The 57,671-nt window shown below is 43.6% G+C and carries 50 protein-coding genes, 1 tRNA gene and 1 other RNA gene (1 of these 52 running past the window's edge); 19 read left to right on the top strand and 33 right to left on the bottom strand.

The window, feature by feature from the left end; translation table 11 throughout:
- Positions 1-291: the 3' portion of a Grx4 family monothiol glutaredoxin gene (grxD, locus tag HYU97_06995; protein MBI2336492.1), read on the top strand. 24 nt of this gene lie to the left of the window's left edge; only the last 291 of its 315 coding nucleotides appear in the window; the start codon falls outside the window, past its left edge; its stop codon occupies positions 289-291.
- Here the strand turns inward: grxD and HYU97_06990 are convergent.
- Complete coding sequence (locus HYU97_06990; protein ID MBI2336491.1) at positions 274-1,038, bottom strand: SDR family oxidoreductase; 765 nt, start codon at positions 1,036-1,038, stop codon at positions 274-276. The two genes, grxD and HYU97_06990, sit on opposite strands and share 18 nt — an antisense overlap.
- A gap of 179 nt (positions 1,039-1,217) precedes the next feature.
- Between HYU97_06990 and smpB the strand changes: the two genes are divergently transcribed.
- The 5 genes from smpB (at position 1,218) to HYU97_06965 (ending at position 3,407) form a co-directional block, all read left to right on the top strand.
- Positions 1,218-1,670 (top strand): SsrA-binding protein SmpB, encoded by a 453-nt coding sequence (gene smpB / locus HYU97_06985; protein ID MBI2336490.1) that lies wholly within the window; start codon positions 1,218-1,220, stop codon positions 1,668-1,670.
- Between the two features lie 198 nt (positions 1,671-1,868).
- Positions 1,869-2,228, top strand: a transfer-messenger RNA (tmRNA) gene (gene ssrA, locus HYU97_06980).
- A gap of 90 nt (positions 2,229-2,318) precedes the next feature.
- Entirely contained in the window at positions 2,319-2,570 is a 252-nt protein-coding gene (locus HYU97_06975) for a hypothetical protein (protein MBI2336489.1), read from the top strand.
- Complete coding sequence (locus tag HYU97_06970) at positions 2,554-3,108, top strand: nucleotidyltransferase (protein ID MBI2336488.1); 555 nt, start codon at positions 2,554-2,556, stop codon at positions 3,106-3,108. Before HYU97_06975 ends, HYU97_06970 begins: the two co-directional genes overlap by 17 nt.
- 71 nt (positions 3,109-3,179) lie before the next feature.
- On the top strand, positions 3,180-3,407 hold the full coding sequence (locus HYU97_06965; GenBank protein ID MBI2336487.1) for a hypothetical protein: 228 nt from the start codon (positions 3,180-3,182) through the stop codon (positions 3,405-3,407).
- Here HYU97_06965 and HYU97_06960 read toward each other — a convergent pair.
- Positions 3,404-4,231 (bottom strand): hypothetical protein, encoded by an 828-nt coding sequence (locus HYU97_06960; GenBank protein ID MBI2336486.1) that lies wholly within the window; start codon positions 4,229-4,231, stop codon positions 3,404-3,406. The genes HYU97_06965 and HYU97_06960 overlap by 4 nt on opposite strands.
- A 567-nt stretch (positions 4,232-4,798) precedes the next feature.
- Here HYU97_06960 and HYU97_06955 point away from each other — a divergent pair.
- Entirely contained in the window at positions 4,799-5,770 is a 972-nt protein-coding gene (locus tag HYU97_06955) for a hypothetical protein (GenBank protein ID MBI2336485.1), read from the top strand.
- Positions 5,767-6,075: an STAS-like domain-containing protein gene (locus HYU97_06950; protein ID MBI2336484.1), complete on the top strand. Its 309-nt coding sequence runs from the start codon at positions 5,767-5,769 to the stop codon at positions 6,073-6,075. Before HYU97_06955 ends, HYU97_06950 begins: the two co-directional genes overlap by 4 nt.
- 209 nt (positions 6,076-6,284) lie before the next feature.
- Here HYU97_06950 and HYU97_06945 read toward each other — a convergent pair whose 3' ends face one another.
- Positions 6,285-7,178 carry a hypothetical protein gene (locus tag HYU97_06945; protein ID MBI2336483.1) on the bottom strand — a complete coding sequence of 298 codons (894 nt, stop codon included), beginning with the start codon at positions 7,176-7,178 and terminating at the stop codon, positions 6,285-6,287.
- A gap of 429 nt (positions 7,179-7,607) precedes the next feature.
- Here HYU97_06945 and HYU97_06940 point away from each other — a divergent pair.
- A tRNA-Pro gene (locus HYU97_06940) sits at positions 7,608-7,681 on the top strand.
- A gap of 126 nt (positions 7,682-7,807) precedes the next feature.
- Entirely contained in the window at positions 7,808-9,568 is a 1,761-nt protein-coding gene (locus HYU97_06935) for an acyl-CoA dehydrogenase (GenBank protein MBI2336482.1), read from the top strand.
- Positions 9,569-9,720: 152 nt separating this feature from the next.
- Here HYU97_06935 and HYU97_06930 read toward each other — a convergent pair whose 3' ends face one another.
- From HYU97_06930 to mgtE, 3 genes are all read right to left on the bottom strand, one after another.
- Positions 9,721-9,891, bottom strand: coding sequence for a twin-arginine translocase TatA/TatE family subunit (locus HYU97_06930; GenBank protein ID MBI2336481.1), 171 nt, complete (start codon positions 9,889-9,891; stop codon positions 9,721-9,723).
- 254 nt (positions 9,892-10,145) lie between these two features.
- The gene (locus HYU97_06925; protein ID MBI2336480.1) at positions 10,146-11,576 is read right to left on the bottom strand and encodes a class II fructose-bisphosphate aldolase; all 1,431 of its coding nucleotides are present in this window, start codon (positions 11,574-11,576) and stop codon (positions 10,146-10,148) included.
- Between the two features lie 100 nt (positions 11,577-11,676).
- Entirely contained in the window at positions 11,677-12,993 is a 1,317-nt protein-coding gene (mgtE, locus tag HYU97_06920; GenBank protein ID MBI2336479.1) for a magnesium transporter, read from the bottom strand.
- 450 nt (positions 12,994-13,443) lie between these two features.
- On the opposite strand from mgtE, the gene coaBC reads away from it, so the two are divergent.
- Positions 13,444-14,646, top strand: a complete 1,203-nt coding sequence (gene coaBC, locus HYU97_06915) for a bifunctional phosphopantothenoylcysteine decarboxylase/phosphopantothenate--cysteine ligase CoaBC (GenBank protein MBI2336478.1) — start codon at positions 13,444-13,446, stop codon at positions 14,644-14,646.
- 162 nt (positions 14,647-14,808) lie between these two features.
- Here the strand turns inward: coaBC and HYU97_06910 are convergent, their stop codons facing one another.
- Both HYU97_06910 and HYU97_06905 read right to left on the bottom strand, forming a co-directional pair.
- Positions 14,809-15,516, bottom strand: a complete 708-nt coding sequence (locus tag HYU97_06910) for a discoidin domain-containing protein (protein ID MBI2336477.1) — start codon at positions 15,514-15,516, stop codon at positions 14,809-14,811.
- Positions 15,517-15,530: 14 nt separating this feature from the next.
- Positions 15,531-16,523, bottom strand: a complete 993-nt coding sequence (locus HYU97_06905) for a zinc dependent phospholipase C family protein (GenBank protein MBI2336476.1) — start codon at positions 16,521-16,523, stop codon at positions 15,531-15,533.
- A 64-nt stretch (positions 16,524-16,587) separates the two neighbouring features.
- Between HYU97_06905 and HYU97_06900 the strand changes: the two genes are divergently transcribed.
- A complete protein-coding gene (locus tag HYU97_06900; GenBank protein MBI2336475.1) occupies positions 16,588-18,372 on the top strand; it encodes a hypothetical protein in 1,785 nt (594 codons plus the stop codon).
- A gap of 15 nt (positions 18,373-18,387) precedes the next feature.
- Here the strand turns inward: HYU97_06900 and HYU97_06895 are convergent, their stop codons facing one another.
- The 6 genes from HYU97_06895 to HYU97_06870 all read right to left on the bottom strand — a co-directional run bounded on the left by HYU97_06895 (position 18,388) and on the right by HYU97_06870 (position 27,228).
- Positions 18,388-19,311, bottom strand: coding sequence for a hypothetical protein (locus HYU97_06895; GenBank protein MBI2336474.1), 924 nt, complete (start codon positions 19,309-19,311; stop codon positions 18,388-18,390).
- Between the two features lie 105 nt (positions 19,312-19,416).
- On the bottom strand, positions 19,417-20,268 hold the full coding sequence (locus HYU97_06890; GenBank protein ID MBI2336473.1) for a 3-keto-5-aminohexanoate cleavage protein: 852 nt from the start codon (positions 20,266-20,268) through the stop codon (positions 19,417-19,419).
- Positions 20,269-20,614: 346 nt separating this feature from the next.
- Positions 20,615-21,745: a hypothetical protein gene (locus HYU97_06885; GenBank protein ID MBI2336472.1), complete on the bottom strand. Its 1,131-nt coding sequence runs from the start codon at positions 21,743-21,745 to the stop codon at positions 20,615-20,617.
- 28 nt (positions 21,746-21,773) lie between these two features.
- Entirely contained in the window at positions 21,774-23,087 is a 1,314-nt protein-coding gene (locus tag HYU97_06880; protein MBI2336471.1) for a hypothetical protein, read from the bottom strand.
- Positions 23,088-23,316: 229 nt separating this feature from the next.
- Positions 23,317-25,056, bottom strand: a complete 1,740-nt coding sequence (locus HYU97_06875; protein ID MBI2336470.1) for a sigma 54-interacting transcriptional regulator — start codon at positions 25,054-25,056, stop codon at positions 23,317-23,319.
- A 3-nt stretch (positions 25,057-25,059) separates the two neighbouring features.
- Positions 25,060-27,228: a protein kinase gene (locus HYU97_06870; GenBank protein MBI2336469.1), complete on the bottom strand. Its 2,169-nt coding sequence runs from the start codon at positions 27,226-27,228 to the stop codon at positions 25,060-25,062.
- A 674-nt stretch (positions 27,229-27,902) separates the two neighbouring features.
- Between HYU97_06870 and HYU97_06865 the strand changes: the two genes are divergently transcribed.
- Positions 27,903-28,175, top strand: coding sequence for an HU family DNA-binding protein (locus tag HYU97_06865; protein MBI2336468.1), 273 nt, complete (start codon positions 27,903-27,905; stop codon positions 28,173-28,175).
- Positions 28,176-28,284: 109 nt separating this feature from the next.
- Here the strand turns inward: HYU97_06865 and HYU97_06860 are convergent, their stop codons facing one another.
- From HYU97_06860 to HYU97_06835, 6 genes are all read right to left on the bottom strand, one after another.
- Complete coding sequence (locus tag HYU97_06860) at positions 28,285-28,668, bottom strand: PIN domain-containing protein (protein ID MBI2336467.1); 384 nt, start codon at positions 28,666-28,668, stop codon at positions 28,285-28,287.
- A complete protein-coding gene (locus HYU97_06855) occupies positions 28,668-28,907 on the bottom strand; it encodes a hypothetical protein (GenBank protein ID MBI2336466.1) in 240 nt (79 codons plus the stop codon). The genes HYU97_06860 and HYU97_06855 overlap by 1 nt, the downstream gene beginning before the upstream one ends.
- A 185-nt stretch (positions 28,908-29,092) precedes the next feature.
- Positions 29,093-29,263, bottom strand: a complete 171-nt coding sequence (locus tag HYU97_06850) for a hypothetical protein (GenBank protein MBI2336465.1) — start codon at positions 29,261-29,263, stop codon at positions 29,093-29,095.
- A gap of 48 nt (positions 29,264-29,311) precedes the next feature.
- Entirely contained in the window at positions 29,312-30,775 is a 1,464-nt protein-coding gene (locus tag HYU97_06845; protein ID MBI2336464.1) for a hypothetical protein, read from the bottom strand.
- Positions 30,776-30,934: 159 nt separating this feature from the next.
- Positions 30,935-32,671: an alkaline phosphatase gene (locus HYU97_06840; GenBank protein MBI2336463.1), complete on the bottom strand. Its 1,737-nt coding sequence runs from the start codon at positions 32,669-32,671 to the stop codon at positions 30,935-30,937.
- 70 nt (positions 32,672-32,741) lie between these two features.
- Complete coding sequence (locus HYU97_06835; GenBank protein MBI2336462.1) at positions 32,742-33,914, bottom strand: hypothetical protein; 1,173 nt, start codon at positions 33,912-33,914, stop codon at positions 32,742-32,744.
- A gap of 331 nt (positions 33,915-34,245) precedes the next feature.
- Between HYU97_06835 and HYU97_06830 the strand changes: the two genes are divergently transcribed.
- Complete coding sequence (locus HYU97_06830; protein ID MBI2336461.1) at positions 34,246-34,953, top strand: Bax inhibitor-1/YccA family protein; 708 nt, start codon at positions 34,246-34,248, stop codon at positions 34,951-34,953.
- A 97-nt stretch (positions 34,954-35,050) separates the two neighbouring features.
- A complete protein-coding gene (locus tag HYU97_06825) occupies positions 35,051-35,824 on the top strand; it encodes a TatD family hydrolase (protein ID MBI2336460.1) in 774 nt (257 codons plus the stop codon).
- Between the two features lie 186 nt (positions 35,825-36,010).
- Here the strand turns inward: HYU97_06825 and HYU97_06820 are convergent, their stop codons facing one another.
- The 9 genes from HYU97_06820 to HYU97_06780 all read right to left on the bottom strand — a co-directional run bounded on the left by HYU97_06820 (position 36,011) and on the right by HYU97_06780 (position 50,552).
- On the bottom strand, positions 36,011-36,409 hold the full coding sequence (locus HYU97_06820) for a hypothetical protein (GenBank protein ID MBI2336459.1): 399 nt from the start codon (positions 36,407-36,409) through the stop codon (positions 36,011-36,013).
- A gap of 183 nt (positions 36,410-36,592) precedes the next feature.
- Complete coding sequence (locus HYU97_06815; GenBank protein MBI2336458.1) at positions 36,593-37,051, bottom strand: hypothetical protein; 459 nt, start codon at positions 37,049-37,051, stop codon at positions 36,593-36,595.
- Between the two features lie 208 nt (positions 37,052-37,259).
- Positions 37,260-38,897, bottom strand: a complete 1,638-nt coding sequence (locus HYU97_06810; GenBank protein MBI2336457.1) for a Na/Pi cotransporter family protein — start codon at positions 38,895-38,897, stop codon at positions 37,260-37,262.
- 129 nt (positions 38,898-39,026) lie between these two features.
- Complete coding sequence (gene ftsY, locus HYU97_06805) at positions 39,027-40,001, bottom strand: signal recognition particle-docking protein FtsY (GenBank protein ID MBI2336456.1); 975 nt, start codon at positions 39,999-40,001, stop codon at positions 39,027-39,029.
- A 294-nt stretch (positions 40,002-40,295) separates the two neighbouring features.
- On the bottom strand, positions 40,296-43,871 hold the full coding sequence (gene smc, locus HYU97_06800) for a chromosome segregation protein SMC (protein ID MBI2336455.1): 3,576 nt from the start codon (positions 43,869-43,871) through the stop codon (positions 40,296-40,298).
- Between the two features lie 117 nt (positions 43,872-43,988).
- A complete protein-coding gene (locus tag HYU97_06795; GenBank protein ID MBI2336454.1) occupies positions 43,989-45,113 on the bottom strand; it encodes a hypothetical protein in 1,125 nt (374 codons plus the stop codon).
- 77 nt (positions 45,114-45,190) lie between these two features.
- A complete protein-coding gene (locus tag HYU97_06790) occupies positions 45,191-46,411 on the bottom strand; it encodes a hypothetical protein (GenBank protein ID MBI2336453.1) in 1,221 nt (406 codons plus the stop codon).
- Position 46,412: 1 nt separating this feature from the next.
- Positions 46,413-49,082, bottom strand: a complete 2,670-nt coding sequence (locus HYU97_06785; GenBank protein ID MBI2336452.1) for a pyruvate, phosphate dikinase — start codon at positions 49,080-49,082, stop codon at positions 46,413-46,415.
- A 138-nt stretch (positions 49,083-49,220) separates the two neighbouring features.
- Entirely contained in the window at positions 49,221-50,552 is a 1,332-nt protein-coding gene (locus tag HYU97_06780) for a glycine--tRNA ligase (GenBank protein ID MBI2336451.1), read from the bottom strand.
- Positions 50,553-50,694: 142 nt separating this feature from the next.
- On the opposite strand from HYU97_06780, the gene HYU97_06775 reads away from it, so the two are divergent.
- Positions 50,695-51,939 (top strand): efflux RND transporter periplasmic adaptor subunit, encoded by a 1,245-nt coding sequence (locus HYU97_06775; protein MBI2336450.1) that lies wholly within the window; start codon positions 50,695-50,697, stop codon positions 51,937-51,939.
- 262 nt (positions 51,940-52,201) lie between these two features.
- On the opposite strand, the gene HYU97_06770 is transcribed toward HYU97_06775, so the two are convergent.
- Positions 52,202-52,408: a hypothetical protein gene (locus HYU97_06770; protein MBI2336449.1), complete on the bottom strand. Its 207-nt coding sequence runs from the start codon at positions 52,406-52,408 to the stop codon at positions 52,202-52,204.
- 168 nt (positions 52,409-52,576) lie between these two features.
- Here HYU97_06770 and HYU97_06765 point away from each other — a divergent pair, with 168 nt between their 5' ends.
- Genes HYU97_06765 through HYU97_06755 form a run of 3 tightly spaced genes read left to right on the top strand, consistent with a single transcriptional unit; the run spans position 52,577 to position 53,882 of the window.
- Positions 52,577-52,801 carry a hypothetical protein gene (locus tag HYU97_06765; protein ID MBI2336448.1) on the top strand — a complete coding sequence of 75 codons (225 nt, stop codon included), beginning with the start codon at positions 52,577-52,579 and terminating at the stop codon, positions 52,799-52,801.
- Entirely contained in the window at positions 52,795-53,142 is a 348-nt protein-coding gene (locus HYU97_06760) for a type II toxin-antitoxin system PemK/MazF family toxin (GenBank protein MBI2336447.1), read from the top strand. The genes HYU97_06765 and HYU97_06760 overlap by 7 nt, the downstream gene beginning before the upstream one ends.
- A 2-nt stretch (positions 53,143-53,144) precedes the next feature.
- Positions 53,145-53,882 (top strand): phosphodiester glycosidase family protein, encoded by a 738-nt coding sequence (locus HYU97_06755; protein MBI2336446.1) that lies wholly within the window; start codon positions 53,145-53,147, stop codon positions 53,880-53,882.
- Positions 53,883-53,941: 59 nt separating this feature from the next.
- Here HYU97_06755 and dinD read toward each other — a convergent pair whose 3' ends face one another.
- From dinD to rho, 3 genes are all read right to left on the bottom strand, one after another.
- Positions 53,942-54,796, bottom strand: a complete 855-nt coding sequence (dinD, locus tag HYU97_06750) for a DNA damage-inducible protein D (protein ID MBI2336445.1) — start codon at positions 54,794-54,796, stop codon at positions 53,942-53,944.
- A gap of 54 nt (positions 54,797-54,850) precedes the next feature.
- Positions 54,851-55,600, bottom strand: a complete 750-nt coding sequence (locus tag HYU97_06745; GenBank protein MBI2336444.1) for a hypothetical protein — start codon at positions 55,598-55,600, stop codon at positions 54,851-54,853.
- 224 nt (positions 55,601-55,824) lie between these two features.
- Positions 55,825-57,318 carry a transcription termination factor Rho gene (rho, locus tag HYU97_06740; GenBank protein MBI2336443.1) on the bottom strand — a complete coding sequence of 498 codons (1,494 nt, stop codon included), beginning with the start codon at positions 57,316-57,318 and terminating at the stop codon, positions 55,825-55,827.
- Positions 57,319-57,671: the final 353 nt, after the last annotated feature.

The following is a 57,671-nucleotide window of genomic DNA, read 5'->3' as shown; positions in this document are numbered from 1 at the left end:
AAAGAAGTAATTCAAAACAACAACGTCGTGCTCTTTATGAAAGGCACTCCGCAGGCCCCGCAATGTGGGTTCTCTGCACGGGTGGTAAAAATTCTCGATTCTTATCAAGTCCCCTTTCAAGGCATCGATGTCTTAGCCGACAATAATATCCGCGAAGGGGTGAAGCAATACAGCAACTGGCCTACCCTTCCCCAGCTCTTTGTCAAAGGCGAATTCGTAGGTGGTTGCGACATTGTGAGCGAGCTTCACCAAACCGGCGAATTAAAAACTATCTTAGCCAAGGTTAAATAAACTATTCGAGCCACCATCAGCGATCAAGGTTTGCCCGGTTAGGCTACGCGCTGCTTCGGTGCACAAGAAGTTGACTAGCTTGGCCATTTCGTCGCTTTGGGTCGCAGCTGGATAAGGGGCCTGACTTTGCACTTTGCCCAACACTTGCTCGAACCCACTCCCCAAATAAAACCGCGTTGAATCGGTATCTAAAAACCCTGGGTTTAAACCATAACAATAAATTTTCTTTTCAGCTAACTCCACTGCATAATAACGAATCAACATTTCAAGGCTTGCTTTAGCTGCACCCAGCAAACCATGATTGGGACACACTCGTAGAGTATCCATCCCCGAAATCGCAATAATGGCACCACCGGGGGGCATGACGTTCACCACCTCTTTAACGCCCAAAACAAAACCCTTCACCACCAAATCAAAGGTCATCTGGATATGCTTTTCTTCAACCATTAATAACGGTTTAAAGGCGGTGCTCGCTGCATTGGCAATGAAAAAATCAATTTGTGGATGTTTCACTTTAATTTCTTGCCATAACTTTTTGACTTGTTGAATATCCACTAAATCAGCTTGCGCCAAATCGGCGTTAACCCCCAACTGCTGTAATTCCTGTACCATGCCAGCAGCAGCGCCTTCGTCGCGGCGATAATGCACGATGATATCACAACCTGCTTTGGCCAGATTGAGCGCAATAGCCTTGCCTAATCCCCGTGAAGACCCTGTAATAAGCGCCTTTTTGCCTTTGAATTTCATATTAGCTCGATTAATATGGTAGTTTGAACTTTTTGATAGTACATTTTTTGTCATTCCCGCGAAGGTGGGAATCCAGTACTTATTATACTTACGGAACTGCTGGATCCCCGCCTTCGCGAGGATGACAGCCTGCTGAAAAGTTAATTCACTATAGCAATTGTCAAATAAAGAACCAATATATGGGCGAATCTGATATTGTTGTCAATCGTAAGGCACGATTTAATTATCAAATCCTCGACACCTATGAGGCAGGCATTATGCTGCAAGGCTCGGAGGTCAAATCACTTCGTGAAGGCAAGGTTAATCTAACCGATGCCTATGCCCATATTCGCAACCACGAATTGTTTTTGATCAATTGCCATATTTCCCCCTACCCACCAGCCAACCAATTTAACCACGAACCTACTCGTACCCGAAAATTATTGTTACATCGTGAAGAAATTGATCGGCTCATAAGTAAGATCAAAGAAAAAGGCCTAACGGTTGTACCTTTGAAACTCTATTTTCAAAAAGGCAAAGTCAAAGTTGAATTGGGATTAGCCAAAGGTAAACAAGCCCACGATAAACGCCAAGACATGAAAAAACGCGACACCGACCGCGAAATCGCCCGGGCGATGAAAAAGAGGAGATAATATTTACGCTATTGAAATTGTTGTAAGAAGAACTTATATTTGGACTACAGCTTCGCAGAATTGGCTTAATACAAGGCACAAAGCGAATTTCGAGCGAGACGTACTTTGAGTACGTTCCTTCGCGTACGCTCAGGACAAGCTCCGCGAAGGAATTTGCTTTGAACGCAGTAGTAAGCCAATTATGCGAAGCGATTGATTGGGGGCGAATTTGGATTCGACGCGAATTCAGAGATGACTTGTGGCAAGCCAAGGAAGCCTGTCCACCTTGTAAAAAGTTAGGCACAATATAACTGCAAACTATGATGCAGATCTCGCTTTAGCTGCCTAATAGCGCAGCTACGCTTTTGAGTCTTTCTCCCACGGGGGCTTGAGGGCGACACTTAGTGGGATAGTTGTTAACCTGAGCCTTTAGGTTAACAATGAAACTTTAAAGGATCGCTTAAGCAAGATCCCGCTCGTAGGAGATTGATTAAGTTAAACTCAAATTGCGAGCTAAGCTTGTAGATGCGGTTGTCAAAGGTTTGCGGACGAGGGTTCGATTACCCTCCGCCTCCACCATTTGGAGTGATTTTAAAATCACTGTAGTGAACGTTTTGAAAGCCGTGGATTTTTCCTACGTAAAATGGTAGGTTAATTACAAAAGGTAATATGAATAATAATTTGAAATCATTAAGGGAAATGGGGACTTGGTTAAACGAACAGGAAAGAGAACTACCTATCAACGATAGTCCTCAAAAAAGCGCAACGGCCTATAATGATTTGTATAATCTTTTTTTACCTTACTTGGATGCATCAGAACAAACCTTTCGCGATGAGCGGTTTCATTATCTTCTTCAGCACCAAGAAAGGCTAAAGAAATTGTCTGAATGGCAAAAAACACACTGTGCAACACCTTTTTAAAAACACCTCCCTCCTTCAAGACCACCTTTCCAAGGCAGGCATTCCCAGCGCTGTTATCGGCGGCCTCGCAGTTGCATTTTATGGAAATCCCAGAATCACCCGAGATATTGATCTCAAGGTATTGTTAGACCGACCGAGGGCAAAGGATCTTTTGGCTGCACTCCCAACTCATCTCCAACCTCTTGCAAAAGACCCTGAGGCAACCCTTAAAAAAATGGGATTTTTATTTTTTACAGATCCCCAAGGCATGAGGGTAGACTTGCTGTTAGCCGAAACCTCTTTTGACATTCAAGCTATTGAGAGGGCTAAAGACATAGAGGCCACCCCAGGAGACTGGATCAAAGTATGTACCCCAGAAGACCTTATCATCTATAAAATGATTTCCACACGCCCTCGCGACCGAGAAGATGTTGAAGGCGTTGTTAAAAGGCAAAAAGAAAAACTCGATAAAGATTATATTTTAAACTGGCTTAAACAATTCGAAAAGGCGCTAGATGACTCTACCCTGATTCAAGAATTTATGAAAATGAAGCCTTGACCCTCCTTTCGTATTCAAATCTTTAAATTTAGGGTTGATAAAATTTTTTGGGTGTTCATAATCGGTGCTAAGTGTGCACCATCACCCCCTATTCGTGGGCCGAGCCTCCTTCCCCTTATGGTCCGGAAGGCAAGCGCTTTGGGCTTGGGCTTTATGTGGGCGAGCCCACGGTGTGGGCGCATGGTCGTTTGTGCGTGATGCGATGCCAGGTTTTATTTTTGAAAGGCTTGGCCCTCTTAAATAAAAAAGGCCGTGGGGTCGCCACGGCCTTTTATCTTATCAGTAGGTTTAACAATTAAGAGTTATGAGCTAAATCAGCCACACAACGGATATAGTCGATTGAATCTTCGGCAAATTCAGCACAAGGGTCTTCGATGGGGCGACAAACAATTTGTCCACCAATTCCATTCGCATTTCGCTCGAAAGCCCATTGGCCATCACAATCTAAACGCATGTCCGGCTCTTGTTGGGCTGGAATTCGATTAGCCGCTTCTCGCCTGGCCTCTTCTTCTTGTTGGGCTGCAAAAATATCTGAAAATAAATCTTGCAGACAAAGCTGTTGCGACCGACGGTCAGGTATAGCTAGACACGCTTCCCGACGCCTGGCAAATTCATCATTGGGTACAGCTTGCTCAGCCTGTTCCTCTTCAGCAGCTGGTTCGTCATCACCGTTGTTATTTCCAAAAGGAGGCAGAGGGTTGACCTGACCCCTTGTAGGGAAATGAATATCAACTGGGTTACAAAAACGCAGCCCAGGGTCAAACCGACAAGGGTCAAACTGAGCATCATTCCCATTGTCTGGGTTAGCAGGAGCATCTGCCTCTGGATCTACTTGAGGATCTTCAACTCCTTGCCCTGGTTCTTGATCACCAGGCTCCACTTGAGGATCTTCAACTCCCTGCCCTGGCTCTTGATCATCAAGCTCCACAGGCGGAGGGGTTGGGTCAAAAGCACCCCTATCTTCAACTTCTACAGAGTCAGAAGTTGCAACGGGACCCGCATTACCGACACTGCCGTTATTGTTACCATTGTTATTATTACCACCGTTACCGGTATTACCACCACCACAAGCCACTAACGTAGCCGCGGTCATCGCTAAAATAAATAGATTACGTAACTTCATAAAAATTCCTTTCTTAAATTTAACTAAGATCGCCCCATACCATTTAAAGGACGACCAAATTTCATATAGAGTTAGATTGCAAGGGTAGTGCCAATGAGTACAAAAAAGATTATTTTAATTATAACTTATTGATATTACTTAATTTTAACTATCTAAAAATTTATAAATTGTTTAGAATCCGTGAGTTTTTTAGTAAAAATATGTATTTTATTTTATTTAATATACATTTATTATGCATATTATTGAATTTTAAATGGTTTATTTAGGCAAAAAAATTTATGATGGAGGCCCAATTTTTAGACGATGCCGGCTTCAAAGCAGCCTCAAAATCGTACCTCCGTCATCATGCTCTTCATCATCATGCTCTTCATCATCATGCTCTTTGTACCTCCGTCATCATGCTCTATTGCTCTATTGCTCTGTTGCTCTATTATTGCTCTATCATGCTCTTCAACAACCCAAGCGCTCTTTCCGCAAAACTGAGGCATTACGTATGATTGATAGAAGATATTGACAATTACCGGGAATCCAGGTACTTATTACGATAATACGGGATTCCCGGTAAATATGAAAATCCATCTCCCTAACAGCGCTTTTTTGGGTAATCTTGACCCTTTTATTCGTAGCTTGGACACATCCGATCCCGCCTCTCTTACGATTACCTCCAACGACAAATGGATATCCGTTCACCCCATTGTGTTATCGATCGTTGCAGCCTTGGGCTTAATAGTTGACCCAAAAAATATCCATTTTCAAAAAATAGAAGCCAGATCAGGTCACTATCTTGTGCGTATGGGCCTTTTCAACATTTTGAGTTTACCATCAGACATCAATCTAACTGAACATGAACCTGCAGGGAGATTTGTTCCCATCACTCAAATACGAACATCCGATGAATTAACAAAATTTATTACTGAAATGATTCCGTTACTTCATTTGGAGGGAGAACAAGCACGTACCATAGGATACATTGTTAGCGAACTGGCGCGAAATGTCATTGAACATGCTTGTGCGAAAAATGGTGCGGTTTTGTGCGCTCAGTATTATGAAAAAAGTAATGCGATTCGCATCGGAATTGCTGACACTGGGTTAGGAATCAAAAAGACAATTAATCAGTCACATCAAGCAGAAGCCGACCTTGATGCTATTCAATTGGCATTAACCCCTGGGATTACCGGTACAACCCGAAGAGAAGGGGGCACCGAACAAAATGCCGGAGCGGGGCTTTTTTTTATCAAATCAATTGCTTATGTGAATCGTGATTTTTTTGTTATTTACAGCGGAAATGGTTTTTATAAATTGTTAAAAAGATCAAAGAAGAAAAATTTTACGTTACACGCCGACCCGTTAAAAGACAGGCATTCAACTGGCATTGAAAACACCCCTTTCCCATATTGGCAAGGAACGGCTGTTGGTGTGGACATCACGCTTAACCAAACTGAAGAGTTTTCCAAGTTACTGGATGCCATTGGAAAAACATACAGCTCAGCGGTTCGCGAAAGGAAACGCGCACGCTATAGGAGGGCAAAATTTATATGAAAAAAATCAGTATTTATAAGCTAGCAGGAACCTTCGCTGAAAACAAAGACATCGCCCGAGATATTCGAATGAATGAAATCATCCCCTCTCTAAATAAAAATGAAGAAGTTATTTTAGATTTTGAACAAGTTGATGCCGCAACTCAATCATTTATTCATGCCCTTATCAGCGATTTATTAAGAAAATTTGGAGTAGAAATTCTAGATCGCATTGCCTTCAAGTCCTGCTCTGAAAATGTCAAAAAGGTTATTGGTATTGTCGTAAATTACATGCAGGAAGGCATTGGTGATGACGACAATCATTGAGTCGAATAAAAATTTATGACGGAGGCCCAATTTTTAGACGATGCCGGCTTCAAAGCAGTCTAAAAATCGTACCTTCGTCATCATGCTCTGATATTAGTGATATTAGTGGTGGCATCGGTGCCAGATTTTATTTTTGAAAGGCTTGGCCCGCCTAATAAAAAAGGCCGTGGGATTGCCACAGCCTTTTTTGTTGAAATAAGTTTTATTAATTAATTCCGACAAGGAAGTTCAATTGGTTGTTGCCTTCTTGGTTGTTGCCTTCCATGATCATCTCTATAAAAACCAACCACACACAACTCGGTGACAGGTTCATTATCATCATCATTACAAGTGTATGTACTATTTTCCCATCGACAGTTTAATTGTATGTTGGGTAATTGATAAGAACCACCACCATTACCACCCGCTGGAGCCGCCTCTTCGCGGGCTGCAATAGGAATGCCCTTACATAATTGCCAATTTCGCAAACGAAAAGCATCGCCTTGGCATTTTACAGCAAAATTAGCATTATCATCACCGCAAATACCCGGATTTAAAGCCGCATAATCGACATTAGCACATTTAGAGTTTGCTCCACAAATATCCGGATGAACTGCAGCATACAAGGCATGGTCACAGGAATTGACACGAGCACCACCACCATTATTACCATCTGCAGGAGGAGGAGCGGGAGGTGCAACGGGAGCTACCGCCTCTTCACCACATTCAATGATATCCCCACTTTCATCAGCGCCTGTTACGAAACATGCTCGTTGTGCAACACATTGGCCTGTCGCATCATAACGAGCACAAACATTGAGAGCAACAAGCTGGCATGGGCCATCACCGTTGTTACAAACTTCCGCTCGTATACATTTATTTGTATCTTGAATGAATGCGGTACAATTAACCGTTCCGCCCTGTTGTTCCACAGGCCCTTCAGAAGGAATTGGCGTTGGCACTGGAGTAACCATAGGAGGGTTTGGATTATCACCAAGATTACCACCAGGATTACCACCACCATTGTTACTATTATTGTCGTTATTATCTGTTGAAGTGGAGCCCCCACACGCTACCAAAGTAAGGGCGAAAAAACCTAACATGATTAATTTCTTTAAGTTCATTGTTTACTCCTCTTTTAATTTAAAATCTGCGTGCCCCAAATGGCCAAATGCTTCTTGGGCATGCCACTCTTATCTTGTGCAAGGTATATGCCAGACTGGATAAAGATTGTTATTTGTTAATTAAGCATTTGATATTGTTTAATATTTTTAATTATTCTATTTGTAAAAAATGGCTATTGTGTAAATTATTTCTGGGAATTTATGTCACCATAATGGTGATTTTAGTCATCAGTTATGTATTTTAATGATCTTTTTTTGATATTAAAGGCTTATCTAAGAATAAAATGGAAGATTGTCACGCTTGTCATCATGGATCCCGGGTCAAGCCCGGGATGACGTGGATGATATTTTATTTTCTCTTTACTTCCCTTAATTTTTCAGGCTTTTAAGGCAATCGAGAGACCCAAAGGACCGCGGTCCGTGGAGAATCGGGGTGTAGCTCAGCCCGGTAGAGCGCTCGTTTCGGGTGCGAGAAGTCCGGAGTTCAAATCTCCGCACCCCGACAAAAATTTTGCGCCAGAAAAATTTCCTCCATTTTCTAATGCTATTTTCTTTAAATGGCACAAAATTGGAAAATGGCATGGGATAATAGAAAATAGAGGTTAAGAAAGAATTTTAGAAAGGAACTTATGGAATATTTAATCGATCAGCAAGATATCGAGTTTTTATTCAAAGATGTTTTAGACATTGAAGGCCTAAAAGCTTGCCCGCCTTATAAAGACTATGGCGCCGATGATTATCTGATGATCGCCAACGAGGCCTTGAAATTTGCCAAAAACGAAATGGCCCCGCTGAACCAAAAAGGCGATCAAACTGGGGCAAAATTGGTGAATGGCAAAGTCATTCTTCCTGAAGGCTTTCCTGAACTCTTCAAGGCTTATGGGCAAAACGGTTTTTTTGCGGTAGATATTGACCCCCAATGGGGCGGGCAAGGGTTGCCGGTGGTCATCAATTCTTTATTAATGGAATATTTTATCGGGGCCAATTGTAGTTTTGCCCTACTTTCGTTGCTTACCAAAGGGGCCTCTAACTTAGTTGCAACATTCGGAACTGAAGAATTAAAAAAACAGGTTTGTCAAAAAATGTTTTCAGGGGAGTGGGCCGGCACCATGTGTCTCACCGAGCCCCAAGCTGGCACCGCAGTGGGCGACCTCAGCACCAAAGCCATTCCTCAAAACGATGGCACATTTCTCATTCAAGGCACCAAAATCTTTATCACCGGTGGCGACCACAATTGTGCCGACAATATTATTCACTTGGTTCTAGCCCGTGTAGAAGGCGACCCTGCCGGGTCTAAAGGAATTTCTCTTTTTGTCGTACCCAAAATATGGATTAACTCTGACGGAACTCTTGGTGAACCCAACGACATTCAGGTTGTGAACATCGAACATAAAATGGGAATCAATGCCTCCCCTACTTGCCTGGTCACCTTTGGGGATAATAAAAAATGCCGTGGCTTTTTAGTGGGAGAACGCCGCCAGGGCCTGCCACAAATGTTTCAATTGATGAACGAAGCCCGGCTAAACGTTGGCCTGCAAGGGCTAGCCATTGGCTCCACCGCCTATGAGCATGCCAAAAAATATGCCAAAGAACGCGTGCAAGGGGGCAGCACCTCAATCATCGAATACCCCGATGTTAAACGCATGCTCGCCACCCAAAAGGCTTATGTTGAAGCTTTGCGGGCCATGATTTACACGGCCGCCATCTTTGAAGATTTGTCGCATCATCACCCCGACACCAAAGTTCGCGAGCCTGCCGAAGATTTGATCGATTTTCTCACACCCATTTGCAAGGCCTATGGTTCGGATCGAGGTTTTGATATTTGTAATTTAGCAGTCATGGTTCATGGCGGTTATGGCTATACCCGGGAATACCCGGTAGAACAATATCTGCGGGATGTGAAGATTTCGGCTATTTATGAAGGCACCAATGGGGTTCAAGCCTTAGATCTTTTAGGAAGAAAATTACGCTTAAAAAATGGTGGGCTTTTTAAAACCTATTATGAATGGATTCAACAATTTTGTGAGCAGGCAAAATCAGATGCCACGGTGGGGGCTTTAATCCCTCAGCTCAACAAAGCGCTGCAACACTTGAGAGAATCGGTAGAAATTTTTGCCCAAAAATCGAGCGAAAATTTAGGCTACGCCCAACTTCACGCAATGCCCTTTTTGAATTCTTGCGGTGATGTTACGTCGGCCTTTTTACTTTTAAAGGCAGCTAGCATTGCAGGTAATCAATTAAAATCTGCAAGCCTTGCCCAAGAAAAAACTTTTTATGAAAATAAAATCAAAACGGCGCGCTTCTTTGTGAGCCAAATACTGCCTCAAACCGAAAGCCGGCTTACGTCGTTGAAAAGCGGGGATGAGTCGGGATTAGAGTTAGAATTTTAACAGCTGTCATTGCGAGCTGCCTCTGTCATCCCCCGGCTTGACCGGGGGACCCATAATGCCGAGCGTGGCAATCTCACCGGTTAAGCAGAAGAGACTGCTTCACCCTGCTGGGTTCGCAATGACAGAGAAGCCCATGGTTCGCAATGACAGAATTAAGATTTTTTATTTTCGATTTCTTTGTCAGATTCGCCCGAAACCGTCTTTTTAAAATTTCGAATCCCTTTACCTAAAGAAGAACCTAACTCGGGTAATCGCTTGGCCCCAAAGATCAAAACTACCAACAAAACAATCACTCCCCATTCCCATAGGCTTGGCATCGACATAACTTATCCTTTCCTGTCATTCCTGCGGAGGCAGGAATCCATGAAACATTAGAAAAACCTGGATCCCCGCCGGAGTTTACCCCTGCGCAGGCAGGGGCTTGGATGACACAACCCACATAGTGGATAACCAGCAATAAAACAAGGCTAATTCATAGGGGGCATCTGTCATTGCGAGCCCAGCAGGGCGAAGCAATCTCTTCTGTTCAAGCGGTGGGATTGCCACGCCCGTTGGGCTCGCAATGACAGACGGTTACCTAGCTAGCTTTACGTTTGGCCTCGTTTGGGCTTTCTATTTGCAAAAAAGGGGGGGCCTTTTTGTTGACCTTATCAATCTTGGCAAAATTCAAAACTTCTTGGCGCTTACCTGAAACACTTAATTGATCAAACAGAAATTCAAATTTTTCCTGTAATGTCGTAAAGATTGCTTTTTTGAGATTGGCGTCTAAATCCCACATTTGTTTTTTAAAGGGGCCAAAAGATTTTTTGCGAGTTTTGTAATAAAATTGTTCCTCCGTTTGCCCTGCACTCCATTCCTCTTTACATTTTTCTCTTAAATGAGCATAAATTTCTTGTTTGAGGCTCATAGGAAATTGAGGGTGATCTAAAATCAAATTTTGAAAACCGGTGGCCAAATGAATTTCACTAGCCTTAACTTCAGGAAATTTGTGAAACAGCTCATCGGGCAAAGTGCTTGCCCCATGTTGCACCGCACCCGACATACCATAACGTTCCCGCGCTACTTTCGATAGCTCGCGCAATGTATCAAAATCGAGTTTGACTTTAGCAACCGTACCGTCAGCGAGCGGAATCCCGCCATGGCTAGTGCCGGTTTGCACACTCACTTTACTCGGCCCTTTCATGTTTTTTCCTTTTAAACATCCGTGAAAGCCATCCATATAGGCCACCAATTCTTCAACCGTTGAATTTTTGTGCCCCACTTCGCCAATTTCACCCCCAATCGAAATAGTCACATCCTTGGGTTCGGTTTTCCGAATATATTCCGTAAATAAAGCACCCAATTCAAAATTGGTGCGCTGTTGTTCGGTTAAGGTTGATTTGGAAAGATCAACTAAAGTGCTAGTGTCGATATCGATATTATAAAAACCTGCTTCGATAGCTTGGCTCACCAATTTTTTAATTTCTTCGACTTGAGGGGTGGAATCTTTGGTGTATTTAGCCGCACTGATTTGAAAATGATCACCCTGAATATAAAGCGGGCCCTGATAATTTTCTTTGATGGCTGCAGCAATAACCGCTGTTGCATATTCTGCGGGGGTTTGCTGGGTATAACCCATTTCGGATTTTGCCAATTCAAAAATAACGGGGAAGGCGGTTTTTTTCTTGGCTGCGCGAAGTACCGCAGCAACAAAGTCATAAGTAAAACCACGCACGTTAATGGCTGGTGTTGTAAAACCCGTTAACTTTCCTGCTGCCATGGCTTCATAAACAGGTTGTATGGAACTGGGAAAAATGCCTAGGGCTTGAGCTGTTGCACGGACAAGCCACCGGCAGGCAGCAACAATATCGGCATTGGAGTTGAACGTGGCGTTGTAAACTAAAGAGTTGATTAATGGGTCGCGAATTAAATTGGGATTTAATACTGTAACTTGAGTAAGATCATTAGATAAAGTTAAAACCCCTTCATAAGATTTTTTTAGATCTTCAATTTTTGCAAACAGCTGCATGAATACTCCTGTTAAGTCATTTATAAAATAGAAGATTGCTTCGCCTTCGCTCGCAATGACAATAATAGTCGCTTGCGTCTTTCAGTCAACCCGAAAATGCTTAACCAAAAAGCACGTCGTGTAATAAAACCCCAGCCAAAGAAAAATAAATTAAAATCCCACTAACATCGACCAAAGTGGCTACAAATGGGGCTGAGGCGCTGGCCGGATCTAATCTCCACTTTTTTAACAAAAAGGGTAAGCCTGAACCTGCTAAAGTTCCAAAGGTTACCACACCCACTAAACTTCCAAATACTGTAAAACCAACTTTAGTCGCGTAGGGGCCAAAACTATTAAAAAGCCCCTGCCACGCAATGACTCGCAAAAACCCAATGGCTCCCAATATCGATCCCAAGGTTAAACCCACAAAAATTTCACGTCGCACCACCATCCACCAATCTCTGAAGCCAATCTCACCCAAGGCCATGGCGCGAATCACCAGGGTAGAAGCTTGAGAACCTGAATTGCCCCCACTACTAATAATCAAAGGGATGAACATCGCTAAAAAAACCGCACGCACAATGTGTACTTCAAAATAACCCATGACCGAAGCCGTTAACATTTCACCTACAAATAAAGCCGAAAGCCAACCTCCCCTTTTGCGAATCATGCGAAAAAAACTGGTTTTGAGATAAGGCGATTCTAAGGCCTCCATACCACCCAATTTTTGGATATCTTCGGTGGCCTCTTCGTTAACAACATCAACGATGTCATCGATGGTAACAATACCTTTAAGCCGATTTTCGGAATCAACAATCGGCATGGCCAGTAAATTATATTTTGTAAAAAGGCGGCTTAAGGCCTCTTGATCCATAGTATCTAGGGCCTTCACCATATCCATGCGCATAATATCTTTAACCTTCAGTTCAGGTTTTCCTGAAAATAATTCACGGAAAGATACAACACCGAGTAGATGCTGCTGCTCATCTAACACATAGGTATAATAAATCGTTTCGATTTGTTCGCGAGTTTGGCGTTTTAAATAACTGATAGCTTCATCTAAATTCATCTCGGGCCTGAGCCTGGCAAACCGCGGATTCATCAAACCACCCGCATTATCTTCTGCATAGGCCAAGAGCGCACTAACTTCTTTTCGAGTTTGGTCGTCTAAATAGGGCAAAACATCTTCATAACGAGTTTTGTTCACACTCTGCAAAATATCGGCCACATCATCAGGAGGTAAGAATCTCACCCAGGATCTTCGATCCATGGGAGGAAGATTAAGCACCAATTCGGCCTGGTCATGGGCAGAAAGCGATAAAAAAAAGTCTTCTGCTAAATGACGGGGAACAAATTGCAAACTCTCCACTTTCTCCTGCGGGGAAAGCAGCGGCCAAAGTTCTTGGATGTCTTCTAAAGATAATAAATATTCAGCCATGGTATTGGTTTAATACCACTTTGCGCGGAATGGCAAAGAAAAAGGCAAATATCCGCCACGTCTTTTCGAATCCGGCAGAGGCTCTCTCAACCCCGAGCAAAGGGGTTTCGAGTAGCCTCTTCCGGCTTCGAAAAGACTTCTTCGTAAATATTTGCAGAGATATAAAAAGCGAGCGAGGCGACTTTGCAGTTGAGTTAGCTTTTTCGACCCATCGCGGAATCGCCGGGGCCCCCAATGCGGATTAGCGGGCACGGAAAACCGCGGCTCGCCTCTGGGCGAGAACGCGGAAGGCTTCCGTGCCCGCTAATCCCATTAGGGTCGGCGATGGAGCGCCGGGTCGAAAAAGCTAACTCAACTGCAAAGTCGCCTCGTTCGCTTTTTAGATGTGACGATTTGTAAAAGTGCTGGCATTCCTTGACGGGTAGCGGCTTTCGACGCTAAGATGAGTTGATGGGCCAACTTTCCGGAAAGACCATTGTTGTCGGCATCTCAGGGGGGATTGCTATTTATAAAGTCTGTGAAGTGGTGCGCCGGCTTAAAGTGGCCGGGGCCTGTGTGCACGTTGTTATGACGAAGGCAGCCCAAGCCTTTGTAAGCCCCCTAACCTTTCAAACCCTGTCGGGCAACACCGTTCATACCGACCTTTTTAATTTAACCGAAGAATCGCACATTAGCCACATTACCTTAGCAGACTCAGGCGATCTCATCTTGCTAGCCCCTGCCACTGCCAATACCTTGGCCAAGGCCAATTTGGGCATTGCTGACGATTTACTTTCTACAATTCTAGTAGCAACCCATGCCCCCCTACTCATTGCACCGGCCATGAATGTCAACATGTGGAATCATCCTCAAACCAAAAGTCATTTACAATCGCTTAAGAAAAAAGGCGCTACTATTATTGAGCCCGGCGTGGGTGATTTGGCCTGTGGTTGGGAAGGTGAAGGGCGTTTGGCTGAACCTACGGAGATTTTGCAACGGGTTTTTGGTTTTTTTGGGGTTAGCAATCAACTCGCTGACAAAAAAGTTTTGATCAACGCGGGGCCTACCCGTGAATATCTTGACCCCGTCCGTTTTATTTCTAATCCAAGTTCAGGCCGTATGGGTTATGCTTTGGCCGAAGCCGCTAAAAGCCTAGGTGCCAGTGTCATTTTGGTATCGGGGCCGACAATGTTACCAACGCCTGCAGGCATCGACACCCTACGAGTAGAAAATGCTAAAGAAATGTTAGAAATTTGTAAAAAACATTTCCCGGCTTGTGACTTATTTATCGCCACCGCTGCGGTTGGTGATTACCAAGCAAAAAATAAGGGGAAAAATAAAATTAAAAAAGACAAAGATGCTTTAATGTTAGAATTAGTGCGTACCCCAGACATTCTTGAACTTTTAAGCAAAATTAAAAAGCATCAACGCATGGTTGGTTTTGCGGCTGAAACTGAAAATATGTTGGCTTATGCTAAAGAAAAATTAAAAAAGAAAAACCTCGATGCCATTGTGGCAAACCCTATTTCTCAATCGAACCCCGCCTTTGCTAGCCATGAAAATCAAGCCACGCTGATCTTTGCTGATGGGAAAACGGTTAAATTTCCTCGCCAAAGCAAAGAACAATTGGCTCGTAAAATACTAAAAGAGATCTCAAATAAATTTTTCAGATGAAATGGAAGATTCTTTATCATCATGGGTCCCCGCCGGAGTTTACCCCTGCGTAGGCAGGGGCAGGGATGACATGGTTCAGAATGGATGAATGGATGCCGGATCAGGTCCGGCATGACGGCATTGCGTCATCCCGGGCTTGACCCGGGATCCATATGTGACATGTTAGTTACTTCCCCAAGCTTTGACTTCGTTCAAAATAGCCCACGACCCACCGTAATTTTCGGTGATATTTAAGGCCAAATATCTTGCATAGGTAGGTTCAATATCAAAATTTTGGATTTCTTTTTGGTGAGCTAAGATAACGGCTTTAACTTTTTGGTAAGCCTCGGTTTTATTAGGATCAATATCGTCGCTTAGATAAATTTCAACCGTCTTAGCATGACTATCGTCCCAACCCTGGCAGTAATTAGAAATACCAATTTGGGTTAATTTAGATTGCCCAGCCGCCAATTCAAAGACAAAGCGCATCGGAAACTTTTCTCCACTGGCGCTGGAGTAGGCATGGTCGGTAATAATGCCATCGGTTAATAAACTTGGGCCCCAATAGTCTTTTCCATAATAACCATATTCACGGGGATAATTTATGATTCTTAATTTTACTTCGGCTGCGTTTTTGATGGTTGCATCTGGAATAGATGGGTTGCTGGGGAGTGATGGTGAAACGGTTGATTGCGGAACCAGCGGACCAGCGGCTTCTTCTTTAGGTTTGAGTAGATCAATCACCCTCCCACAAGAAGTTAAAAATAGCATCAACAACAAAAAGCCAAAAATTCCTCTCTTCGTTCGAAATGAACGAATAGACGCCGGATCCCCGGCTCGTGGGCCGGGGCAGGCTCGTCCGGCATGACGGCGTGACGTCATTTTTGACATGGCCCCTCCTTTGATTATTGGCCTCTCTCTAGAAATAAATGCACCTCTGGCAATTCCACCGGTTGGTAAATGCCTTGCTTTAGCTTCTTTTTCACCAATTGAATAAACTGTGCTGCCTGTTCACGACTCATTAACTTATTTTTCATGAAATGGCGAAGATTTTTAATCGTCTCTTTAGCATAAAGGAGTTTAAGTTTCCCTGAAGGATCTACGGCAAAGCACTGGGCAGCATCAGGATGGCACAAGAAATCTAACATCGATTCGTGGCAAAGCCGCTTGTATTCTTTCACATCAAGGTCTGTCAAAACATATTGGCTGTTAGAAGCCAAAATCTGGGCAGCCCGCCGCCACCGTTTCATGCGTTGCAGCATCATGAGGCTGTTAAAAATTCGCTTGGTGGTCTTAAAAGAAAAGAGTGCCCGCTTGAGGGTTGAGGCCAATAATTTATCATGCTCTAAAAATTTATCTTCGGCCAATTCTTCCAAAATATCCCACGCCCTAGGATTCATTTTAATATCGTAACGCATCTCCCAATAGGTATGGCGTAACGTTAATGTTTCATAACTACGAATCATTTTATAAGGCACAAAATAATTATGAGAAATAATATCGACTGATAGATGAGAAAGATAACCCAACACAAAAGCACGCTGGTTATCATGGACGGCCTTATCTAAAATAGGCCTTGCCACTTCCCAACTATGGCAATGGTAAAGCTCGCCCGCAAATTTTTTACCTAAAATAATATCGGCTGCAATGTTGCCATAAAGAAAATCTTTGGGGTACTTAGCCAGCAGCTTTTTTACAAAGGGCGCTAGCGTTGCTAGGTGGGTTAGGCTATTGAGGGCGTAATCGATATGGGCCCCCGGCCCCCAAGCATAAGCTGTGTCGGGGATTAGAAAATTGACAAGAAAAACAGTTAGGGTTAACCAAATCATAGGATTAATTTTTTTAAGCAAGAGATCCCTCGCAAAGGCTCGGGACGACACTTCGTGTCGGATTGCCACGCTATCATGGGTTACCCGATCAAGTCGGGTAATGACATGCTCGCAATGACATATTTGTGTTATTATGAATCGATTTCAAAGTTATCTGCAAGCCCTTAAATTAGCAGGGGAAGAAGAAGTCCCCAACGCTTATCTGCCCAAGTTTGAGCCCACTAACCAAGCTCCACAAAAAACAGAAGTCTTTGACCTTGAAGCTTTAAAAAAACACATTGGAAACTGTACCCGCTGCCCGCTGCATATCAAAAGGACAAACTTGGTTTTCGGTGACGGAAATCCTCATGCCGAATTAATGTTTGTGGGAGAAGGCCCAGGTGAAGAAGAAGACCACCAAGGCCTGCCCTTTGTTGGGCGATCTGGCCAATTGCTCACTAAAATCATTCAGGCCATGGGACTAGAACGAAAAAATGTTTACATTGGGAATGTCGTTAAATGTTTAAAGTATAATGCCATGGTACAATTGGGAGATGGCTCTTGGGAACGCATCGGACGACTTGTAAAACAAAAATACAATGGTACCGTGATGTCTGTGAACCAGCAGGGACAATTGGTACCAAAGAGGGTAATAGGATGGCATGCCTCACCCCTTGCAGGTCGATCCGTTTATAAGCTTAGTTATAAATCATCAAAAAATGCAGGCCCTTTTAAAAGTGCAATCTATCTAACAGGAGATCACCCAGTTTTAACAGAGAGAGGGCACATTGCTGTACAGGAATTGAAAAAATCTGATCGGATTGCAACAGGCCAAGGTTTATCACCCACACTGCGTAACATGATTTATGGTTCCTTGTTGGGAGACAGTCATATTCCATCTTACAATTCTTATTTTTCCTTTTCCCACTCTTTGCGGCAAGAAGCCTATGCTCGATTTAAGGCTAGTTTATTGGCAAGGGAGTTGGGTTGTACAACCAATGAGCTCAAAGTTGCTGCAGGTTCTGATCAGCTCTATCCCGTAATCCAGTGTCATACACTTGCCCATCGAAGTTTGAGAACAATCCAAAATGATTTTTATGACCCAAAGAAAAAAGTCCCTTCTTATTTGTCTAAGGATCTTAATCCGATGATGGTCGCATTTTGGTTTATGGACGATGGCTATATGCGAATTCGGCCACCGAGACAACCAAGTGCAGAAATAGCAACTTGCGCTTTTTCGGCTGGTGATATTGAAATTCTTTTGACTGGTTTAAAAAACTTAGGAATCGAAGGATACGAGCGGAGAGGATGTATTTTCTTTGATGTTGATGAAACAAAAAAGTTCTCAAAAATGATAGCTCCCTATGTCTGTCCTTCTATGAGATATAAGTTACATCCGGAAGTGGAGTCACACATCCCTTATGATGAACATTTGTTTACCCAACTTGATCGTGAAACTCTTTATGATGAAGTGGAAGTTAGCCAAATTGACCACAGAAGTACCGACAAAACTTTTTATTGTATCGATGTCGAGGAAACTCACAATTTTGTGACTGTAGCAGGGGTTGTACATAATTGCCGCCCACCCCATAATCGAAACCCCGAACCCATTGAAATCGAAACCTGTTCTCCCTTTTTAAATCATCAAATTGAAATCATTCGCCCGAAGGTTATCGTTTGCCTCGGCACTTTTGCCGCACAAACCTTATTGGCTACGGACACAAAAATTAGCATGCTCCGTGGAAGTTTTCACCCATGGCCAAATGCAGTCTATCAGCAGCGGTATAAAACTAACATTCCTGCGGGAAGCATTCATCTGCTTGCAACCTATCATCCTTCTTTTTTGTTGCGAAACCCCGCCATGAAAAAACCGGTTTGGGAAGATATGCAAAAGGTGATGGCCCAATTAGATCTTAAGAATGAAAGATTGCTTCGCTGATGCTCGCAATGACATCTATTTTACGATCGTAATCCGCGGCCCCAAAGAAATACGAACTATTTTTGTTTCTTCTAACATGTCCCCATCAAGATAATAGGGGGTAGGTTCGCCAAATTCCAAAACCATCTCTTGAAAGGCATCGTCGAGAAGATCAGGATGATGGGAGGGTTTACCAAAAGCTAGTTTGGGTAATTCACACACCATGGTACGTGGAGTCATCGAAAACCCCATGCCATGAAAAATGCGCGGTTGCATGGCCTTGTAAAAAACCTTGGTACCAAAACCCAAACTAGGAACTGAACCTGCCATTAGGGTCACATAATTTTTAAAAGCCCATTTTTTGCCATCTACCGTTACTTCAACATCAAAACGTTTAAACAACTCGCAGGCAAAACGCCCATTGAGTAGAGAAGAGGCCGCGGTGCGGGCTAATAATAATGCCGCCTTTTTGGGAGATGGAGTCGTGCCTTTATAGTAGAGTTCCAAAAATCGATAAACCATTCCGCAACCAAAGAGAAACCCGTATTCGTCATTAACTTTCATTAAATCAATTTGTATTTCTTCAAAGGCAACATCTTCATGGTATTGATGAATGAGGTTGCTCAAAAGTTTTTCGGGGGAACCTCGATTGTTAATCCCATTGGAAATGGTGTTCATGGTTCCGCCCCGGAGAAGTGCAATTTTAGGCAGAGGTTTTTCACCATAAACATTAATAAAGGCTGTCAAAGCTACATGGATCGTGCCATCGCCGCCAGCTATCGCCAAAATATCGATATCACGAGTTTTAAATTCTTCAGCCACTCGCCGCAAATCTTGTAGATCTAAGGTTTGTTTACAGGAGCCTTTATCCCCCACAATGTAACTCATGCGAGTCATTTTATCGGGGTCTTTACGATGCAATTTAGAATAAGGATTTAAGACAATTCCAATTCCAGACATATTTTTGTTGACCTTATCATAAAAAGACGAGATTGCCACGCTCGGTATCATGGGTCCCCCGGTCAAGCCGGGGGATGACAGAAGCAGCTCGCAATGACAGCAACCCTACAATGACAGAATCTCCCTTGCTTGATCAGGTTTAGCAACAACAAAACCTTGCTGTTTAATGATCATGGCGGCTTTTTCTACCAATTCCGCATTACTCTTAGCAAGCACTCCTTTTTCCAAATAAATATTATCCTCCATTCCCACTCGCACGTGGCCCCCTTTTTGAATCGCAAGCTCTACCATGGGAAATTGATGGCGCCCCACCGCGGCTACACTCCAGGTAGCTTTTTTAGGTAATCGGGATAACAATAAATTTAAATTTTCTGACGCAGCCTGGAGGGCACCAGGCACTCCTAAGACAAATTGGAAATGAGCTGGTTCTTTTACCCAATCTTTTTCAATGAGTCTTAAACCCTCTTCCATCATGCTTAAATCAAAAATTTCTAGCTCGGGTTTAATATTTTTATCTCGCATCAACCCAGCTAATTTTTCAACAAAGGGGCGTGGATTTAAAAAAACCTCGTCACCAAAATTAGTTGTGCCTGTGGTAAGAGAAGCCATCTCAGGCTTACACACCAACACGCCCATTCTTGTTTCATAAGGATCACCCACCGCACCACCCGTAGAAACTTGCAAAATAACCTCAGGGCAATCCTTTCGAATGAGTTCCATGACTCGACTGATCACTTGAGAATCAAGCGTCGGCTTGCCTTGAGCATCACGGACGTGAAGGTGTAATAAAGAAGCCCCCGCCGCCACGGCTGCAATGCCGCTTTGAGCAATCTCTTCAGGGGTTAAAGGCAAATAAGGCGTGTGCTCACGAGTGAGTTCAGCCCCCACTAAGGGGACCTCTAAAAACGACCCATCTGCGGCGTTGCCCGCAAAGCCACGATCCTCACGTATTTCCATATACGCTCCGGTCGCGTCTTTGCGGGCGCCTTGCATCTGGGCCCTTTTTAGAGGTCCCCCCAAATCCAAGTTATTAGAGGTGCCCATAGTAGCTATTGTAACCGAAAGGACCTATAGGAATCAGTAAGAATTTTTATGGGGAAGATTCAGGGGATCACTATATTTGAAGAGAAGTCTTGACGAAGCGGGAAGAGGTTACCCGAAACCCCAATGCTTAAGGGTTGAGGGAACCTCTGCCGGATTCGGCAAGACGTGACTCTATTTGCAGATGAATTGAAGAATAAAATGGAAGATTGCCACGCTCGCCAATGGGGCTCGCTCGCAATGACATTGGGGGGTGGCCCATTTATAACATTGATTTAAATTCCCGCCAATCTTCAACCGTAATGGCTGGCAACCATGGACAGGGATTTTCAACAATCTTGGTTATTTCAATTTCTAAAAGTGCACGCTGGTTGTTGGAAGTTCTAGCATCAGGATAAGCCTCCATGAGCCAATCGAGTAATTCTCGTTTATCGGCTTCGTGAAAATCCGCTTGCCCTGTGTTGATTTGTTGAACGTCGGCCAATTTTTGTTCAAAACCAACCGGACAGGTCTTAGCAACACGACATGGAATTCTATGACTCGGAGCCACTCGATAACGAGCAGGGTCAAAACAAACAGGGATATGTTCAACTTCAGGTGGATTTTCGTTGGAATGATCTAAATTCACACCCGGCATTAAACCAATCGGAGTCCCAAAATTTAAACGATCACTCGGTTGAATACGATCATTGGCAGGGTTAATCACCACCCAACCCTTGGGTAACCTGCGCCCCAGCGGCACCATGGGTATTTCTCCCAAATCTTCTGTCCAAATAATAGCCCCTGAATTGGGATCACGAGGATAAGGCCCTCTCAAATGATATTCTTTTTCTCCCTCAAAAATCGGTTTGCCTTCTTCGGTTAATTGCACCACTTGAATTTTGACATAGGTTTCTAATGTCACGTTAGGATCAGGGAGATAATCAGGAATTCTAAGAAAAGAAATTTCTCCGACTTGATGAGAAACCTCAAAACGAATTTGACAACCACGCATGGAAAGATTGCTCACCCGAAGATCACCCGTGGGGGGAAAATAACCCGAAGCATCACCTAAAATCCCCCCATAGGCTTGAATTCTATAATTCTTACATACAACGCTTTCTCCCTCACCATAAATGGGGCTGATATAGAAAATAGCGGGAACTCTTGTTGGCCCGGAGGACTCACTGGGCCGATTAATCGGCAAGGTCCCATCACCACCACCGGCTTGATTGCCCCCTGAACCCACTAAACCGACAGGGCCTAGTGCAGTACCACCCGTATTACCTGTACCACCGGTATTGCCACTATTTGGCTCACTACCCGTAGTCCCTGGCCCTTGCTCAGATGAACAAGCGAAGAAAACGCATCCCACCAGAATTGTTAGAAAGATTTTTTTACAACGAAAGACCATACCCCACCACAATTTTATTCTAACCTGGCTAGCGAGGGCGGAAATTGGGAATATTGCCACTTGGCACGTTTGGAATATCGTCTCGGATAGGGTCTCGAATTACGGGTGCCGTGGCCCTTTGAATAGATTCTTGAAGATCTTTAAATTCTCTCCACTGTACTAAAGTGAGGTAAGGCCCCCAAGAAGGACATGGATCATCAATAATTTTCTGAATTTCTGCAGACAGATCTTCAAGGCGCTCCTGCATCAAGATAAATCCAATTCGACGAACAGGATCCTGATCATTTTCTAAATTCCTATAACTCTCAAGGGTCGTTTCAGTTTCTCTTAATAACCATTCAACAACAATTTCTCGCATGTCAGCCCGGTTTTTCACTGCACCTTCGTTGACTGCCTGAACCCATTCTAGGTGTTCTTGAAAGTTGTCTGGACAGGAAGGGCTCAAACCACCCCGACCAACACGATCATCCCTATTCACGCAACGTTGGGGTTCCATGCCTACTCCAAGCCGTGGCATACCAAAACAACTAGGAAGTGTTGGAATAGGTTCTCTTTGTCGCTGACAATATTCGCTATTCACGCGATAATCCCGAGGTCTATCGGAAAGATCGGCATTGGCAAAACGATTGATACAATGGGATTCATCTGCAGGCTGTAATTCAACATTCCCTAAATCATGATAATAAGTACAACCATTCTCAGCTAAAGGGGGAAAGACCCCGCGGCTCGTACCTAACAAACAAGTATGTGAATCAGCATCATAGTAATAGAAGGTTGAACGATAATTTACACTAAAACAAAAGAAAGTATGGATATGAAATAGATACCCATTTTCAATCCAATCGGCTGTGGTGATAACTAGTGGAATTTCGTTCATTCCAGGGTTCATTTCAAGCAGTCGTTGTTCGCATCGCGTTGGATGCTCAGGATCTGGAATGATAGCTGAAAAATCTAAAAGGTATTTGCGCGGATCTTCTCGCATCTCAAAACGGCTTTGTGGACTAACCTTGACCGAAGGTAGATCACTCGGACAATTGGCACCGCAGGGCATGCTGCCTAAAGGGGTTTGCCCATCCCCACCGGCATTATTACCACCACCCCCTAATAAACCCGTCGCACCACCCTCCGTACCACCCGTGTTACCAGGGCCAGGGCCTGCCCCTGTGGGCCCACCTGCTGGGCCTCCGGCTGGACCCCCTGCAGGGCCTCCACCACCGGTTACACTGGTACCATCACCCGTACCTGGGTCGCCACCAGCAGTGCCTGGACCTTGCCCCGACATACAGCCAAGTAGACTGATCGAAAAGACCAATAATAAATAATATTTAATGATTTTAAGCACTTAAACTACCCTCATCCCCCCGGATAAGTCACGGTAAACTTTAGATTTTTAGTGTACCTTAAAATTCTTATCGAAGCTATATCTATTAAAGGTGCTAAAATTGTTTGAGACTGCTTCGCCATCATGGATCCCGGGTCAAGCCCGGGATGACGTGGCGTGGTAGACCGGGATGACGTGGACTGCAATGACACTCCAGTTCTGTCATTGCGAGCGTCCGCGAAGCAATCTCCTACTCAATCTTCATCCTCTCTAAATAATTATAAAGGGTTTTCCTCCCAATTCCCAACTTTCGTGCAGCCATGGCTTTATTGCCGCCGGCTTCTTTGAGGGCCTCTTTAATAACCTCTGGAGTCAGCGACAGGCCTTGGGTCTCGATGCCATATTGGTAGATCTTCTGATAAAAATTACCTCGGCTGATACCCAGCAAGGCCGCGGCCTCAACTTTATTGCCCTTGGTATAACGCAGGGCCCGCTCAATCATCACCCGTTCCATGCCTTCAATTTTTTTACTCAAGTTCCAATCTTCTAACTCTTTGCTTAAAGGTGACGAACGATCTCTTAAGGTTGGCGAAATGGTTGTAGACAAAACCTTTCCTTTGCCTAAAAGCAAAGACCGATTGACTTCATTTTCTAATTCACGAATGTTGCCGGGCCAATCGTAATCTACAAAAATATTTAAGGCTTCGTCGTCAATAAATACCAACGATTCTGGAATGGCCATTCGGTTGCTTTTCATAAAATGTCGCACGAGTGCTGGGATATCTTCGCGGCGTTCTCGCAAGGGGGGCAAACTTATGCGCACAACATTGAGCCGATAAAAAAGATCTTTGCGAAATTCACCTTTCTTAATTAATTCTTGCAAGTCTTTATTAGAAGCCGAGATGATGCGCACATTGACTTTCACCACTTGGTTGGAACCTACGGGTCGAATTTCACCTTCTTGCAAAACCCGCAAAAGTTTGGCCTGCATGGTCACACTCATATCACCAATTTCGTCTAAAAAGATGGTGCCACCATCGGCATATTCGAATAGCCCCTTCTTGCTTTGTTCAGCCCCTGTAAACGAACCTCGCATATGGCCGAACAATTCTGATTCTAAAAGAGTTTCTGAAAAGGCTGAACAATTGACGGTTACAAAGGGTTTTTCTTTTCTAGGCCCATTGTAATGCAACGCCCGCGCGATCAACTCTTTCCCTGTCCCCGATTCACCATGGATATAAACCGTCACATCCGAATCCATGATGCGATCCATGACTTTAAAAACATCTTTCATCAGGGGTGAATTGCCCACAATATTTTCGTATTTATATTTCTGCCGATTACCCACGCTTTCAACTTCCAATAAATCTTTCACACTGCGCAGCTCATTGGCTTGACTACTCATTTGCTTTTGCAATTCGTGGTTTAACCGTTCGATATATTGATTTTGTTGTTTGAGTTCACGCTCACGAGCTTTATTTTCATCGAGCAAACGATTTAAATTCAGGGCCAACACCGCTTGATTAGCCAGTAAAAAAATGAGCTCGCGTTCTCGCTCCCCAAAGGCACCACGGGTAAGGCGATTATCAAGGTAGAGCACGCCGATAATTTGATGCCCTAATTGCATGGGCATGGAAATGACCGATTTTAGTTTCATGCCATGCACACTGGCTGCTGATTTTAAAGAAGGCTCCGTTCCCGCATCGGTGGTTAAAATGATTTCTCCCTTGGAAAGGGTATGATCGACAATCGTGTTACTAAACTTTTGGGCTGATTTTTTTAAATCTTCGCGATCTAAATTGCGCGAGGTTCTGACTATCTTGCCACCCTCTTGCAGAAGAATCAAAAAGCCCCGTTCGGCTCCAATCAACTGAATGGCCTCATCCACCAATTGGTTGAAAAACCGTTCTAACTGGAAGGTATTCAGCAATTTTTGGTTAATATCTAAGATCTTGCGCAGGTCTTCTACTTTTAATGGACTTTGAGTCATGACTTACTCCCTCTTCAATTGGTTTAAGGCATTTTGGATTTCTAAATGTTTGCGATCTCGCAAAAAACTTAACTTAAAGGCATTGGGCAGTGATTCTAAATATTCGTCGACCGTTTGTTTAGCTAAATTTAAATAATATTTTGCCTTTTCAGGATAGTCTTGCGTTAAATAATAATGACCTAAGTCGGAATAAGCCTCCCATAAAATTTTGCTGGATTCGATCTTTTTGAAATAATCAACCACTTCTAAGATGAGTTGATCAGGGGCACCAGTTTCAGGGATCAGCTTTTCAGCCATCATGGTGGCTTTAAGCCATAAGGCAAGGTAATAAGACACTGGATTATTTTCTTTGGCTTCTACTAACACTCGATTTAAATCTTCTAAAGTCTTATTCGTTGCCCCCGCCGCTTTTAAAGCATAGGCCCTTGATACCAAGGCTTCCATGAGTGGAAATTTTAATTGTTTCTCCTCAAATAATTTAACGGCTTCATTGAGGTAATCCATTTGACCCCTGCGATCCCCCAGGCTAATTTCAATTCTCGCTAGGTTGAATAAACTCTTTCCCAAAACCAGCGTGTAACCCCTTTCCATGGCAATTTTATAAGCCTCTAAGGCACAACGCCTGGCTTCTACTAATTTACCTAAATTCAATTGCACCAAGGAGCGATCGAGTAGCCCCGAGGCTTGCCCCAAAGGATATTTTAAACGTCGATAATCATCGATGACGATTTCATAAAGTTCATCAGCCTGGCTCCAATCGCCGCGCAGGTAAACCAGGTCGCCCATGTGGGACCTTGCCAACACATAATAGAATTTATGCCCGCCCTGCTCTGCCAATACCATGGCCTCGCCTAAATCTCGACTTGCCTCTTCGAGTTGATTGAAACGGATTTCCATCATGGCACGAAAGATATAAAGCCGAATTGTGCCTGAGGTATAATTTGATTTTTCATAATACGACCAAGATTTTTCAAAATTCTCATAAAATTCTTTAACCGAGTGTTCGGTCCAAGCTCGCTTAACCTTCACTTCATAAAAAAGCCCCTGCTCAAAGGTGTCCATTTGTTTTCGGGTTTGAACGAGCGTTAGCAGTGTTTGAGATTCTTCTAATTGATTGGCGTCAACTAAGAGGCGAGCCCATTCTAGAAAAAATGCGGCAGGCGCCTCGGCAAAGTATTGTTTTTTCCAGAAACTCTTGATCCAAGCAAAGGCCTTTTTAAAATCCCGTTCTTTATAGTAATCAAAAAGTCGCTGGGTTGCCTGCTTCCAATCCCCGGTAAAGGGCTCAAAATCAGCAGGTTCCATTCTTTTTTGCAAAACTTCATCATAGAGTTCGACAAAAGGAAGTTGGTAATTCTCATTTTCGCTGGCATTGATCTGTTGAATAATTTCCAATACCGATTGGGGTCGTGCATTGGGGTCACGCTGCAACATCGAGACAATCACATTCGCCAAACCATGCCACACCGTTTCACCTTCCCCCCACACGGCCTGAAAACGCCCTTGCAATTGTTCAGTCAAAACTCTGCCTAAATCTTCGCCCACAAAAGGTAGGCGCCCGGTAACCAATTCATAAAGAACCACCCCTAAAGAATAAAGATCGGCTTGCACACTGGGGGGAACGCCTTCGGCCAATTCTGGCGCCGCATAGGGGATGGTGCCCACCAGCCCAAGCGATGATTCATGGTCGGCAAACCAACCGGCTAAGGAAAAATCGATCAACACAACCCGTGGCCGGCCCGTGGTGGAAATTAAGATGTTCTCGGGTTTAAGATCTAAATGCCAGACATGTTGGCCATGAAGGTAATGCAGCACATCCAGAAGTTGCAAAAAAAGGTAATGCAATTTGTTGAGGTTGGCACCCAAGCTTGCCTTGCGAATATCGGTGCCCTCCACCCATTCGGTCACAAAATAAGGGCGTTTTTCCCACTGCCCTTCCGCAATGAGGCGCAAAATACACGGGTGTTTTAACTCTTTTAAAATCTTGGGTTCGCTTAAAAACATCTCTCGTTTATGGGAGTTACTCGCAGCCCTTCCCTTCATCCATTTGAGTGCCAAAGACCTTGGTGGGGTTGCTTCATCGGAGGTTTCAACTAAGTAAACCTCCGCCAATTCGCCAGCAGCGAGCTTTTTTATACATCGGTAACGCCCATCAATGTTCCCTTTGTCCATACTAATTACACATTTTTACAGGTTTAGGGGTTTTGGTCAACTAGCAATTTAGCCAATCCGTAATGCCCCAGTTTTAGGGGTTTAACTTTCCTCAACCCGCGCGGAGTTTATCCTGAGGCTTGGCGAAGGACTCCTCGTATTCGCGTCAAAAAAATGTTGGTTTGTTTAGGAGTTAGTGTATTCCCTCTGGTCATACCCTAACTCCTACAAACCATACATTTTTTTAACGCTCATGACTCGTCGCTCTCGCGCAGCAAGCTCGGTAAGATGCTTATGCTGACTTGTGTTTGCCAAGGTCCACTGGACCTTGTTTTCCACAAGTCAGGGTTTCGGAAAGCTAAACCCCTAAAACTGAGGCATTACGTCAATTCTGGAAATATTTGAGGAAAGTCTTGGCGAAGCGGGAAGAGGCTACCCGAAACCCCTTTGCTTGGGGTTGAGGGAGCCTTAAGCCGGATTCGCCAAGACGTGGCTCGATTTGCAGATGAAATGGAAGATTCTTTAGCATCATGGGTCCCCACCCCCCGATCGTGGTCGAGGGCATGCTTCGCGGGGATGACATTACTCAGAATGACGTCAGTTTTTATTTGACACCTAGAGCGCATAGAGTATGCTTTTCCCGTTCACTTGTTAATGCGTCCAAATAATTAAATTAAATTGAGGAGGATAACCTTATGACTAAAGCAGAACTTATTTCCCAGGTTGCTGCCGATACCAAGATCTCCAAGGCTGCCGCGGAGAAAGCCATCAATTCAATCGCCAAGAATGTTACCAAATGTTTGAAGCGAAAAGATAAGATCACACTGACTGGATTTGGCACCTTTCTCGTGACCAAACGAAAGGCACGTCAAGGGCGCAACCCACAAACCGGCGCTCCTATCAATATTAAATCAGCTAATGTTCCCAAATTTAAACCAGGGAAATTGCTGAAATCAGCAGTAAGATAAATTGAGATTAGAAAAATAAATGGAGCCACAAACGTGATGAACGTCTTTTAAAAAAGATGTTCATTCGTTTGTGGCTTTTTTAGTTGTGCACAAAATTGATCTTTATTTTCTAGGGAGAACTTGTCGAAATAAAATGCCTAGCATTTCTAAGCAGGTCTGCATCATAGGTCAGCAAATGCATCTTTTCTCTTATCGCACAGCTAAGAATCAATGCATCGGGTAAAGTTAGATGATTTTCTTTTCTCAGTTTAGCAGCCAAATAAGCATCTTCTAGCTGATCAAAATAAACAATTTCTAATTCTCCTGAATCAATCCAATGGCGCAGGAATTTCTCTTCGAACCTGCCTGCCCCCGCCATGAATTCAGCAATGCACAAGATACTTGTAGCTATTCGAGCTTCTTCACCTTTTAAAATTTTTTGGAAAAATGATTTGCCTCGTTTTCCCCCACAAAGATCAATGAGGATATTAGTATCTAATAAATAGGATACCATCACCATTCCCGGCGCAACGAGCGTTGATAACGGACCCCATCACGAAAAGAAGTTTTTCGGGGGGGGCTTTGAAGTATTTTCTTAAGGAATTTCAATTCTCGTTGATGAGAAATGTCAGAAACAAACCGACGCACCGCCTTACGAATGAGTTTTGCCACGCTGCCTTCTATATGTTCAGCTGCAAGGATTTTGAGTTGTTTTAACTCTCTTTCATCTAAATAAATAGTTGTCTTCTGCATGAAGTAAATATGCCATATATATGGCATAAAAGTCAACTGGGGGGGGACCTCTAAAAAGGGCCCAGATGCAAGGCGCCCGCAAAGACGCGACCGGAGCGTATATGAAAATACGTGAGGATCGCGGCTTTGCGGGCAACGCGGCAGATGGGTCGTTTTTAGAGGTCCCCCTGGCTTAAAGGAGGGGGCTATCTGCTGGAAAATAGATGGGGCCAGGCGATTTGCGGTTGGGGAGAAATAATTCTGGCCTTTAAATTTTTCGCCAGCGTTTGGCTAAAATCGGTTTGTAGCAAAAAAGGCAGAAAATACACAGCCATGGCTAGAAACAAGAATCGGGTAATTTTAAATAATGGCACCATAATTAAATTATCAGCCCCTTTGCTAAAAAGTTGCTTCGCTTATCTAAACTAGCCTCTTGCAATCTCGCCTCCCGGTTTTTGGCCTGGTGTAATCGGTAGTTTGTCTTCCAAACGTTTGGCCCAGCCATTGAGAACTCGATTCGAGGCAGTAGGATAGGACCTAGCAAATTTCTTAACTTCGGCTAATCCCTTTCTTGCTTTCTCTACATTGCTCGGATTGGCATACACCTCATCTGACACTTTATTTAAGGCATAGCCTAAGCACTTTTTTCCAACCTTTTGCACCACTTCAGAAAGAGATTGCTCAACTTGAGCTTGAACCGATGAGGGAAGGGCTTTCGCAAAGGCACGAAAGTGTCGAATCTCTTCGTCTAACCGAGTAGGATCACCAGACTTCACCATCTTTTCAAGGTGTCGAGCAAAACGATCCACCAATACTTTTGAGGATGCGCGATGCAATTGTTGAAGGGCCCATCTTTCCTTTTTGGCTACTGATTTGTCACTGGCAATATCGGCATAAGCACTTTCTAGCTGCGCAACAGCATCTTTGACCCCAAAATAATCTCCCGCCTTGACGGCTTCATCGATCTTGATTCTCAGTTGGTAGGCTTCACGAGCCCTGGCATAAGAAACCATATCTTCTTTTAGGATCTTAATTCCCTTGGAGGCCAAGAATCTTTTGACCGCTGATAGCTGCGTTGGTCGAATCTTCCCCTTCCCTCGTAGAATATGAGCCGCATCGGGCACACCATCAAAACCTTGTTTGCCCTTGCCAGAATCAACGGCCACATAACGATCATATTGAAAGCTCATGGGAGCAGATTCCGGCCTAGGCTCTCGGGGAACTACTTGTTTAGGCCGGCTAGATGCTGGCTTATAACCAGACAAATATTCACCAACTAAAGCAACATGTAATTGAGCCACTGCTTCAGGCAAAACCAATCTTTCTTGGTTGATAAAATCATCCACCTGTACCAAAGCTTGTTGTGCCTCCTTACGAGCTTGAGGAGTTAAATCGCTTTGGACAAAAACCTTCGCAATAGATTTCAAGGTTTGAATAGCAAGGGCCGTTTTTTGTTCTCGAATATAGGTCTCTCTTGCTTCTTTAGGCATCTTTTGAACGATTTGTTCTTTAGTTCGTTCAGTAAATCGATCGGTTATCACCCCATCTTTCTTTGACTTGCGAAATTCACCTATGATGGCTTTGACACGATCATCTGAAATGCCCGGCGCTAAAAGTTCAGCCCTCTTCTTAAGCAGCCCATCTGCAACACGCAAATCAGCCGTCTTGGTTGGATGAAGGCGCCTACCTCCCTGGATACTGAATCCCTCGGCTTGCAAAAACTGATAAACAGGACGTAAATTCGTTCGTAGGTCTGCGGGGCTTTGTTTTCTTCCCTTTCCAACCTGGATAAAATCAACAAGTCCATCTGGTTTCAAATCACCGTTTGTGCTTGAATTATCAATGAAGGTGAATTCTCCTATCGTAACTCTGTCAACTGGATTTGCCATGCTCATCTCCTGATAAAAATGACAATGAGGAAATAAGCAAAACTCATGCCAATTCAAAATTAGATAGATTTCAAAATGTTATGAGGAAAAGCTAAGCCACGATGAGGGTATTCCACCCCTCAAGTGAAAAATTTCAATACAAAATCCACATGTGTCAATTTATTGTAGCGGAACACTGGGCTTGGTTTCGGTGGGTGAGCTTTCAGGAACACCCTGCCCTTTTAAAACCAATTTTTTGGGCTGATAATCGACCCCATTAAAAGCCGCATTGATAATATGAGCAATGTCGGTATTGTCGATCATGCCTCGCACTACACTCGCATATTTTTCTGGGCCCATAGCAAACACCAAAACCGGGCTGGCGGTATGAGTGCCCGTGGCCCAAACTGCGTTGCTTTGCTTGGCCACTGCCCGACCTAGGGCATCGGAATGCACCGACTCATAGGGATAAAATTCGGCAAAATCACAAGTTTCAAAATCCTTCGCCCCTGGCTTGCGGGTTAAGGCTTTTTGAAGTTCAGCATCTGACAACACGTAAGCCGTATTTTTAGTGATATCTTCGGCTAGCATTTTAGCGGCTTCGATCATCGTAATCGGTTTATCGACTTTTGGATCTTTGGGATAAAGTTTTTTAACCGGCGATTCTACCAAAGCTCGAAAAGATTTATTTTGTTTCATGAGCAAATCAAATTTTGCATGGTTAGCAAAATCATATTTTTCGGGATGGATAAGCCCGGAAGGTAACGATGTTTCGACTTTATCTTTCTTGGCATAGCTAAATCCAAAACCACCCGTTTCGTGATCAGCCGTCACCAAAAGCAGGGTGTCGGGATGGGTTTCAACAAACTTAATTGCAACCCCTAGGGCTTCATCAAAATCTAGGGTTTCTTGCAATAAAGTCCCAGGATCATTGTCATGACCCGCATAATCAATGAGGCCACCTTCTACCATTAAGAAAAAACCTTCTGGTTTTTTACTGAGCAACTCTAAGGCCTTTTCGGTCATATGGGCCACTGAAGGAACACTTGCCAACTGCCGTCGCTCTTGAATCATAGGAAAAGTGGAGTTGGTAAAAACTCCTAAAACCTTTGAATTGGCATCGAGGGTTAAGGCATCGAGTTGTTGGCGAGTGCAAACAAACTGATAACCCTTTTGTTTTGCCACATCGATGAGATTTTTTTGATCTTCGCGTTTACTCTTACCATCAATGGAACTGTCAACCCCCGCGCATTCCGGGATATCACTCAGTTTCATCGGGGTTTTAGTTGCAGGGTCTTTGTATTGGGGGATCAGGAAAGAAAGCCCACCATCGAGGAAAAGATCAACATTGTGCTTTTCAATATGGTCATCGGCGATATTGGCCTCTTCACTCCGTGAAATGCGATGGGAGGCAAAGGCCCCTGGCGTTGCATGTGATAAACGGGTGTTAGAAACCAAACCGGTTGCCTTGCCCAACTTGGTAGCCTTTTCTAAAACGGTTTCACAAGGATAACCTTGTGGATCCATGCCAATGACCTCAGAGATGGTTTTAATACCACAAGCCATCGAGGTTGCAGCACTGGCCGAATCAACTACAACATCAGTATAACTATAGGTTGTCATCAAACCACTGTGGCCAGCCAATAATTTTTCTAAATTGAGTTTAGCCCCATTGGGGTTACGGATCTGTCGGTAAAGTACAGCTTGAGAAACTTGCCCCACTCCCATGCCATCGCCAATCATAAAAATGACATTTTTTACTTTTTGAGGGGCTTCTGTCGTGGGCTTGGTTTCAGTTTCTGTTTGAGGGACAATAACTTTAACATCTTTAAGCGGCGGGGGTTTTTCACAGCCTAAATTCATAATAAGAGTGAGGATTGCAACGAGTGCAATAACCAAGCTCGGGGCTTTTTTCATAAAACTCTCCTTTTGGGCAAGATGGGCTGGGTTATACTAAACCCTTAAAGAAAAGCCAGAATTTTGTTGATTAAAAAGCTGTTTGTAATTTCAACCGCACGCGATGATTGTTTTCAACCCCGGTAGCCGTATTATCAGGCAGCCAGGAATAATCACTCTGCAATTTTACGTTTTGTTTAAAAATGAAATAATTAAGCCCTAAGCTAAATTCGGCCTTATCATTGCGGGGACCTTCAAAAAATATTTGGGAGGCCCGAGCTGCCACTTCAAACTTTTTAGGGATAAGAAAGTAACCGGCTTGAGCGTAATAACCATAATCCCTTTTATCCGCAGCGGTCATTTTGTTGGTATCGCGAACCATAAATTCGCCTTGCAAAGATAACCCCTTCCATTTCATTCCTGATTCAAAGCCACCTTGCAATATTTTGTTTTGGGTCACTTCGGCCACGTTATAAATCCCGTGACCGCCTACAAATACCGACGGATCATCGCTCCGCTCAATATCGGATTCAGAATAACCATAGTCGCCCAAAATATTATAAGAAGCCCGCGCGGCATATAAAAACTCGTTATTCACATTGGTGGTATTCATTCCAGCCGCATTCATCGCCGCCACTTGATAATCTAATTTTTTCTTTAATACCTTACCATGCACCATAAGCCCAATATCACGGCCATCTTTCACAGTTTTTTCAACCGTTCCATCTTTATTAGAGTCTATTTCAACACCGGGGATAAACTCAGATGAAGCCAGCGAACGATCGTTAAACTGTTGTTTGCTACTACTAGTGAGCTGCTGGCGATTCATGGGGATCGTGTATTGCCCAATTCGAATGACCAAGGCATCACCAAACGCCTTATATTCATAAAAGGCGTCTAGTAAAGTCGGTTTGGTAAGGTCTAACTGAAATTTATAGCCCAACTTTTTGGTAAAAATATTCCCAGCAAAGACCAACCGAGCCCGACGCACCCGAAACGTATTGGTGTCATCGTCTGCCGGGTCATCAAATTTATGAAACTCGTACATGAACTGCGCATAACTTGTGATGTTGAGTTTAAACTTTTCATTTTTGGTTTTGATGTAAAAACCTTTATCGTAGCCCGATTCAAACTTATCGGTCCAACTCTCCTTGACTTCGGGTTTAGCTGGTTCTTCTTTTTTCCCTTTGCCTTGGGCCATCACCCCATTAAAAGGCATCACGAGCAACCACACGAATATCCAAGCTTTTATTGAGCTTTTCATAAGCAGCCCTCAAAATAAGATAAATATCTGAATTTGTGCTTGGATTATCTGGGCTTAGCCAAAAAAGGTGCGTAAATTCTTTGTGACTTTCTGATGACTTATATCATCTCAATGGTATGTTGAAAAATGTCATTCCCGCGAAGGCGGGAATCCAGAACTGCCTGAAATCACTGGATCCCTGCCTCCGCAGGGATGACGGAAAATACATTTTTCAACAAGCCCTTCATATCTACAACATTGAATGAGCAAGGAAATTTTGATTGTTGAAAACCTAAGTTGGGTATAAATTCGTTGTTACTTTGTTAATCTTAAACTTGAAAGGGTCTTGATTATGTATGAAACACGTTCTGGGGTTCTACCTGCTTTTACCGAAGCTCAAGTCGTTAGTCGCTTTATGCAACGGGTGTACGGCTGGATGGCGGCGGGGCTTTTATTAACCGCCTTTATCGCCTGGCAAGTGGCTTCTTCGCAAGAACTACTTCGAGTCATTGTGTTCAACCCGCCGATTTTTTATGGCCTTATTATTGCTGAACTGGCTTTGGTGTTTGGTATGTCGGCCCTATCAGGGCGCTTAAGTGCCATGGTGATTGCCGGGTGCTTTATTGTTTATTCGGTGCTCAACGGCCTCACCCTGTCGGTTATCTTTTTGGCCTACACCATGACCTCCATTTCTCAAACCTTCATCATCTCAGCGGGGATGTTTGGTGGCATGAGCGTTTATGGTTTCATTACTAAACGCGATTTAACCTCGATAGGTAATTTTATGATTATGGGTTTATGGGGGATTATTCTCGCCAGCATTGTTAATTTATTTTTTCATAGCGAGCCCATGGCCTATTTGATTTCTTTTCTTGCCGTGTTTATTTTCTTAGGGCTCACTGCCTATGACACACAAAAATTAAAACGCATTGCCCTAACCGCAGGTGACGAAGAAAGCGAATCACTGATGAAAGTCACGATTTTTGGCGCGTTGACCTTGTATTTAGATTTCATTAACATCTTTTTACATCTGTTGCGATTACTCGGTAATCGTAAGTAAGAGACTTCTTAACCATGATGGATCCCGGGTCAAGCCCGGGATGACGAGGCACGACGTCATCCCGGGCTTGACCCGGGATCCATATATGACAACTTACATGCTCATCGACACTCACGCTCATCTCGACTTTAATAATAATTCGCCGCAAGACATAGCCGGTCTTATTGACCGTGCCAAAGCTGCCGGTGTTGCCACCATCATCCACATCGGCTCAGGTGATGGCACCAAGAGCTATGCACATGCCACAACCCTCGCCGACTCCTTTCCCAATGTCTTTACCACATTAGGGGTTCACCCCCACGAAGCCAATCAGGTCAACGCTCAAGTTTTGCAAGATATTGAAAAACTAAGTTCTCACCCCAAGGTTGTGGCCATTGGCGAAGTGGGCTTAGATTTTCACTACAATCATAGCGACCATGCCTCACAAGAATCGGCCTTTCGGCAATTTATCGCCCTGGCGCAAAAAGTAAAAAAACCACTTTCGATCCACAGCCGCAATTGCGATGCTGCCCTGCTAAAAATTATGGCGGAAGAAAAGGCCAGCGAAGTTGGGGGCATTATTCATTGCTTTAGTTCCGATTATCCCTTTGCTAAAAAAATGCTCGAGCTTAATTTTTATATTTCGTTTAGCGGCATTGTCACTTTTAAAAAGGCTCAAAGCGTGCAAGAAGCGGCCACTCAACTACCCCTGAATCGCATCCTCATTGAAACCGACAGCCCCTATCTTGCCCCCGTTCCCTATCGCGGCAAACCCAACGAACCCGCCTATGTAAAATTTGTCGCCGAAAAAATAGCTGAACTTCGCAAAATCTCTTTTGAAGAAGTTGCCCACACCACCACCGCCAATGCTAAACAATTGTTGAAAATTTAGGACTCCCCCTTCTTTTTAATGACTAACCATGCGTCTTCTATAGTGTTTTAACTTTTAAATAGGCTGTCATCCCCGCGAAGGCGGGGATCCAGCGCTTAACCCTACTTACAAAACTGGATCCCCGCCTTCGCGGGGATGACAGAAAATATACTATCAAAAAATTAAATGACCATAATATTGGCAACGTTATTTTATCTTTTTGCCTTCCCGTTGCCTTCTTGCTTTTGATAATTCCTTCCCACGAAGTAACCCTCGTTTCAATCTTTCAAGTGGTTTAAGTTCTAACAATAGTAAGGTATGCCAAACATTTTCGGGATTGGCCTTAGGATATTTTTGCATTATTTGTTGTAATTGAAATCTAAGCCGATTAACCCTATTTAACTCTTGATCAGAATCTTGCAAAAAAGCTGCCGGTTTAACTCTTAAACTTCGAGCCAACGACAATAAGCTTTTAGGTAACAAACAATCCTTTCGTAACAACGAATAATAGGCCGTTTTGCTCACCTTGGCTTGCCGCAATAAGGCCGTAACGGTTATTCCTCGTTTTTTACAAAGCTTTTTAACTTTATCGGCCGAAAGTTGCATTGTTAAAAAGTACTATAAAATAGTACTTTTGTAAATGAGCTAATAATCCGGAGGGCTTCTGTCATTGCGAGCCCAACGGGCGAAGCAATCTTCAATTTTAAAATGTTGGAGATTGCCACGCTCGCCAACGGGGCTCGCTCGCAATGACAATAAGCCCTGCTGGACTCGGAATGACATTCCATTTTAATAATGGAACGGATTGAGGTAGTCGCCGGGGCCTGTGTAGACCGTGCCTTTAGGATAGGTGCCAAAGCGCACGACTTGGTCGTTTTGAAAGGCAACGAACTTTGACGCATAAGTGTGATGGATATAATAAGACTCTTCTTTGGTCTTCCATTTTTTGTCAGTGTCATCATAAAAAGGCACCGTACGATAGTGTGTCTCGGTTTCGGTGCGGGTGTAAATCCAGGTTTCGTAGTTGCCATTGTTGTCAACCATGTGAGTTTGATCAGCAGCTTTACCCCAAGCCAAATAAACCATTTTAGGCGTGAACCCCAAACCAATCTCCCCTGCCTGAATTTTTTGTTGGGCATCTTTAGGAAGGGTCATGAAGTAATCAAGATTTTTTTCGATCCGCTTTTGGGTCGTTTCACAAGCCACTAAAAAAATGAAGGCTAAAGCTATTAAATAAATTTTTTTCATATTCTTGAACCTTATATCCTTCTTTAATATTTGTAAAAAGTCTTTTCGAAGCCGGAAGAGGCTACTCGAAACCACTTTGCTGTGGTTGAGAGAGCCTTAAGCCGGATTCGAAAAGACGTGACCCTATTTGGCAGATGAAATGGAAGATTGCTTCTCCATCATGGATCCCCGCCTTCGCGAGGATGACACCGCTCGCAATGACATCTTTTCATAACTGAATCTGTACCACCTTCTCAATGTTTTTCACCACCCGCTTCATCGAAGACAAGGCATCTAAATGCAGAGCGCTGGTCGAAACCGTCTCTTCGATCCGACATTTCACCCTTTCCAAATGTTTTTCGCGTAATTCATCTTCATAGACCCGCAAGTGCTTAGCTTTGTGAATGATCTTTCTAGACAATTCTTCATTGGGTAAAGTTAAAACCGAAATGGCCATTTCGAATAATTGTAAAATTTGGGTATGATAATCCATTAATTCTTGCCACCCCTCTTCTGAAAAATTCTTGCCCAAATTTAACTTCTTTCCTGAAAGATCCAAAATATTTTGAATGACCGTATCACCAATTTCTTCTAGAGCATTAGAAGTATTAATCAGCTTGATCGATTCGCCGGCCTGTTCTTGAGTTAATTGATCGGCAGATACATTGGTAAGATAAATCCTCAATTCACGATCAATGACATTGGCTAAATCTTCTTTAGATTCTAAACCACTGATTAAATCAGGGTCAAAACGGTGAAAAGCTTGAATACAATCCCGAAAGATTTCATAAGTTAAATCGCACAACCGCAAAATTTCCCGCCTGGCATTGGCAAAGGCGAGCAAAGGGTTTTGCAAATGATCGGGGTTCAAATATTTGGGGCCATATTTGGATTCTTCTTCCCAACCCTTATCTGGCAAAAGCCAACGCACTAGTTTTGCCCCCAAAGCAATAAATGGAAGAAAAAAGATGGAAAGGGCCAGGTTAAAAAGCAAATGGGCCAAGGCAATTTGGTGACTGGGCATTTGAAAATAGACTCCCATAAGCCCACTTAACCCGATAATGGCGGCCACGATATTTTGATAAAAAGGCAGCAACGCCAAAGCCCCGATCGCCTTAAAAATAAAATGGGCCAGGGCCACGCGCCTACCTTCTTGGCGTTCGGAAAAGCTCGAAAACAAGGGAGTAATTGCGCTACCCACATTGGCGCCTAAGATAACCGGAAAGGCTTCATTAAGCCCAATGAGGCCAGAAAAACTTAAACCCAAGGCAATTCCCAAAGTGCCGGCGCTAGAAAGAAAAGGGGTCATTACCAACGAAAGGATAAAGGCGAGTAAGGGAATGCGTTGTAAAAATACAAAAATTTGCATGAGATCATGCGTATTGCCAAGGCTCGCCCCTACCCCGCCCAATAACTTGAGCCCAAAAAAGATAAAACCAAAACCCATAAGGATGGTGGCAAAGTTATGGGCCTTTTTGCTTTTAGAATAAAGATAGATGGCAACCCCTACAATCAAGATCACCAAACCCATTTCCGAGATATGCTGAATCGATAGTAAGATCACCACCACGGTGGTACCAATATCCGCACCCAGTAACACCCCCATGGCTTGGGTTACGGTCACTAACCCAGCACCCGCAAAGCTAATCAGGGTAATGGCTGTAGCTGAACTGGATTGAAAAACAATGGTAATGAAGATGCCCGCAAAAAAGGCCTTCCAACGGGTTTTAGTAAAAGTGGTAATCAGGGGTTTGAGCCGATCCCCAAACCACAATTGCAAACCCGAACGAGAAAGTCGAATGCCGTAGAAAAAAAGGGCTAGGCTACCAAAGAACCATAGCCAGCTGAAATGTTGGAATTGAAACATATAAAAACTTATTAATTATTTTAACAAAAATAAGACCTTAAGAGAAAAAGAAAATAAAATAGAAGATTCTTCCCCCTGCTGGGCTCAGAATGACATCTGTTTTTTAACTACATGTTATTACTTGATATTTTAACTTAAAAGCTTGTCGACGAAGTCATGAGGGTTGAATTCCATTAGATCGGTCATTTTCTCACCCACCCCTAAATAGCAAACCGGAACCCCGATTTCTTGAGTGACTGAAAAAATGCTCCCACCTTTGGCGGTGCTGTCCCATTTGGTGAGGATCACACCGGTAAGTTGCATGGCTTCGTGAAATAGGCGAGCTTGTTGTAAAACGTTTTGGCCACTCGTCGCATCAACCACCAAATAAATCTCATGAGGAGCACCTTCCATGGCCTTGCCCACAACACGTTTCACTTTCTTCAACTCTTCCATCAAATTAATTTTACTGTGCAAGCGCCCCGCCGTATCAATCAATACAAAGTCGATCTTTTTTGCCAAGCCTGACTTGACCCCATCAAAGGCCACCGCACCAGGGTCGGCCCCTTCTTGCTGACTTACAACGGGGCAAGATAATCGTTCGCCCCAAACCTTGAGTTGGTCGGTTGCGCCCGCCCGAAAGGTATCGGCCGCTACCAGTAAAACCTTTTTATTTTGTTGTTGATAACTACGGGCTAACTTAGCGATCGTTGTTGTCTTGCCAACCCCATTTACACCCACAACCAATATCACTTGAGTACTAACAGTTTGAGATTGAACAAAATTCTCTGGGATTTTCAAAATCTCTAACAAAATTTCTTTGAGGGCTGTTTTATAGTTAGTAAGGGTAGGCTCTAATTTTCGTTCTTGTAAAGCGGTGAGAACACGCTGCGTAACCGCCACCCCCACATCAGCACTCAACAAAAGCGCTTCAAGCTCAGCATGAATCTCTTCCCTTTTTTTAGTCTGACCCGAAAATAATTGAGCTAACTTCCCCCCCCACCCCGAAACTTTAACTTCAGCAACCGGAGCACGAAAGGCCTCAACAAAATAAGGAATTAAAAAGAGGCCAGCGATGCCTAAAAGAACAGCCAAAATAATTATTATTAATATTAAAATCAGCATATCGTTTAATATTTGTTCAAAGTCTTTTTGAAGTAGGCTCAAAGCAAATTGAGAACCTGTAGCGCAGAAGGGCGGCCGTAGGAGGGCTAAAAAATTCTATTGTTTTTCTGAGTTAGAGGACGACAGAGGAGTACTCTAACTCAGAAAAAACAAAGAATTTTTTAGTCCGAGTAGGCCACCCGGGCGCGGGTTCTCAATTTGCTTTGAGCCTACTTCAAAAAGACGTGGCCCTATTTGCAGAATAAAATGGAAGATTGCCACGCTCGCAAACGATGCTCGCTCGCAATGACATTATTAATTCAATTCCACGCTCACAAGTTTCGACACCCCCGCCTGCTCCATGGTAATCCCGTATAAAATATCCGCCATCTCCATGGTTCGCTTGTTGTGAGTAATTAAAATAAATTGCGAACGGGTTGCCATGGTTTTCACCATTTCATTGAACCGATCAATATTGGCATCATCCAAGGGGGCATCAACTTCATCAAGCAAACAAAAAGGGCTGGGTTTGATAAGAAAAATTGAAAATACCAGGCTGATAGCCGTTAAGGCCTTTTCTCCACCCGAAAGTAACGAAATGCTCTGCAACTTCTTGCCTGGTGGCTGCGCCACGATTTCAACCCCGCTGGTCAGCAAGTCTTCTTCGTTGGTTAATCTTAGCTCTGCCTGCCCACCTTTAAATAATTGTGGAAATAGTTCTTTAAACTTTTGATTGACGGCCTCAAAGGTTTCTTTGAAGCGCTTGCGAGTGGTGCGATTAATTTTATGAATGGCCTGTTGTAAAGATTCGATCGATTGATTTAAATCGTTATATTGCCCATGCAAAAATTCATGCCGTTTTTGAATTTCTTCATATTCTTCAATGGCCCCAATATTGACCTCGCCCATTTTTTCTAATTTTTCTTTTAATTCATCTAACTTTAATTGGCTGGCCTCAACTTCGATAGGGCGGGCTTGATATTGCAGAGCTTGCTCTGCAATGTCTAAGTGATACCGCTCAAAAATAACCTGTTTCAACATTTGCAGGTCATTACGATACTCCGTAACTTGCATAAGGTAGCTATTGAGTTCGTCTCGCAATTTGGCAATACTTTGCCGTAATTCTTTGAGCTGTACTTCTTGCGCTTGTAATTGCAGATTTTCTTTTTCACAAGCTTCTCTAAGCTTGCGACTCTCTTCTTCTGATTGAGTTAACGCTTGCAAATCAAGGGTGAGCTGGGCTCGTAAGCTCTCTGTTTCTGTAGTGAGCACTGAAATTTCTTGGTTGGCCTTGCTTAGGTTAAGTTGCCTATCGTCGATCAAGCCCGAAAATTCTTGCAACCTTGCTTGAAATCGCTCCATTTCTTTTTCACTATGAAGCTTCTTTTCTTCAATGGTTCCTAATTGAACTTTACGGTCTAATAATTGAGCCCGGCCGCTCTCAAGATTCAATTTGATTTGTTCGAGCTGTTGGCGCAACTCTAAAATACGCCCTTCATATTGTTTTTTGTCTAATTCGGCTTGTTCGATATTTTTATCGACCTGAATGGCGCTGGCTTTCATTTCTTCATCTTCCATAAGCCATGCTGAAATTTCTAAAGAAAGATTGTCACGCCGTTGTTGTAATTTGTTAATTTCATCTTCTAAATGAATAAGATCTTTCTCTTGATGGACAATACGAATCTCTTCGTTATGGGATTCTTGTTTGGTGGTACTGCTTTGTTGCTGGAGCGATTGCAGCCTTGATTTAATTTTCGCCAAAATTTCTTCTTTTACCTGGATTTGGCTTTTTAAGGCTTGAACTTCAAATTTCAAAACTTTAATTTCGCGTTTCTTTTCAAAAATATCATAATTGGTATGAGTCTTTGCACCACCGCTAATCATGCCAATAGGGTCAACCACCTCCCCTTCATAAGTCACTAAAGTACTTTGCACCTTTTGGTCGTTCCAAAGTTCTAAGGCCCGGTTCAAATTTTCAACCAAATAAACATCGCCAAATAAATAATCCCCTACCCGTTCGTAATCACTTTTTACCCTGACAAATTCTTTCAAAGGCCCTATCACTCCCTCTCCCACCAAATGGGCGGTAGGCTGTTTGTAGTTGCGCAGCATCACGGGAATAAAAGAAGAACGGCCTTGGGATTCGGTTTTCAAATATTGTAAGGCCTCAACCCCTGCGGTTTGGCTTTGCACCAGGATACATTGCAACCGCTCACCCAATACAGCGCCTACGGCACTTTCATAAGCGGGTTCGGTTTCAACAATATCAGCAATGGTGCCAAAAATTTCGCCTTGGTTTGCCAATTCACCCTTTTTAGCCATAATGGCCTGAACCCCTGAACTAAAGCCCTCAAACTTTCTTTCCATTTCAAGCAGTGAGGCAAAACGAGAATCTTTTAAATTCACCTTTTGTCGTTCTTCGTCTAATTCTTTTTCTTTTTCGGTTAATTCTTCTTTGAGTTTTGCAATCGTATTTTCAAGGTCAACACTTTGCACACCCAAATCGAGTTTTAATTGTTTAATGCGGGAAAGATCGGTTTGTAAATTGCTGGCTTTTTGCTTTAAGTTAACGACTTGGTGATCGATCTCGTCGATTTCTGCCTGGTAGCGCCCCATGCGCCCTTTTAAATCAACCGTGCGGTTGGCGAGGGCTTCTTTTTTGGAATTTTGCTGAGAAAGCAAGGTTAAAGCAGTTAAAATTTGATTTTGCAAAAGATCGAGTTCTTGGGCAAATTGTACTTCTTCTTGCTCTAAATTTTTGGCTTGTTTTTCTAATTGATCGACTTCATCCTTTTTTAAATCAAATTCTTGAAAAATTTGGCCAATGATTGCCGAGAAATTTTCGGACTGTTCTTTTTGTTGAACAAACTTTTCTTGATATTGGGCTAACTCTACCAACCAAGTTTGATTGTTTTGTTTTAATCTTTCAATTTCTCGGCCCTTATATTCAAGAGAGGCCTTGGCCAATTGCACGGCATTATTTTTTTCGAAAACCTTTTCTTGGATTTTCATCAATTCATTTTCGCGCAAGACTGAATTAAGCCTGCCTTCTTGTTGCTTGGTCTCTAAATGATCTAACTGGCTAGCCGCCAAAGTTTCTTTTTCTTTAATTTGAGCAAGTTCGGCCTCGAGGGATTTAAGGGCTTCGATACTTTGCAAATATTTTAACGAGGTGAGGTGTAACTCAAGTTCACGTGCCTGGCCACGCAATTCCCTAAAACGCTCGGCCTTTCTAGCCTGGCGGTCGAGGGAATTCATTTGTCTTTTTAATTCGGCAAGAATATCTGACAAACGCACCAGATTTTGTTTGGTGCTCTCAATTTTACGCTCAGCCGCCTCTTTGCGACTTTTAAATTTTGAAATCCCTGCTGCCTCTTCAATGAAAAACCGCCTATCTTCGGGTTTGCTGGTGACAATCGCGCCAATCTGCCCTTGTTCAATAATGGAATAAGCCTTGGTGCCAACCCCTGAACCTAAAAATACATCGTAAATGTCTTTGAGGCGGCAGGGTGATTGATTAATAAAATATTCGGATTCTCCTGAGCGATGCAAGCGCCGCCGCACCGTTAATTCAGAAAAATTAAGATAAGCCGCTGGGGCCTTGCCATCTTCTAAAGAAAGAGTGAGGGCTACTTCGGCAAAATTGGTGGAATTGCGGCCCGAACTCCCCGCAAAAATGACATCTTCCATGAGTTTGCCACGCAAGTGTTTAGCACTCATTTCCCCCATCACCCAACGAATGGCATCAACAATATTGGATTTGCCACAACCATTAGGGCCAACAATACCGGTAATACCGTCTTTATATTCCAAAATGGTTCTGTCAGGAAAAGATTTGAAGCCAAGAAGTTCCAGGCTTTTGATTTTCATATTACGTTTCTCTTCTGTCATTGCGAACCCCTTTAGGGGTCCTTCGGCAAGCCTCAGGATAAATTCCGCAATCTCTCTGTTTAACCGATGGGATTGCCACGCTCGCAGACGGTGCTCGCTCGCAATGACATGTATACCTTAAATAATTTGATCTAAAAATAAATTATTTTGCGCATTGATAATGGTTACAGCTCCCACTCCAGGCGAAGCAAAATAAATCCGCTGGGGTTCGTTACTACTATCCAAAAATATATCAAGCCCTTCACCACTAGCCGCCCCTGCCGTAGTAATGCCTGGCACCATGGTTGATAAATCCAGCGGTATTTCTAAAAATATCAAATCGCCCGAAGATTGGGTGACAAAACCTTTGATCGTACCACTAGAAAAACTCACCGCTCGAATATGCGAAACCACTCCGGTTAAAATATTAGGGCTGGGCTCTGGATCGTTAGGCCCGACGGGGGCAAGATTGCTACTAATCTGGGTTGAAGTGCTTAAATCGCTAGTATTTAGCTGATAGGCCGCCACCACATTGGTTTTTTCACTCACGATGAAAAGTGCAGTACCCGTTGCATTGGAGGCCAGCCCCACATCGCTCGTCAAGCGACCTACATCTAAAGTGCTAACACTAGCGGCTAGATTCGTCGCATCGATAAAAGAAACCGTGTTTGCAGTGGCATTAGCCACGGCCACTAAATTAAGGGTGCTATCATAGCTTAAACCTTCGGGCGCACCCCCTACCGTAACAGGAGAACCGCTTAACGCACTGCCATCGTCCACATCATAAACATAAATTTTACCATCGCTCGCATTGGCTGCATAAAGATTACCCAATTCAGGGTCGATCGTTAAACCCGCTATAATATTGCTAGAGCCACTCCCCACCGTAAGGGGCGAAAAAGAAGGTTGAGTTAAAGTGGAACCATCAAAATCAAAAACTACAATTTGAGAATTCATGCCTGAAACAAAAAGCCGGGTGGTGCTGTTGCCTATATTGATAGCCACCGCAGCTAAGGTGATTTGAGGAAGGACTTCGGTATCTCCGCTGTCGAGCAAGGGCTCTTCATCAACTACGCTATTATCGGAGGTGTTGATCAACGATAAAGTGTTATTGCTATCATCTACCACAAAGGCCCTGCCCGCAGTTGAATCAACAGCCACCCAAGCCGGATGGGGCAGAATTTCCTTGCGGGTAGATTGATTACCGCAAGATACGTTTAATAAAAATAATATTGAGAAGTTGAGTAATGCTAATTTTCTCATAATTTAGAAGATTGCTCGGCTATCATGTCATCCCCGCCCCTGCGTAGGCAGGGGCGGGGATGACATGGATTGCATCTTTAAGGGATATTTCCCACGATAGCAAGTGTTGAAGTATTAATGATCGTAACATTATGCGTTACTAAATTGGTGACGTAGAGGTAGGTCGTGCCGCCAAGACTGGCCAACGCCAAACCAAAGGGTTCGTCCCCAGCTGCCATGCCACTCGGAAGATCGCTGGCCACACTGATTCGGGCAAGCTCCACCAACAGGTTGGTGTCGATCACAGAAATACTATCGTTGCCCGTGTTGGCCACATAGGCACGATTGTTGGTAATATCGAGAACAATCTCACTGGGATCTGAACCCAAGGGCACACTGCCAATCAACAAGGTGCCTGCATTAATCTCGATGGGGGCGCCGCTATTGGCACTGAGGCTAGCATCGTTCAATACTTTTAAAATGGGGGCATTACCTCCTTCTACCACGTAAATATCGCTATTGGTAGCATCGACGGCAAGGCCACGGGTGGAAGAAGTTCCCGAGATAACATATTGCACCGGCCCCGCACCTAAATCGGTAATGGCATTGGCCGAAGGAGCGGTAAATTCGCTCACACTTAAGATCATCAATTGATCTGCACGATTGGTGACATAAAGATTATCGCTACCGGTACGCAAGGCCACTTCGCGAGTTTGACTGCCGGATACTGCATCACCTTCATTGGTGGTAAAACTCGTCGTAACTTTGGAATAACCCGTAAGATCATCGACATCGTAACGAAACACCGCCCCGGTGCCCGCTACAAATAAGGCATCACTGCCATCAAAGGCTGCACCAAAGGGATTAGCGCCCGAAGCAAAAGTTTCAACCGTTAGGTAAGAGTTCGAAGCTTCATCGATATTGACTCGAACGATTTGATCATCGTTATCTTCTCGGTCATCGCTCAATCGATTAGGAATATAAAGATAACCACGGGTAGAATCTAAAATCACCTGCCCGGAAAAGCTAGGGATGCTCACCGCGGCCAACGCCGTGGGATCGGTCGGGTTGGTCATGTCAAAAATGATCACTGAACCATTACTATAAATCACACTATTATTCGAATTAACCAGGTACCCCCTTGTCGTCGCTGCATTAATGACGAAAGAGATTGGGCTCGCCAATACCGGTGGATTGGTCGTTAGAGGGATCGACACAAAGATAGAGGGGTCTGCACAACCTAGCAGCGTAGAAAAGAAGATTGCCACGCTTGCGCTCGCAATGACATTCATTCTAATGATTAAAAAAAACTTTTTCAAACTATTTTGCCTCCATTAAAACTGCTTGGGCTGCAGCCAGCCTTGCCACAGGGACTCGGTAAGGAGAACAGCTAACATAGTTCAACCCAATCTTATGACAAAAAATCACCGAACTGGGTTCACCACCGTGTTCGCCACAAATACCCACTTTAATATTGGGCCTGGTTTTGCGACCTAATTCGACAGCCATGGCAATCAACTTACCAACCCCCTCTTGATCGAGCGCCACAAAGGGATCAACGGTCAAAATCTTTTTATCGATATACATGGGTAGAAACTTAGAGGCATCATCACGGGAAAAACCAAAGGTGGTTTGAGTAAGATCGTTGGTACCAAAGCTGAAAAATTCTGCAAATTCGGCAATCCGATCAGCCGTGAGAGCGGCCCTGGGCAATTCGATCATGGTGCCAATCAAATATTCCAACGGAATCTTTTTACGATTCATGACCTCTTTACAAACCTTATCCACCATTTGATGCATCACTTCGAGCTCGCGCACATGCCCCACCAAAGGAATCATGATCTCAGGAATAATCGAAAAACTTTCTTGCTCGACCAATTCACAAGCGGCTTCCATAATGGCCTGAACCTGCATTTCATAAATCTCAGGATAGGTAATGCCCAAGCGACAACCGCGATGCCCCAACATGGGGTTAAATTCACGCAAACTTTCTAACTTGCTACGCAGTTTATCAGGGGGAATATCTAACTTTTTAGAAATCTCTAAAATTTCTGAATCGGTGTGGGGTAAAAATTCGTGAAGCGGCGGATCGAGCAAACGAATGGTAACCGGCAATCCTTTCATGGCTCGAAAGATGCCTTTGAAATCTTGTTTTTGCATGGGCAAGATTTTGGCTAAGGCGCGTTTGCGCTCTTCAACATCAGAGGCCAAGATCATTTGCCGAACGGTGTCGATCCTATCCCCTTCAAAAAACATATGCTCGGTGCGACATAGGCCAATGCCCTCTGCCCCAAACTCTCGCCCTACCCTGGCATCACCTGGAGAATCAGCATTGGTGCGGACTTTGAGCCTACGCTGTTCATCCACCCACACCATGAACTCTTTAAATTCTCCGGTCAACTGAGGCGGAATGGTGGGAACCTCACCTAGCATCACCTCACCGGTTGAACCATTCAAGGTAATAAAATCGCCTTTTTTAACCACCACACCCTGTACTTGAAAGAGCTGTTTCTTTTCTTCAATGTCTAATTCACCACAACCCACCACACAAGTTTTACCCATCCCTCGCGCCACCACCGCGGCATGAGAAGTCATCCCACCGCGAGCCGTTAAAATCCCTTCTGACACATTCATGCCATGGATATCTTCGGGAGAGGTTTCTAGACGAACCAAAATGACACGATGACCTAATTCATTGAGGCGCTGCGCATCTTCGGCCGAAAAAACCACTTGGCCGGTGGCAGCACCCGGTGAAGCGGGCAGGCCTTTGGCAATCACCTTTTTCTCAACATTAGGGTCTAAGGTGGGGTGTAAAAGTTGATCGATTTGATTGGGATCGATTCGCAAAATTGCCGTGCGTTTATCGATAAGCCCCTCTTTCACCATATCGACCGCAATCTTGATGGCGGCAGCGGCCGTACGCTTGCCATTGCGGGTCTGCAACATCCAAACCTTGTGATTCTCGATGGTAAATTCAATATCTTGCATGTCGCGATAATGGTGTTCGAGTTTTTGATAAATGGAAACCAAGGTTTGATAGCACTTAGGCAAGGTCTCTTCCATCGAGGGCAAATCGTTGCCCCCATGCTGCTTCCCTTCAATATTAATCGGCTGTGGGGTTCGGATGCCTGCCACCACATCTTCACCTTGAGCATTAATAAGATATTCACCAAAAAATATCTTGGCCCCGGTGGAAGGATCTCGTGTAAAGGCAACCCCGGTGGCACAATCTTCGCCCATATTGCCAAATACCATGGCCTGAACATTAACCGCTGTACCCCAATCTTCGGGAATCGAATGAATCCGCCGATACTCAATGGCCCGTTTATTCATCCAACTCTGAAATACCGCGCCAATGGCCCCCCAAAGTTGAACTTTAGGATCTTGAGGAAAAGCTTTTTGGGTTTTTTGTAAAACGATATCTTTGTAGGTTGCAATGAGTTGCTGCCAGTCTTCTGCCTCAAGCTCGGTATCTAAATGCACCCCGCGTTTGCGTTTTAATGATTCAAGGGCCGATTCAAATTCATCACCTGAAATATTTAAAACAACATCGGAATACATTTGAATAAAACGCCGATAACTATCTAACACAAACCTGGCATTGCCAGTTTTTTTCGCCCACCCTTCGGCCACAGCATCGTTCAAACCCAAATTAAGAATCGTATCCATCATGCCAGGCATGCTGGCCCTGGCCCCAGAACGCACTGAAACTAGCAAAGGGTTTTGGGGATCACCAAACTTTTTGCCCAAAGATTTTTCAATGGATTTTAAATTGCTGGCCACTTGAGATTCTAATTCTTTTGGATAGACATGGTTATTTTTATAAAACTCAACACAAACCTCGGTGGTAATAGTAAAACCAGGGGGCACGGGGATGCCTAAAAGATTCATTTCAGCTAAATTAGCACCCTTGCCACCCAAAATATTTTTCATATCCGCGCGGCCTTCGGCAGCCCCACTGCCAAAAAAATAGACGTATTTTTTACTCAAGTTTACCTCGCTTTACTTAAACCCTAGAAGGGGATGTTGAAAAACACACCCTTTGTCATCCCTGCGGAAGCAGGGATCCAGTAATTTTAAGCATTCCTGGATTCCCGCCTCCGCGGGAATGACATTTTTTAACAAATCCTAAAAACTAGGAAGATGATCCAACAAATAATGATGAAGTTGGTCAATCGAAATTCTGTCTTGTTGAGTGGTGTCGCGATGACGCACCGTCACCTTTTTATCTTCTTCACTTTGAAAATCATAAGTTACACAATAAGGGGTGCCGATTTCATCGTGACGGCGATAGCGTTTGCCAATACTCCCCACATCATCATAATCGGTCGTAAAATGTTTCTTTAAACTTTGTTGTATTTTAAGCGTAGGTTCTGCCAGTTTTCTAGAAAGCGGAAACACCGCCACTTTAACCGGGGCAATATGAGGGGCAAAACGCAACACCACCCGAGCTTCGCCATCGATTTCATCTTCATGGTAGGCATCACATAAAACCGTTAAAAACGTTCGATCAACCCCAACCGAAGTTTCAATAACCGCAGGCACATATTTTTGCTTTGTTTCATCGTTAAAATAACTCAAATCTTTACCACTAAACTTAATATGTTGGTTGAGATCATAATTAGAACGATTGGCAATACCTTCTAACTCTGAAACTCCAAAGGGGAATTCATATTCGATATCGGTGCAACCTTTGGCGTAATGGGCTAATTCATTTTTGTCATGTTCACGGGTACGTAAATTTTCTTGCTTAATACCCAAATCTAAAAACCATTGGCGGCGTTCTTTGACCCAATATTGATAATATTCTTCACCCACTTTTTCTTCTGGGCTAATGAAATATTCCATTTCCATTTGTTCAAATTCGCGCGACCTAAAAATGAAATTGCGTGGGGTAATTTCGTTACGAAAACTTTTGCCTATTTGAGCTATCCCAAAAGGGATCTTTTTTCGGGAAACATTTTGAATGTTTTTAAAATTGGTAAAAATGGCCTGGCAGGTCTCTGGCCTTAAATAAGCAATCGATGATTCATCTCGCACGGCCCCCACATAAGTTTGAAACATGAGGTTAAAGGCTCGCGACTCGGTTAAATCTCCCTCCCCCTTTTTTTCTTTTGCACATTGGGTGACCGAAAGACTCAGGCGTTTGGGGCAAGGGGTATCGTTTAGTTGATCTTCGCGAAACCGCCCCTTACAGACCCGGCAATCAACCATGGGATCTGAAAAACACTCCACATGGCCACTGGCCTCCCAAGTGCGCGGATGGCAAATAATCGAGGTGTCGACCCCCACTACATCTTCTCGCCCTCGCACGATGCGGTTCCACCAAAAACTTTTGATATTATTTTTGAGTTCAACCCCTACGGGGCCATAGTCCCAAAAACCGTTGATACCTCCATAGATCTCACTGGATTGAAAAATAAAGCCGCGGCGTTTTGCAAGTGAAACAATTTTTTCCATTTTTTTACTTGGCTAACATCGGCAATTTTCGTGTGTCAAGGTAAAATCAGCCGAGCCCTAAATGAGTGTAATTAATTTGTTTTCCTTGCAATTTAACCGCCAACTTTTATAATCGGCTTTTAACTGGTAAAGAAGGGTTTTCATGTTGAGAAAAATTCTCTTTTCAATTGTGGTGTTTTGTTGCGTAGCCAGTCTATTACCCGCCTGTTCATGTGGTAAAAGAAAAAAAGGAACGCCCGGCGCTAATGATAAAATTTATCCTGTTAAAATCACCTCCCCTATCGCTGGCGAAGTGCCTGATTTAGTGGATTTGCAGGGAGTGTTCATTCCCAATGATCGATTATCGGTAAAAACTCCCTATTCTGGCAAGGCCACTCAAATAGCCGCCGCTGAAGGTCAACGTGTAAACCCTGGTGATGCCTTATGCCGAATTCAAAATGACCATCTCTCGCTCATTCTCGACAAACAACGGGCCGAACTGCGAGAAGAAGAATTAAAGTTAGAAGGTATCCGAACCGGTGAAGAAAATGGCGGCAATCGGCTGGGCGATAATCGCGCTCCCTTCGATTTAGACACGGTCGGTAATGAAGAAGAACCTCCTGATAATCAAAACCCTTCCGAAGAAGGCGAACAACCCGCCAATGAAGAAGGCTCCGAAGAACGCAATGAAGAACCTAATTTATTTGCCTTGTCGAAACAGCCTGCCAAACAGCAGCAACCTAGAGAAGAGCCCGAAAGCAAGTCTGGTTTGCAACAAGCCAAAATAGATCGATTGCGAGCCGAAATTGCCTTGAACGAAAGGATGCTCACCGAAGGCACGATTGTGGCTACAGTAGGTGGATTGATCACCAAAAAATATGTCAGCGAAGGAAGTTTAGTGCAGGCCGATACCGTGTTATTTGAAATTGTCGATGTAGACCCCATTTTGCTTTCGGTCTTTGTACCGCAAAAGTTGATTCAACAATTGAATCAAAACACGCCTGTTAAGGTGATCGACAAAAACGACCCTGGGCAATTGTTAAATGGCGAAGTCGCCTACATCAGTGCAGAATTTAACATCGATAAAAAAGGTTTGGAAATAAGGGTCCGCGTCCCCAATCCCAATGACAAATTGAAAGTCAATCTCGAGGGAACAGCCCGCCTGGCACTTTCCACTAAAACACGAAAGGTTTTATTGATTCCACCCGGAGCCATCACCCATGCCAACGACGGCAAGACCTTCGTATACGTGGCTAAAGGAAACTTAGCAGAAAAGAAAGAAATAGAGGTTGGGCTGGTGCAAAACGGCCAAGCCGCGATTATCCAAGGCCTATCGGTCAAAGACCAAGTCATCACCCAAGGGCATCAGACTTTTGATGAACCCGAAGAATACATCAAAATTGAATAATAACTTAACTCTGAGCTGAGGCTCTGCTTTTGTGAAGCCATCGCTCCAACGCATGCGCCTCAGGACAGGGTCCGCAGCGGGCCCCTCTGTCATTGCGAACCCAGCAGGGTGAAGCAATCCCTTCTGTCTAACCGGTGAGATTGCCACGCCCGTTGGGCTCGCAATGACAGAAAGTCCATACCGGCTAGCCCGCATTGGGGGCCCCGGCGCTTCCGCGATGGCTTTGCCAACATAGAGGCTCATCTTAAATAAAAGCCAGTAATTAATGTGTAGGAATTGGGGTTATTTCTTCAGCTATTTCTTCGGTAATTTCTTCATCTTGTAGCAAAATGCTTTCTTTGCCAAAGGCAGGGTCTAATACCAATAATACTTCCCCTACCACACGCCCATTGAACGGATTCGTTGCCAGGTCTAAACCCCGACGATCGTTAATTTTTCCATTAATATAGAGATGGTGCGGCTTGAACATAAACTCTTTCTCGTTACTTTTATAGAATCGTTGTTTAAAATCCAAACCATGATGCTTTGCTAGGTTGCTTCTCTGAAACCACGGTAGTGGTTACTAATTTGTTTTGCAACACATATTTAAAATCATACTTGAAAGCTTGTAAATGATGATTTATAGTATGAATCGATTATGCGCACTACTGTCGTACTAAATGAAGAATTTGGTGAAAAGATTCGGCCATTGATCCAAAGCAGAAAGCTTTCTGCCTTTGTCAATCAATGCATTCGTGAGCACCTTGAACGGAAAGAAAGAAAGAGACGAATGAAAGAACTGGAAATGGCCTACCAACGTGCCTCAAATAGGAAAAGGTCAGACTTTGAAATCACTGAGATTGAGGATTGGCCTGAATGGTAACCCCAAGACGAGGTGATCTCTTTTGGGTTAACCTTGACCCCACCGTCGGTACTGAAATCAGAAAGAAGCGCCCTGCTATTATCATCTCCAATAATGCAGCAAATAGACGCTATCATCAAGTTACCGTTATTCCGCTCACCTCTCAGAAAATACAAGAAATAGAGCCTTTTCAGGTTTATGTTGCCGCTCAAGAATCCGGTTTGCAAAAAGAATCAAAGGCCTTGGCCGAACAAATTCGAACTGTTTCAAAACTCAGACTAGGTTCTCGTATTGGCAATTTAAGCACTGAAACCCTTACTCTACTCGAAAAGGCCATTCAAATTCATTTGGATTTAAAATAGCTATGAAATTAAAATGGCTTTTGTTCATCCTCTTATTCCTGCCATCGAGTCTTGTAAGTGGAAAAGTTTCTTACCAAACCATCGTCCCTGGGCTTTACTATCGAAAATTAGAATTATCGGGTGGGGTTAAACTTCATATTTTTAAAGCTGATCTTTCTAAAATTAAAATCGATGCAATTGATGCCCGCGATTTTAAAAAGAAGGCTATGAGTGCTGTTGAAATGTCACAAAAAACCCAAGCCCTGGTGGTGGCCAATAGTAATTTTTTTAGTGACGAACTAGAGCCCTTAGGGCTGGTGATTCAAGCTGGCAAAATCAAAAACCCCATTCGACCGATCAGTTGGTGGGCGGGTTTTTTAGTGCACAACAACCAAGCCACCATTCGAAAATTAGCCAAAGCAGAAAAACCCAATGCTACCCAGTTTGGCCTTCAAACCGGTCCACGTTTAGTGATCAACGGCAAAGTCCCCAAACTTAAAGTAGAAAATTCCCCTAAAACCGCGATTGGCATTGATCGCCAAGGCTATGTTTATTTGATCGCCAGCGCAGGCAAGATTGAAATCAATGAATTAGCAAAGGTTTTGGTCACCAAAGAAGGGGCACAAGGTGTGGGGTTAAGAAACGCACTCAACCTCGACGGTGGCAGCTCTACTCAGCTGTATCATAAATCCGCCCAGCTCGAAGTCAAAGTCTCCGGCCTTTCCAACATTCCAATAGGAATAGGATTTTTTAAGAAATAAATGAACCCTTCAGCCCCCTGCGAATGTATCTCTTATGCCGTCCAGAAGCTTGAGGCAATTTAATCTTTTTCACCTCTCAATTCTTTCCTTTTTTGTATTTTTAACTTCTGCCTTTGGACCCTTTGAATACTATCATGTGGTGGCAAATCTTCCGGCATTGTACTTCCAAGTTCCTTAATGGTTTGTCTCACTTTTTGTCCAACATTATAATGTGTTTGGTTTGCCTGACGCTTGTTTTGATGAGGCTCACGTTTAAGTTTTTCTTCTGTTTGCGTCGCGCGAAATAAATTAGCAGCCAGTTCCGTGCTACCCATATGATCTAAAATTTTTTGGCTCTTCTTTAGGTTCTTTTTGGCATGAATATCTTTGGCACCAAGTCCTCCGTAAAGCCCTTTGTAACCGTAATCTTGAAAAATAGCGTAGTCGAGCGGTTCTTTTACCCCGACTTTTTTAGCCACCGCAGCAAGATTGACATTGTGCTTAGAAATTTCTTCCCTGAGAAAAAGGCGTTTTTCGTTTTCCTTTTCCTGTTCTGACAATTCCTGTTTTCTGGTTTGAATGGCAAAATAGGTCTGACCGTTTGCAACTATTTCTTTAGAGGGATCAGCATTTTGGACGATCAAGTAACAAGCGTACCGCGACAGTAAAACTGTTGGCAGAGGCCTGCTTGCTCCTGAACCAATCGCCACGTCTTCTTCTGTATTAATAAAATGTTGTTCAGAAACATGTCCGCTGTTTATGCAGGCTAACTTTGCCTTATCAATAACTGTTTGAAAATTTCTATACTCAAAATATTCAAGTATCTTTCCTAAATCGCGAGCTGACCAATATTCTTGCCCATTTGGATCTATTTTTTTGCTTGTTTCAAAGACATTTTTGGAACCGACTATTAAATCAACTTTTTTGTCTCCCATGGGATAACTCCTTGTTATTTATATAAAACCATCTCGTGCTTACCCACGAAATGGTCATGATAAATTTTTCTCAAGATCGGGATAAAGAACATCATCAGATTCGCCAGTAAAAGCATTAACCCATCCTGTTACTATTCCAATCACTAGTTTTTCATCACCGATTTTCTCCCATAATTTTTTGGCAAAGCCATAAAAATCATCCCTGGTCCGCCATGCCGTCTCGCTAATTTTATTGATAACAAAGACGATACCATAATATTTGAGATTTTGGGCCGAAGTAACCTGATCTTTCTTATCTTTCCATTTCTCCGAAAGATAATCGTAAATCGGACGGTCATTGATGGGTTGAGAAAGATTATTATCCTTTTCCGACATCCGATCCGACATCCAAGTAGTAACTTCAATATAGGCAATTTTCTGCCCATCTTTAGTTAAAATTAAATCGGAACTCTTTGATGATTTTTTCCTCTTTTGAATCGAAACAGAAAAACCTTTTTCATAGAAAAAATTAATTGCCCTGATTTCACCAAGAGCGGAATCCAATCTGTTTAAATCCAGATCCTTAGGATCAAAATCGGTCCATTTAATGAGGGTTTCAGCATCCAACTTTGTGCTGTCACAAGCCATATTAATACGTTCGTTAGTCTCCTTAATAATTTGCGGAAATTTTTTAAAATTATCTTCTGCCAATTTTTCATGCCATCTGCTGGTCTTATTCTTATTGATACCCAAGATTAAATGCTCTTTGATTGAAGCTGGGAGATCACTTTCCCCTAATCTTCCTTTCAATTTATTATAGTCCATTTGGTTATAGCCTTTCAGAAATTTTCTGGATCAAGGCGAAAATTAAATTCCGAGCGAGTCGTACTCGCGTAATAGGCAAACTTCAGCCGGTGGCTGAAGGCAAACTATTTAAGCGTATAAGCTCTTGATCCAAGCTAGCTGTACGTTCCTTCGCATAGGCTTAAGACAGGCTCAGCGAGCGAATTTAATTTTCAACGCAGAGCCAGGAAATTTATGGAAGGCGGTTATTGATTCATGGTGTCGTAGAATTCTATGTTTGTCTTGGTTTTGCCAAGTTTGTCGAGCAAGAATTCCATGCTGTCTACGGCGTTCAATGGCGAGAGCAACTTTCTTAATACCCACGATCGTTGCAATTGCATTTCATCAAGCAAAAGTTCTTCGCGACGCGTGCTAGACTTGTTAATGTCCATACAAGGGAAGATACGTTTTTCCATGAGTTTGCGATCCAAGGTAATTTCCGAATTGCCGGTGCCTTTGAATTCTTCAAAAATAACTTCATCCATACGACTGCCGGTGTCGATCAAGGCAGTGGCCACAATCGTGAGACTCCCACCCTCTTCAATATTACGAGCTGCACCAAAAAATCGTTTGGGTTTATGCAAAGCATTACTATCCACCCCACCTGATAAAATCTTGCCCGAGGGAGGAACCACCGAGTTATAAGCTCGGGCGAGCCGCGTAATACTATCGAGTAAAATCACCACGTCTTTTTTGTGCTCTACCAAACGCTTGGCCTTTTCAATGACCATCTCAGCAACCTGCACATGGCGGGTGGCCGGTTCATCGAAAGTTGAGCTGACCACTTCACCCTTTACCGAACGTGCCATGTCGGTCACTTCTTCGGGGCGTTCGTCGATGAGCAATACAATCAAATAAATGTCAGGATGATTGGCCGTAATAGCATTGGCAATATGTTGTAACATGACAGTCTTGCCGGATTTGGGTGGAGCAACAATCAAAGCCCGTTGCCCCTTACCAATGGGAACAAGTAAGTCGATGATCCTGGAGGTCATATTTTTAGGATCATGCTCCATCTTAATGCGATAGTTTGGATAAAGCGGGGTGAGATTATCAAATAAAACTTTGTCGCGGCTTTTTTCGGGAGCTTCAAAATTAATCGACTCCACTTTTAAAAGGGCGAAATAACGCTCGCCTTCTTTAGGCGGACGAATGTGACCCGAAACCGTATCGCCTTTGCGCAAATTAAATCGGCGAATTTGGGAGGGGCTAACATAAATATCATCGGGGCCTGGCAGATAGTTATAATCTTCTGCTCGCAAAAAACCAAAACCATCGGGTAATGTTTCTAAAACTCCTTGCCCAAAGATGGTGCCATTATGTTCAGTATGGGCCTGCAAAAGCGCAAAGATCAAGTCTTGGCGCTTCATACCTGCAGCGGCCTCGATACTAAAAGAATCGATAGCAACCTTTACCAGTTCTTTGATGGGATTATGTTTAAGGTCGGTGAGATTCATGGTCGCGCCAAAGGGCGAGGTACAATCTTTTGGTTCGGTAACGGTTTCAACTTCTTCGTCTAGGTAATCACCTTGCATCGTTTCACTAGGCCCTGCATAGTTACTTTCTTGATTGCGGTCTCGACCACCACCACCATAACTTCTGCTACGGCGGTTATTGTTGTTGCGATTATTGCGGCGTCGGCCATGAGCAGCGCCATAGGGGCGATTGTCGCCCGAGTCACGATAGTTTTCATCTGACATAGATAGTATTTACCTCTTCTTTTTTATGGAATTAGAGATCATGATTAAAATCGGTTGACACTCATTTGAGTTTATTTTCAAGGGTGTTAATTCAAAAGCTTTAAACTTTCGGGATTAAATCAAGCTTTAGTATTGCGGTGAGTTTGACGCTTTATTATAAAATCCCCCTCATTATCTGTTAAATAACCCCACACGTCAAGGCCTATTTTTATGTTTTGTGGTAGCCGAGTGAAAGTGTCAGTACTAACTGCCGAGTGAAAATGTCAGTAGCTATCCTCCGAAAGGAGGAGAAGGATGCTACTAACAATGAGAGATAAAAATAAAATTGAGGTGATTGAGGCAGTCATGGACGA

The organism is Deltaproteobacteria bacterium (assembly GCA_016183235.1).
Lineage (GTDB): Bacteria > UBA10199 > UBA10199 > DSSB01 > JACPFA01 > JACPFA01.
The sequence above is the reverse complement of the archived record's forward strand: the minus strand, read 5'-3'. Positions and strand labels throughout refer to the sequence as shown.

What these genes read in the sequence shown, in the direction of transcription:
- HYU97_06840 (MBI2336463.1), bottom strand. Translation starts at nt 32,671, where the DNA reads ATGAAAAAAGCCCCGAGCTTGGTTATTGCACTCGTTGCAATCCTCACT.
- HYU97_06870 (MBI2336469.1), bottom strand. Translation starts at nt 27,228, where the DNA reads ATGGACAAAGGGAACATTGATGGGCGTTACCGATGTATAAAAAAGCTC.
- HYU97_06830 (MBI2336461.1), top strand. Translation starts at nt 34,246, where the DNA reads ATGTATGAAACACGTTCTGGGGTTCTACCTGCTTTTACCGAAGCTCAA.
- HYU97_06895 (MBI2336474.1), bottom strand. Translation starts at nt 19,311, where the DNA reads ATGTCTGGAATTGGAATTGTCTTAAATCCTTATTCTAAATTGCATCGT.
- HYU97_06755 (MBI2336446.1), top strand. Translation starts at nt 53,145, where the DNA reads ATGAAATTAAAATGGCTTTTGTTCATCCTCTTATTCCTGCCATCGAGT.
- HYU97_06810 (MBI2336457.1), bottom strand. Translation starts at nt 38,897, where the DNA reads ATGTTTCAATTCCAACATTTCAGCTGGCTATGGTTCTTTGGTAGCCTA.
- HYU97_06820 (MBI2336459.1), bottom strand. Translation starts at nt 36,409, where the DNA reads ATGCAACTTTCGGCCGATAAAGTTAAAAAGCTTTGTAAAAAACGAGGA.
- HYU97_06745 (MBI2336444.1), bottom strand. Translation starts at nt 55,600, where the DNA reads ATGGACTATAATAAATTGAAAGGAAGATTAGGGGAAAGTGATCTCCCA.
- HYU97_06845 (MBI2336464.1), bottom strand. Translation starts at nt 30,775, where the DNA reads ATGGCAAATCCAGTTGACAGAGTTACGATAGGAGAATTCACCTTCATT.
- HYU97_06945 (MBI2336483.1), bottom strand. Translation starts at nt 7,178, where the DNA reads ATGAACTTAAAGAAATTAATCATGTTAGGTTTTTTCGCCCTTACTTTG.
- dinD (MBI2336445.1), bottom strand. Translation starts at nt 54,796, where the DNA reads ATGGGAGACAAAAAAGTTGATTTAATAGTCGGTTCCAAAAATGTCTTT.
- HYU97_06825 (MBI2336460.1), top strand. Translation starts at nt 35,051, where the DNA reads ATGCTCATCGACACTCACGCTCATCTCGACTTTAATAATAATTCGCCG.
- HYU97_06795 (MBI2336454.1), bottom strand. Translation starts at nt 45,113, where the DNA reads ATGAGAAAATTAGCATTACTCAACTTCTCAATATTATTTTTATTAAAC.
- ftsY (MBI2336456.1), bottom strand. Translation starts at nt 40,001, where the DNA reads ATGCTGATTTTAATATTAATAATAATTATTTTGGCTGTTCTTTTAGGC.
- HYU97_06990 (MBI2336491.1), bottom strand. Translation starts at nt 1,038, where the DNA reads ATGAAATTCAAAGGCAAAAAGGCGCTTATTACAGGGTCTTCACGGGGA.
- HYU97_06950 (MBI2336484.1), top strand. Translation starts at nt 5,767, where the DNA reads ATGAAAAAAATCAGTATTTATAAGCTAGCAGGAACCTTCGCTGAAAAC.
- HYU97_06900 (MBI2336475.1), top strand. Translation starts at nt 16,588, where the DNA reads ATGAATCGATTTCAAAGTTATCTGCAAGCCCTTAAATTAGCAGGGGAA.
- mgtE (MBI2336479.1), bottom strand. Translation starts at nt 12,993, where the DNA reads ATGGCTGAATATTTATTATCTTTAGAAGACATCCAAGAACTTTGGCCG.
- smc (MBI2336455.1), bottom strand. Translation starts at nt 43,871, where the DNA reads ATGACAGAAGAGAAACGTAATATGAAAATCAAAAGCCTGGAACTTCTT.
- HYU97_06925 (MBI2336480.1), bottom strand. Translation starts at nt 11,576, where the DNA reads ATGCAGCTGTTTGCAAAAATTGAAGATCTAAAAAAATCTTATGAAGGG.
- rho (MBI2336443.1), bottom strand. Translation starts at nt 57,318, where the DNA reads ATGTCAGATGAAAACTATCGTGACTCGGGCGACAATCGCCCCTATGGC.
- HYU97_06955 (MBI2336485.1), top strand. Translation starts at nt 4,799, where the DNA reads ATGAAAATCCATCTCCCTAACAGCGCTTTTTTGGGTAATCTTGACCCT.
- HYU97_06835 (MBI2336462.1), bottom strand. Translation starts at nt 33,914, where the DNA reads ATGAAAAGCTCAATAAAAGCTTGGATATTCGTGTGGTTGCTCGTGATG.
- HYU97_06930 (MBI2336481.1), bottom strand. Translation starts at nt 9,891, where the DNA reads ATGTCGATGCCAAGCCTATGGGAATGGGGAGTGATTGTTTTGTTGGTA.
- HYU97_06885 (MBI2336472.1), bottom strand. Translation starts at nt 21,745, where the DNA reads ATGGTCTTTCGTTGTAAAAAAATCTTTCTAACAATTCTGGTGGGATGC.
- HYU97_06975 (MBI2336489.1), top strand. Translation starts at nt 2,319, where the DNA reads ATGAATAATAATTTGAAATCATTAAGGGAAATGGGGACTTGGTTAAAC.
- HYU97_06875 (MBI2336470.1), bottom strand. Translation starts at nt 25,056, where the DNA reads ATGACTCAAAGTCCATTAAAAGTAGAAGACCTGCGCAAGATCTTAGAT.
- HYU97_06855 (MBI2336466.1), bottom strand. Translation starts at nt 28,907, where the DNA reads ATGCAGAAGACAACTATTTATTTAGATGAAAGAGAGTTAAAACAACTC.
- HYU97_06960 (MBI2336486.1), bottom strand. Translation starts at nt 4,231, where the DNA reads ATGAAGTTACGTAATCTATTTATTTTAGCGATGACCGCGGCTACGTTA.
- HYU97_06815 (MBI2336458.1), bottom strand. Translation starts at nt 37,051, where the DNA reads ATGAAAAAAATTTATTTAATAGCTTTAGCCTTCATTTTTTTAGTGGCT.
- HYU97_06935 (MBI2336482.1), top strand. Translation starts at nt 7,808, where the DNA reads ATGGAATATTTAATCGATCAGCAAGATATCGAGTTTTTATTCAAAGAT.
- HYU97_06910 (MBI2336477.1), bottom strand. Translation starts at nt 15,516, where the DNA reads ATGTCAAAAATGACGTCACGCCGTCATGCCGGACGAGCCTGCCCCGGC.
- HYU97_06865 (MBI2336468.1), top strand. Translation starts at nt 27,903, where the DNA reads ATGACTAAAGCAGAACTTATTTCCCAGGTTGCTGCCGATACCAAGATC.
- HYU97_06765 (MBI2336448.1), top strand. Translation starts at nt 52,577, where the DNA reads ATGCGCACTACTGTCGTACTAAATGAAGAATTTGGTGAAAAGATTCGG.
- HYU97_06775 (MBI2336450.1), top strand. Translation starts at nt 50,695, where the DNA reads ATGTTGAGAAAAATTCTCTTTTCAATTGTGGTGTTTTGTTGCGTAGCC.
- HYU97_06860 (MBI2336467.1), bottom strand. Translation starts at nt 28,668, where the DNA reads ATGGTATCCTATTTATTAGATACTAATATCCTCATTGATCTTTGTGGG.
- HYU97_06850 (MBI2336465.1), bottom strand. Translation starts at nt 29,263, where the DNA reads ATGGTGCCATTATTTAAAATTACCCGATTCTTGTTTCTAGCCATGGCT.
- HYU97_06780 (MBI2336451.1), bottom strand. Translation starts at nt 50,552, where the DNA reads ATGGAAAAAATTGTTTCACTTGCAAAACGCCGCGGCTTTATTTTTCAA.
- HYU97_06890 (MBI2336473.1), bottom strand. Translation starts at nt 20,268, where the DNA reads ATGGAAATACGTGAGGATCGTGGCTTTGCGGGCAACGCCGCAGATGGG.
- coaBC (MBI2336478.1), top strand. Translation starts at nt 13,444, where the DNA reads ATGGGCCAACTTTCCGGAAAGACCATTGTTGTCGGCATCTCAGGGGGG.
- smpB (MBI2336490.1), top strand. Translation starts at nt 1,218, where the DNA reads ATGGGCGAATCTGATATTGTTGTCAATCGTAAGGCACGATTTAATTAT.
- HYU97_06760 (MBI2336447.1), top strand. Translation starts at nt 52,795, where the DNA reads ATGGTAACCCCAAGACGAGGTGATCTCTTTTGGGTTAACCTTGACCCC.
- HYU97_06770 (MBI2336449.1), bottom strand. Translation starts at nt 52,408, where the DNA reads ATGTTCAAGCCGCACCATCTCTATATTAATGGAAAAATTAACGATCGT.